The sequence below is a fragment of the Brevibacterium picturae genome (genome assembly GCF_900105045.1).
GTDB classification, from domain to species: domain Bacteria; phylum Actinomycetota; class Actinomycetes; order Actinomycetales; family Brevibacteriaceae; genus Brevibacterium; species Brevibacterium picturae.
Genome location: NZ_LT629739.1, coordinates 685,969 through 743,077 on the forward strand (window position 1 = coordinate 685,969; position 57,109 = coordinate 743,077).

Genomic DNA, 57,109 nt, shown 5'->3' on the forward strand with positions numbered 1-57,109 from the left:
CGACCGCAGGTAGCGCACGGGAAGCGCCGAAACCGTGATCGGTTCGGAGCTCGGCTCGGCGGCCACCTCGGCGCGGCCCTTGATCCAACGGCCGATGAGCGCGCTGGCCCCGACGGCGATGAGGACGCCCACGACCAGGCGGGTCAGTGCGTACTGCCAGGGCAGAACGAGCCCGAGGAAAATTAGAACAGCAGGGTTGAGGAGCGGATTGCCGACCCAGTAGGCCAAGGCGGCACTTCGCATGACGCCGGAACTGCGCAGGCCGGCAGCCACCGGAGCCGCGCAGCAGGTGCACATCATGGACGGCAGCGACAACGTCGCACCGACGAGCGACTGACTGGTGTGGGTCCGCCGATTCATCACTCGCAGCAACCAGTCGCGCGGCACCAAAGCATCGATGGCGGCAGCCACCACCAGCGCCACGAGCAGGGCCTTCCACACGGCGGTGAAGTACACGAGGGTGAAGTCCCAGGCTCCTGCCAGGGAGAACGTGTCCCCCGCCGCTTCGAAGAGCGGGCTGCCGTCCCAGACCGAGGTCTGGCTCAGCGTCCAGGCTTTGCCCCAATAGGGCATCCACTTCGACCAGCTCAGCCCCACCACAAGGAAGAGCACGAGGACGCCGAGTCCGACCCAGTCGACCGGAGTCAGACGTCGCCGGTCACCAGCATCGATCGACTGCGCCTGCACCGTATCCGAGATGGTCAGGCGCTGCGCGAGACCACGGAATCGGCGAACGTGAACAACGACTCCTTGACCAGGCCCTCGGGCAGCGGTGCCAGCGCTGCCTTCGCATCGTCGGCCCAGCGGACCGCCTCGGCGCGGGCGCGAGCCGTCACCGGGTGGGCAGCCAACGCTGCGCGAGCGGTCTCGAGTGAGTCATCGGAGCTCAGGTCGCCATCCAGCAGCTCAACCACCTCGGCGGCGACGACGTCACCGTCGGCTGCGGCCGCGCGGGCGTAGAGCACCGGAAGGGTGGGGACGCGTTCGCGCAGGTCGGTGCCCGGAGTCTTGCCCGACACCGACGAGGTGGTCGTCAGGTCGATGATGTCATCGGCGAGTTGGAAGGCAATGCCGACGCGTTCGCCGAAGATCCGCACGGGTTCCGCCAGGGCCTGATCCGCTTGTGAGAACATGACCCCGAACTGCGCCGAGGTGGCGATGAGGGATCCGGTCTTGTCCGCGAGCACCTGAATGTAGTGCTCGACCGCATCCGTGTCCTCCGGCGGGCCGGCGAATTCGTTGAGTTGACCGAGGACGAGACGTTCGAAGGTTTCGGCCTGGACCCGCACAGCCTCTGGACCCAGCTTCGCGGTGACGCCCGAAGCCTTTGAGAACAGGAGATCGCCGGTGAGGATGGCCACGGAATTGCCCCACACCTCGTGCGCGGCAGGTGCACCACGGCGCACGGGAGCATCGTCCATCACATCGTCGTGGTACAGGGAGGCCAGGTGGATGAGCTCCACGGCGACGGCCGCGTCGATGATCTCATCACGATCAGCCTCGCCGAGGCGTGCCGTGAGAAGCAGCAGATTGGGACGGGCACGTTTTCCACCGGCTGCGAGGAGATGCTTGGACGTGGTGTCCGGCAGTTTCCGTGTCTGCTCGGTCACCTCATAGAGCCTGCGCTCGACGGATTCCAACTGAGTAGAGATATCCGCCGCAAGCTGGGCATCGGCACCGATAAAAGTCGCCGGAGAGGCTAGGTGGCTCATGTCCTCGTCATTCATCGTAGTCAGTGTTGTAGTCGCTGGTGAGCTCAGGCATTGCTGGTAGCCGGCACGATTCGGGTGAGAGCTGCAATCACCCGGTCGATGAGATCGGCCTCAGAGACCTTCGGGTCGCGGTAGAGGTTCGCCAACAATTTCACGACGAATTCCATCACAACCTCAACACCCATACCGTACTTGATTCCGAACTGCATGAGTGCAGGGTGGCCGATAATGGCGGAGAAAACGCGTCCCAGGGTGAAGTAGCCGCCCAGGGAATCACCCACCAGCGCCGGGTATTCCTGCAGTTTCTCCCGCATCACGCGCTGCGGGTAGCGGGAATAGGTGGAGATCACTTCGGCGGCCAGGCGAGCGGATTCGAGGGCATAGTCGATGCCCTCCCCGTTGAAGGGATTGACCATCCCACCCGAATCGCCGACAAGGAGGAGTCCCTTGTGGAAATGCGGGGTGCGGTTGAAGGCCATCGGCAGCGCCGCGGATTTGATCGGACCCAAGGAGGTCGACTCGTCGATGCCCCATTCGTATCCCATGTCCGCAATCCACTGCCCCATCATCGCCCGGAAGTCCACGGAACCGAACTGTGGTGAGGAGTCCAGCAGGCCGGCTCCGATGTTGATCGTGCCGTCGCCTAAGGGGAAGAGCCAGCCGTACCCGGGCAGCACCTCGGACTCGCCCGCCGAATTGCGCGAGCGCATCTCGACCCAGCTCTCGATGTAGTCATCGGCATGCCTCGGCGAGGAATGATAGGCCCGCACAGCCACACCCATGGGGCGATCGTCGCGCTTTTCCAACCCCATGGCCACGGCCAGGCGTGAGGAGACGCCGTCGGCGGCAATGACGATCGGAGCCGTGAAATGGGCCTCGGGCCCGACCCTGCGGCCGCGATGGTCGGTGCCGGAGGCGTGGACACCTTGGATCCAGCCGTCCTCACCGATGTCCGGGGACATGGCCTTGACCTGCTCGAACAGCCTGGCACCGCTGCGCTGAGCGTGGCGGGCGAAGGCCTCGTCCATCGTCATCCGCGGCTTCGTCAGCCCATAGTTCGGGGTGCCGTCGATGTCGGGCCAATCGAGCTCCAAACGGTGCCCGCCGCCGATGAGGCGCAGTCCTCTGTTCCTATGCCACCCCTCGGATTCGGGGGTGTCCATGCCCAGAAAGCCGACCTCTTTGACCGCGCGGGGTGTCAGGGCATCGCCACAGATCTTGTCCCGCGGGAACCCGGACTTCTCCAGAATGATGACCTCGTGGCCGGCCTGGGCGAGGTAGGCACCGATGGCCGATCCGGCCGGGCCTGCCCCGACGACGATGACCTCGGCGTCGAAGTTATTCACGGCTTAAGAGCGTGATGAACGGCGACGATTCCGCCGGTGAGGTTGCGATGTTTGACCTGGTCGAAGCCGGCGTCGAGGATCTGATGGGCGAACTCGTCCTGGTCAGGCCAGGCACGGATCGATTCGGCCAGGTAGACGTAGGCCTCGGGGTTCGAGGACACGGCCTTCGCCACGGCGGGCAGGGCCCGCATCAGGTACTCCTTGTAGACGAGGCTGAAGGGGTCGAACGTCGGCGTCGAGAACTCGCAGATGATGAGGCGGCCACCGGGCTTGAGCACGCGCAGCATCTCCGACAGCGCTGCATCCACGTCATTGACGTTGCGGATGCCGAAGGAGATGGTGACGACGTCGAAGCTGTCATCAGAGAACGGCAGGTCCATCGCATCGGCGTAGATGAAGTCGATCTTGGGGTGCCGGCGACGGCCCTCGGCGAGCATTCCCTGTGAGATGTCACCGGCGACAACCTCGGCGCCGTGATGCGTGAACGTCATCGATGACGTTCCCGTTCCGGCCGCGAGATCGAGGACGCGTTCGCCGGGTCCGGCAGCCACCGAGTACGCAACCGTCCGGCGCCAGGTGCGCGCCAGACCGAAGGTGAGCACATCGTTGGTGAGGTCGTAGCGGGAGGCGACATCATCGAACATCGACGCGACGTCGTCGGGCTGCTTGTCCAGCTGTGCACGGTTCATGGTTCCATTCTCTCAACACCTGCACCCGGGGGCGAATCTGCGAACCCGTTTCCGCGCTCGCCGTGGTGTGGAACTGGCCACAGTCAGCGCTCGACGGTGCATTCCGGCGCGTCGGCGGCCCTGATTTCTCGACTAGAGTGGGGCTGAAATGACTACGACCTTCGATACCTCTGACATCCGCACCGCGCCCCCGCGCCTGCACGTGCGCTCTCGCTTCGTCGACGACGTCGAACCGGGGCCGGGATTCCCCTTCGAATCCGGCCTGCCCACGACCGTCGAACAGACGCTGGAGCTCCTGCCCACCTCGGCGTTCTCCTGCTGGGTCCGCGACACCTCGGGCCTCATCGGCTTCGGCCGCACCCTGCGCATTCGCGCCCGCGGCCGTGATCGCTTCACCGAGCTCTCCGAGGCATGGAAGGCCATCACAGACGCTGCGAACATCGAGGACGAGGTCGATCTGCTCGGCTCGGGGCTGATGTGCTTCGCCACCGTTGCATACTCGGGCGAATCCGAGGTCGACTCCCTCATCCACGTCCCCGAGTTCGTGCTCGGTCGCCGAGGCGGTCGCGTCTGGATGACATCCATCATCGCCGAGGGCGCTGCTCCGGTCCCTCCCGTGCTGAAGTCCGAGCCCCTGCGCCGCGTCACCTCGGCGACGTCCTCGGCCGGTGACCTCGACAGCGCTTCCTGGGCGGACCTGGTCGACAAGGTCTCGCGCATGCTCACGCCTGTCGGCGACTCCGCCGAGGTCGACGCCTTCACCGACGATTCCACGTTGCGCAAGATCGTGTTGGCCCGCGATGAGCTGGTCACCACGGACGATGACATCGATGTGCGGTCCGTGCTGGGTGCACTCAACCGCAGCTACCCCAGCTGCTGGACCTTCGACGTCGCCGGCCTCATCGGGTCCACGCCGGAGCTGCTCATCGGCGTCGAGAACAACCGTGTGTCTTCTCGCGTGCTCGCGGGCACGTATCGGGTGGAGAATGACCCGACCGCCGAGATGCCCGCTGCCAGGAAGCTGCTGAGCGCGCACAAGGACAGCACCGAGCATGCCTTCGCGATCGCCTCGCTGCAGCGCAGCCTCAGCTCTGTCGCCGATGATGTGAGCGTCGATGAGCGGCCGCACCTGCTGCCCTTGGCCAACGTTATCCACTCGGCATCAGATGCTTCGGCCCACCTGCCGACAGACTCATGTCTCAATGCCCTCGACGTTGCGGCAGCGGTGCACCCGACCGCGGCCGTCGGCGGATATCCGCAGGCCAGCGCGGTCGCTCACGTGGATGAGCTCGAGCCGCTCGATCGCGGCCGGTATTCGGGCCCGGTGGGCTGGATGGACGATCGCGGCAACGGACAGTTCGGCATCGCCCTGCGCTGCGGACAGCTCGAGGACCGCAACCGGATCCGTCTGTTCGCCGGTGCGGGCATCATGCCCGATTCGGACCCCGTCGCCGAGGTGGCCGAGACCGAAGCCAAATTCGCTCCGATGCGCCGGGCGCTGGGCTTGGAATAGGGCGCGGACTGGTGGCCTTGGCGCTTCGCGGCCTTGCTGCCCCGCGGCCTTCCAGGCTTGACACAGTGTCAAGGTATGTCGATCTCGTGTCAGTGGCTATGTCAGTGCCTCCGCATAGTCTCGTCACATGTTCACGCACCCCGCGGATGACCCGGACCACCCCGATTATCGGGGCCCTGGTTCGTGGGCCCCGCTTCCGGGCATCACCACCGAGATCGATCGGTGGTGCCGGACTCTGCGTGACCTCGAACAGGCGGACAATGCCTGGGAGGCGCAGACGCGTATTCGGGCGCTCGAGGAGCTCGCATCGGCGACCGCAGCCGCTCAGGCGCGTGAGGCTGTCGTCTTCCATACGCATCGCCAACGCGAAGACGCTGCCAATGACGTGCCCACACGCGAACAGGGAAAGTACGCCGGCAATGAGATCGCGCTGGCCAAGAGAGTCTCACCTTCGACGGGTCGCAAGTTCCTCTCGACCTCCAAGGCAGTGATCAACGATCTTCCCCACACCTATGAGGCCCTGGCCGCTGGTTCCATCTCCGAAGCCAAGGCTCGCATTATCGCCGATGAGACGGCATGGCTCACGCCCGAAGAGCGTCTCTTCGTCGATGAAGAGCTCAAGGACCGTGCCTCTGTGGCCGGCAGTCGCCGGCTGCGGACCGAGGCCCGCTCTCTGGCGGCAAATGTGTCCTCCGACAATGCGCATGAGAGGGCCGAAGCGGCGAGCACAGGCCGACATGTGTCCTTGCAGGCGCTCAACAATGGCATGGCTCAGCTCAGCGCCACCCTGCCTCTGCAGCAGGCCGTCGCCGCCTATGAGAATCTGGAGGCCGCTGCCGCCGAGCGCAAGTTGGACGGCCTGGACTTCGATCGCACTCGCAACCAGCTGATGGCCGATGTGTTGGTGGAACGACTCACTGGGCAGGGCTCTGCCAGCGATGTGCCCACCGAAGTCCACGTCGTCATGGAAGCCGAGAGCCTCTTCTCAGACGGGCAGGTGCCGGCATGGATTCCGAGCTATGGACCGTTGCCCGTGAAAACAGCACGCAACTTCCTCGCCGCGAACCAGGCTCGAACCTTCATCCGCCGTATGTTCACATCACCGGATACCGGGCAACTGGTCGGCATGGATTCTCGACGGCGAACCTTCGGCGGCTTGCTGCGTCGAATGGTTGTCTTCCGCGACGATTTGTGTCGAACCCCGTGGTGTGACGCCCCGATCAGGCACGCCGATCACGTGGCTCCTGTTGCCGGTGGCGGCGAAACCACATGGTCAAACGCATCCGGACTGTGCGCGGCCTGCAACTATGCCAAGGAACATCCCGGTTGGAAGCACAAGGCGACTGTCGATGACCTCACTGTTTCCACCCCTACCGGCGAAGAATACGAAACGGCCACTCCCCCGTTCGTCACCAAGTTCGGTGACCTCAAGCGAGATCAGCCCACACGAGATCACCCCTCACGAGGTCAACCCAATCGGCGAAAGCCCGGCAATGACGATGGAGACGAGGAGCCACCGGCTGGTGAGACAGCCGACGATATCCTCGACTTCCCGGATCGGAGTCCTGCGGAGGAGCTTTTCGAGGACCTGATCCTCAGAGATACCGGGTGACGAATCTCTGCGTCTCCTGTGGCGCCGGGCTTACCCGAGCACCCGGCATACCCGAGCGCCGCGTTCACGCAAGATCAACTTCGATGATCTTGCGATGTGTGCCCTGGCGATCGCTCCGGTCCTTCTCGAACTCTGCCTCGAACTCTGCGACGAAGTCATCCAACTCGCTCACTTCTGCGTACCCCCACCCGTACGCGTTGGCGAGATCCCTGAAATCTCGACCGTGGGGAACGGTGAAGTATCTTTCGAGGTACGGCGCCACGTGATCCTGTGAGTGCTCGAGGCCCGAAAAGATCGCGCCCCCGTCGTCGTTGAGAGCGACGATGAGCACCTCCCCCTGCACTTCGGCACTGGGATTGAGCAGACCGCCCACGTCGTGGAGCATTGCGACATCACCGATGACCAGCACAACCTGCTCGTCGAGAGCGAGCGAGATTCCAGTGGCCGTCGAGATGAGACCATCGATGCCGGCCAGGCCGCGAGAGGCATGGATGTGCGCCCGAATGTCGTTGGCGTCGCTGAGATAGCGGATCGTGTTCGAGCTGGCAGCGAAGAGATTGATCGCACTGCCGGCCAAATATTCGGTGATCGCTCGTGCAAGTGTCTGCTTGGGCAGGGGCTGCTTGGGCAGAGGCTGCGTCGCGGTCAAAGGCCGACGGTCACGCCGCGAGTCGGCAACGACAGCTTCGCCCACCCCCACCCACTCATCGCGCCAGGCCATAGCATCAGCCGTCTCCGCCCCCTCATCGGCAGACGCAGAGAGCGCGACTGCATCGACATCATCAGGCAGGCGTTGAATCAATATTTCCGGGTCCGCAAGAAGTGCCGCCACAGGTCTGGTCAGAGTCGGCTTTCCGTGCACAATCACAGAGCGGATCGCCGAGCGCAGACTTTCACAATCGGCAAGCACACGAGCATGTGCCGGAACAAGTGTGTGCGAGGCTCGCAGTTCGAACGCCAGTGGGCTCGATGGTTCAGCCAAGACCGGAGTGGCGTACTCCTCGGCCAACGCAGACAGCGAATCGGCCGAGTGGCCACCAGCGTCTCCGGCAACGATGACCGTGCCCGGAAGAATCCGGACCGAGACGGTTCGTTCAGCGGCAGGCGCGTTGCCCGTCGTACTCGCGGACTTCGCCGCCAGCGTCTGAACGTCAGTCTTCCACTGGGCAAGCTCGTCGACCGTTGGCACGAGCGGCACATCGAATTGGACGTTGAACTGGACAGGTCCGGATTCGTCCCCGAGGCCGAGCGTGTCCTGACCTGCGCCCAACGACCGGGCAACCGCCTCGGCGATCAGATCCTCTGCATCGGCACTTCCGGCGGGCACATCGAATCGGGCACGCACATCGCTGAGCACCTGCGACTGATCATCGATCGTCTGATTCGCACCCGTCCCCCGCAGTCGAGCGGGTCGATCTGCTGTGATCGCAATGAGCGGAAGATGCCCGTACGAGGCTTCGAGCACCGCAGGATGCAGGTTCGCCACAGCCGAACCGGAGGTCGTCACCAGCGCAACGGCGCCACTCCCCGCAGCACCGGCGCCACCATCGCCAGCATTGCCACCATCGGCACCAGCACTCTGCTTCGCGCGCAGACCCCGTGCCAGTCCCAGTGCCAGGAACCCTGCATCACGCTCATCGATGCGCACATGGGTACGGATCACCCCCGCCTCGGCGAGGGGGGCGAGCGCATAGATCAACGGTGCCGACCGGGACCCGGGCGCGATGACGACCTCGGTGACTCCGGACGAAGCCACCCCACGGGCAATCTGCTGCGCCACTGCGCTCGAATTCAACATCACCTCATATTCAACCACTAACCCACCTGCGGTTCACATTAACTCTCTACGGTTGACCCATGCGCCGATCGATTCTCTTCGCGGTTGGGGCGCGTGCGATCCGTTCGCTGACCGCTGCCCGCTCTCACAGAGGACGTTTCCCAACCCTCGACCAGAACAGCTCGTTCCTCGGTCCCGAGCCACGCGGAAAGGACGCGAGGAAGTGGCACATCCGCGATAAACGCAAGCTGTCGAACCGGCTGCGGGAGTTCTTCATCTACTCTCCCGCGCTGGGTCGCACCGTTGGTGTGCGCGTGCTGCTGCCCGGAATTCCACAGGAGGTCAGCCCGGTCATCCACCTCTATCACGGTGGTGGCGACGATTTCCGATCGTGGACGGACTTCGGTGCGGCCGAGGAGCTCACACTCGACTCGCCCTACCTGGTCGTCATGCCCGATGCGGGAGCAGGAACCTACTCTCGGGTGGCGGTCGGCAGTGCGGTCCATGACTGGCCGACCTTCCACACCAAGGAGATCCCAGAATTCCTGCGCAAGAACTACTCGGTGGACTTCGCGCCGGAGAACCAGCTCCTGGCGGGACTGTCCATGGGCGGATACGGGGCGATGAAGTATGCCGCCTGGCACCCGGACCGCTACAGTTGGGCGGCGGCCTTCTCCTCCCCACTCGACCCCTTGGCTGCGATACCGGCATTCGACATCATCGCCATGCGGGAGGGCGCGAAGTCGATGACCCTGTTCGGTGATCCCGTTGCCGACCGCAGCGAATGGATCGCCAACTCTCCCTACGGCCTGGCGGAGAACCTGCAGGGCCTGAACCTGTGGCTCAGTGCCGGCTCCGGCAGCCTCGAAGAGTCAAAGGATCGCGACCTCCTCGAATCAATGGTCAACCAGCAGGGTGAACGATTCTCCGCGCGGCTGAATGCGCTGGGCATCCGACACTCGTGGTTCCCTCGCACCACAGGCCTGCACAACTGGACCAGCTGGGAACGAGAGTTGGGAGCTTGGCTGAAGACCCTGCGTCGCCAACGCGACTACGCCAGCTCCGACAACCGCAGCGCCGAGCGTCGAGGTGCCAATCTCGATGATCGCAGAGGGAACAGTTCCGACGGCCGCCGAGGCGGTCCCCGCGTCGCCGACGGTGGTGAGTTCTCGTATCTGACAGGTCATGCCCTCTTCGATATTCACGGGTGGCGAGTCGAGATTTCGCGACGGCGCGCCCAGATCGTGTGTTTCGGCTCCGTCAGCACGGCAGGCTTCTCCCTGACCGGCACCGGAAGCTTCCGGGTACGCACACCTGGCCTGTACGAACCCGGTCGCCGCTATGACATCTCCGTCGTCGGACTCACCGGCACGAACGACTATCCGCAGCGAGCCGACAAGAAGGGGCGTCTGACATTCACCGGTCGACTGGCTGCGGCCATGCACGACCCGATCATCCCCGGCAAGCGCACCCAGCACTTCACGACGGTGGGTCAGTCCGAGGTCACGACGGTTCGCATCGCGTCAGCGCCGGATGACTCGCCCCCCGCACGTCCCCAACGCTCGAGTCCTCGAGGCGCAGACTGCAGAGGCGCAAGCCGGCCCGACGCAAGCCGGCCCGACGCAGGCCGGAGCGACTGACAAGACATTCTGAACCGCCGATGTGTCCGATTCGGCACATGATCGCACCGAAACTCAACCTGACACTGTTTGTGGTTATACCGACACCACAGTTATACCGACACGGCTTATGGTGGGACCGACACAGCTTATGGTGATGACGGTCGCAATGCCGTGACAGTCATCCCTCCTACTGATTGAACGCTGACTTCGAAAGGTCACCCATGAAACGCGTACTCCCAGCCCTCGCTCTCATCGCCGGACTCAGCCTGGCCGGCTGTACGGGAAATGATCCCCAGGACGACAAGGCAGAGAACGGTTCCACCGCCCAACCCACCTCAGAAGAGACACCCAAGGCCACTCAGCTCGACAAGGATCAGCTCACAGAGATCATCGAATCCACCGATGTCGACGGACAGTCGTACACAACCTTCGACATGTCCGCGGCATCGGGCAGCGACGCGGTCAAAGTACTCGAAACCTCCGAGTTCGAACCCGCCAAATGCAAGAACCTCTCGATGGCGGCCCTCAACGTCGCCCAGCAGAGCAAGGGAAACACCGTCGGCGGAATCTCGTCCGACAACACCTTGAGCGTGGCGCTCATGAGCTTCTCCGACGATGATGCCGCCGATTCACAGCTGAAGAGCTCCACCAAGATCACCGAGGAGTGCAAGGACGTCACGGTCAAATCTCAGGGCATCGAGATGAATATGTCCTACGAAACCTTTGATGCCGCAGTCCCCAGTGCCGACGAAACCGTCGGCGTCCGCGCCAAGATCAGCGCCGGTGGTCAGACGGTCCTCAACGCGGACACAGTCACCGGCCGAGTCGGGAACAACATCGTCACCGCGGCCAATGTCGCCGACACCGATGATGAGAAGTCAGTGCCCGAAACCGCCGAGGCGTTCGTCGACGCCGTCAAGAACGCCGGCTGAGCAGACTCAAGAACGCCGGCTGAGCAGACTCACGACATTGAACTGAGCAGCGTCGGCCGCAGTACTCTCCAGCACTCCTGCAGCCGTGTCGACCACCAGTCGAATCGTCCCCGATCCACCGCCAGCCCCTTCAGGCGCCGTGGGTCCGGGACGATTCGAGTGACCGGGATCTGCCCGTCAACGGGGCTCAGGTTCTGATCCGTGCTCACCACATCCTCGGCGAAGAGTCGCGCCGTACCCAAACCGCACGCCGGCTTCTCGCCGAGGATCTCCCGGCTTCGCTGTGTGCTCGGCAACGTGGCAGCCAACTGAGCACCGGCAGCCAGCCCAACCGAGGACTCCAACGCCGACGACACCACAGCCGGCAGACCGCAGGCTTCGAGCACCGACCGTGCGGCAGCGACCCCGCCCAGCGGCTGGACCTTGACGATGACAACCTCGGCGGCGCCCAATTCCGCCACGCGGAGGGGGTCCTCGGCCTTTCGGATCGATTCGTCTGCAGCCAGGACCACCGGCACTCCCCGATCCGAGAGCTGCTCGCGCAGCCGAGCCATGTCCTCGACTGCTGCGACAGGCTGCTCGAAGTACTGCAGGTCGAAGGACGCGAATTCGGTGCAGGCGGTCAGCGCGTCGGGCAGCGCATACCCGGCATTCGCATCGAGTCGCAGCGTCGTCGTGGGAGACAACCGCCGGAATTCCCGCAGCCGCTCCAGATCCTCGGGTAGGGAAGCGATCCCGTGTTCGGCGACCTTCGCCTTGACCGTATCAACAGGCCCGTAGCGGGCAAGGAGCGATCCGACCTCAGATGTCGCGCATGCCGGCAGGGTCGCATTGACCGCGACAGACTCACCGACAGGCCGGTGAGCAGACTGGTCGACGGCCGCAGATCCAGCCTCGGCTGCCCCCGGCAGCAGCCCAGCGAACTCGAGCGCGGCCCGCAGCCAGCGCGAGGACTCACCTGCATCGTATTCAGTGAATGGAGAGAATTCAGTCCATCCACCGGGACCTTCGAAGAGCATGACCTCTCGCTCCGTGATTGACCGGAAGCGGGTGACCATGGGGAGAGCGAGAACGTGGAAATTCGGCACGAGTTCGGTGATCGACTCAGGAATCTGCTGCGTATCAGCCATGGGCCAACCATAGCGGTCGGGCGACAGGCGATAGGCTGGGGGCCATGACGGTTTCTGAAATCTTTGACCCCTCCCAGTGGCGCGAAGTCTCCGGATTCGACTTCACCGACATCACCTACCACCGCGCGGTCAAGCCCGACGGCACCGACCTGGGTTGCGTACGTATCGCCTTCGACCGTCCCGATACCCGCAACGCCTTCCGCCCCCACACCGTCGACGAACTCTATCGAGCCCTCGACCACGCCCGCCAGACCTCGGACGTCGGCGCGGTCCTGCTCACGGGCAACGGTCCCAGTTCACGCGATGGCGGCTGGGCCTTCTGCTCCGGCGGTGACCAGCGCATCCGTGGCCGCTCCGGCTACCAGTACGCCGCCGGCGAGACCCGCGAATCCGTGGATCCGGCCCGTGCCGGTCGTCTCCACATCCTCGAGGTTCAACGACTCATCCGCACCATGCCCAAGGTCGTCATCGCCGTCGTCCCCGGCTGGGCGGCCGGGGGCGGACACAGCCTCCACGTCGTCTGCGACATCACCATCGCCTCACGCCAGCATGCGAAGTTCAAACAGACCGATGCCGACGTCGGCTCATACGACGCCGGCTACGGCTCTGCTTACCTCGCGAAGATGGTCGGTCAGAAGAAGGCCCGAGAGATCTTCTTCCTCGGCCGCACCTACTCGGCCCAGGACATGGCCGACATGGGTGCAGTCAACGAGGTCGTGGACCATGCGGACCTCGAGACCGCGGCGATGACCATGGCCACGGAGATCCTCGGCAAGTCCCCCAACGCCCAGCGGATGCTGAAGTTCGCGTTCAACCTCGTCGACGACGGCCTCATGGGCCAGCAGGTCTTCGCAGGTGAGGCCACTCGTCTGGGCTACATGACCGACGAAGCCGTCGAGGGCCGCGACTCCTTCCTGGAAAAGCGCGACCCCGACTGGTCCCCCTACCCCTGGTACTACTGAGCGCGACCGCTCCATGACCGCACAGCCCGTAGAGGACCTTCCCGGTGCAATCGATCGCGCCCTGGAGGGCCGGTCGATCCTCGTCCTGCCCCGCAATCGCGATGACTCCATCACCGAGGTGGCCCCCAGTCAGTGGACCGGTGCCGGCCGGGCGCCGGCGCTGATCCTCTTCACATCGGGTTCGACTGGGACGGCCAAGGCCGTCGCCCTGTCCGCCGAGGCTCTGACCACCTCGGCGCGGGCGACCGAACGATTCCTCGCCGGCCCCGGCGATTGGCATCTGAGCCTGCCCATCAACCATATTGCGGGATTCCAGGTGGAGCTGCGCGCCCGGCTCGCGGGCTGGGAGCCGGTCCGGGCCACCTCGGCGACATTCACCGCCGACGCCTTCGCGGACGAGGCCGCCGAACTTTTCGCACGATCCGGTGACCGGCCCAGCTACACCTCGCTGGTGCCCACCCAGCTCCACCGAATTCTCGCCGACGCACGGGCCAGCGAGGCAGCGGCGAAGTTCGACGCGATCCTCCTCGGCGGATCCGCGATCTCGCCGGCGCTGCTCGAACGCGCCGATGCACGGGGCCTGCACATCGTGCGCACCTATGGAATGAGCGAGACCGCAGGTGGATGCGTATACAACGGGGTTCCCTTCGACGGCCTCGAGATCACGATCACGGAGTCCTCGACGATCGATCTGCGCGGCCAGGTCGTGGCCGATTCCTATGTCGAGATCACGCCTGAGGGGCACATCGCTCCCGTCGACGACCAGGCGCTGACCACCGACGATGACGGGGCGAGATCCATGCACACGAGCGATCTGGGCCGACTCGACGATGGGGTTCTCACGGTGCTCGGCCGGGCCGACGACATCATCGTCTCCGGAGGCACGAACGTCTCACCCCATGCGCTCGAAACCGGGCTGCTGCCCACCTGGCAGCACCATGGGATCGCCGAGGTGCTCGTGACCTGGGTGCCCGATGAGGAGTGGGGCAAACTGCTCGTGGCCCTCGTGAGGACCGATGGCCGGATTCCACCTGCTGTGGCGAAGGTTCACGATTCGCCGCGTGAGTTCGCGCGCTACCTGGGCGGACTCGACCACCGGATGCAAGGGCAGCTTCTGCCGCGGCTGGCCTTTCCTGTCACGGAGATCCCCCAACGTTCAATCGGCAAACCCGACAGACGGACCGCGGCCCGACTCGCGGAAGAGTTGGCTGAGCTAGCTGACACTGCTGAGACGGAGGAATGATGGGTTTCGGAGCGCGAATACCCTATTAGGTGAACAGTCGGTAATATGAAACGGTTCGAATTCTCGTGAGGAAGGTATCCCGCCCAATGGCAACTGCCGCGCAGTGGATCTCCGGAGCCCGATTACGAACATTGCCGCTGGCTGTTGCACCCGTCCTCATCGGCACTGGTGCCGCAATCGGCTCCGTCGGCGGTTTCACTTCGTTCATCATCGGCGACTACACGCGCAACGGCCACGACCATTCGCTTCCGCAGATCTTCCTGCGGGCGGTGCTTGCCTTCATGGTCTCACTCTGCCTGCAGATCGGGTCGAACTACGCCAATGACTACTCTGACGGTGTCCGCGGCACTGACGACGTGCGCGTCGGTCCGGTCCGTCTCACGGCCACGGGCCTGGCCGAGCCGAGCACGGTCAAACGTGCGGCGTTCCTCTTCTTCGGTCTCGCCGGGATCGTCGGAATCGTCCTCGTCCTCATCTCGCAGGCGTGGTGGTTCCTCATCGTCGGCGCCGCAGCAGTGGCGGCCGCCTGGTTCTACACGGGCGGCAAGAAGCCCTACGGATACATGGGTCTGGGCGAAGTCTTCGTCTTCGTCTTCTTCGGTCTCGTGGCCACCCTGGGAACGATGTGGATGCAGGTCGGCGGACTCAGCCTCGCCGGCTGGGCCGGTGCCGTTGCCATCGGTTCCCTCGCCTCGGCGGTGCTCATGGTCAACAACCTGCGCGACATCCCGACCGACATCGCGGCCGACAAGATCACTCTGGCCGTTCGCCTCGGCGACAATCGGTCACGAATCGCGTACGCGAGCCTCGTCCTTATGCCCTTCGCGCTGCTGGCCCTGGCGATCCTCGATGGGCACCCTGCCGTGGCACTGGCCATCCTCGCGCTGGTGCCCGCGCTCAACCCGTTGAAGACGGTGCTGCGCGGAACCACCGGCCCCGGGCTCATTCCGCCGATCAAGTCGACAGGGCTGACCGCGCTGGCCTTCGCCGCTCTGATGGGGTTGGGACTGTCTCTTTAATCCGACCCGACCTGAGGCCCGTAGCCTGGATCAGTTCTCGTCGTCGACGATGCGGTCTTCTGTGTCCTCGTCTTCGCCCTTCTGCTTGGGGGTCTTGGCCCGTTTGGCCACGCGGGTTTCGATATCATCGGCCACCTTGGCGCGCATGCCGCCCAGGAAGATGTAACTGAGGATTGCTCCGATGATGATCGCGGCCATGGCCATGACGAGGTTGAATCCGAGGAATGGCTGCAGAATGAGCCCAACGGCGACGATGATGCCAAGACGAGCCAATGTGTAGATCCAGAAGTTGCGCATTGCACCTATTTTAGTTCGTCCGAATCAGTGATTCATCACAGCCCGTGTGGGCAGGTGTTCAGGTTAGTGGACTATCCTGGATGCATGGCTCGATTTCTCATTGCCGCGATTGTCCTTGCGGCAGCGGTCACACTGTACGGACTCTTCGATTGCCTTTTGCGTGATCGTGGTCTGATTCGAGTCCTGCCCAAACCCGTCTGGGCAATCATCATCCTGGTCATTCCCGTGATCGGCTTCGTGCTGTGGTATCTGTTTGGCCGCGGTTCCGAAGACAAGCCCTCAGCAGCGCCTCGCCGTCGCGGCCCCAGCGCCCCCGACGATGACGACGACTACCTGCGGCAGGTTGATCGCGACGTGAAACTCGGCAAGCACGCGCCCGAAGCGCAGACACCCGAGGACACGACTCCCGACGCTGATGACAGCGACGACGAAGACTCCTCCGATTCCAACACTCATTCCGCCGACGCTCCTTCCGCCGACACCGACGAACATGGTTCGAACGGATCCACCGGCGACGGCCGCGGCCACTCGAGCTGAGCCGGCACTCGAGCTGAGTTGGCGCTCGATCTGAGCCACCCGTCGAGGCGGCCCGGAGGCTCAGCGGTTTCCGGGCGGAAGCGGGTTCCGGGCAGATCTGTTTGCCTGGACTGAAGCCCACACAGTGCTCAGGGCCGATCCGGATGCAACCCTCGGCGGACTCGCCCGGACTCCTTCGCAGACTGTCCGGAACCTCTGCAGATCGCGCAGTCCGAGCCTCACCGTGCATCCGGTTCCTCCGTGTGCGTCCGAGCCTCACCGTGCGTCCGGATCTTCCGAAAGCGCCCGGGCACCTGGCATGATCAGCCGCGGCTCAGCCATCGCTCGACTCGGCCATCAAAGCCCATCAGAATCGACAGTGTGATCAGTCAGGGACGCAGACGGCGAACTCTCCGGCGTCAACCGATCGGCTCGACTACAGTCCCGAGTACGAGTGCAGGCCGTTGAAATACATGTTGACGACGGTGAAGTTGAAGATCACGGTGGCGATGCCGATGAGGTTGAGCACGGCGACCTTCGTCGGTCCCCAGCCGCGTGTGGCTCGAGCGTGCAGGTATGCGGCGTAGATGACCCAGACGACGAATGTCCAGATCTCCTTCGAGTCCCAGCCCCAGTAACGGCTCCAGGCCACCTCGGCCCAGATGGCGCCGGCGATGAGGGTGAACGTCCAAGTGATGAAGCCGACCGCGGCGATCGTGTAGGAGAACCGTTCCAGGTCGATGCTTGCCGGCATCCGCCGCATGAACCGCAGCCACTTCGGGTCCTTGTTCTCCTGCGAGCTCTTCAGTATCTGGAACACGGCGAGGATCGCGGAGATGTAGAGCAGCGAGGTCGACAGGATCGCGATCGGCACGTGAATGGCGATCCAGTACGAATCGAGCGCCGGGATGAGCTTCGCAGCAGGGGTGTAGAAGACCGTGATCGCCAACCCCAGGCACAGGAGGACTCCGCCTGCCACGATGGTTCCCAGGTAGCGGATGTCCTTCTTCACGTTGACGATGAGGAACACGATGACGGTGATCGCAGTGGCGGTGAGGACGTACTCCATCATGTTGCCCCACGGCACACGCATCACGGACAGTGCACGAGTCAGCACAGCAGCCGCATGGAGGATGACGGCAAGAACGAGAAGTGAGGTGCCGATCCTCGCCCCGCGCCGAGGCTTATCCCTGCCCGATCCGGTCGTGGTCTCAACCGAAGCGTCGGTCTGCGGCGGATCGAGAAGTGCTGTGGTGGTCTTCCTGTTCGTCCGGCGCACATTCGACGGCTTCGCAGCGCTGGCCGCGCCGGCTTCGGACTGTTTGAGCTCTCGCCCGCCGAACAGGTCGAAAGCATAGAAGATCATGGCGACGGCGTAGACGATCATCGCCGAGATGATGAGCTGGTTCGACCACATTGCTAGGTCAGTGTTGACGTCCATACATCCTCCGCACCAGCGGTGCTCTTCCATTGCGTCGGGCTGTTGCTGTGTTCGGGTCGCCTGTGTCGGTGCCGACCCGCGACAATTCTACTCCGCGTAGTACCTAAAGCTAATCAATCGTCTTCCCCGACCTTGCGACCTCCGGCCCTGCGGCCCCGTCCTTTCGCTGTCCGGAGCTCCGACCTTCGGCTTCGTCCGCAGAATCGTCGGCAGTTTCGTCGGCGAGGTCCTTCGCCAGGTCCTTCGCCGCGCGTTCGACCATCGAGTCCTCACCTCGGGCCAGAGCCGCGACTTCTGCCTGGCCGTCCTTGATCCGCACCCACATACGTCGACGCGGGATGAACAGGGACAACCCGAGCCCCAGCAGCACTGCGATCGCGCTGGCGAGCATCAGACCCTGCGTCGGGTCCTGGGAGATATCGACGGCGATGTAGCGTTTGACGCCGTCGAACGTCACCGAACCGCCATCGGGCAACTCCTGAGTCTCTCCCGGTGACAGCTGGATGAGCAGAGGATTGCCGGAGGCATCGGTCATCTCCGTCATATTCTCGGCCTCGATCGTGTACACCGACTGCGGCGTCCCGTCGTCGAGGCCCAGGTCACCGGTGTATCCGCTCATCACAAGGTAAGGGTTGCGCAGCCCGGCAAAGCTCGACACCAGTTCGCCGTTCTCATTCTGGGTCGCGGTCGGTAGGAAGACACCGACGAATCCCATCTGAGTCCCCGCAGCGTCGGGGACCTTCATAACGCCCTCGGAGGTGTAGCCGGGATCCCCACCATCAGGGATGAACACCTGCGGGCCGGACTGCACGACCTGCCCCTTGGCGTCCTTGACCGTGACTTCCGGGGCGTACCCGTTTCCTGTCAGATAGACGCCCGTCCCGGCCACGCGCACGGGTTCGTTGACCCGCAGGGTGTGCTTCTCACTCTTCCCATCGGCAGTGGTCGTGACCTTCGCATCGAAGGTACGAGGCTGACCGAACTGGCTGCCCGGGGCCTGATCGTCGAAGGTGGCGTGGAAGTCGTCGAGTCTGAGCCGGAAGTCCGGCAGGTTGTCTGCGTCGTAATAGGAGCCCGGTTCGAACGAGTCGTAGGAGACCAGGGAGTTCGTGAAGGTGTCCCCTTCGACGAGGATCCGCTGACCCTCATAGCCGAACAGAGAACCGATCGCCATCGTCAGAGTCGCGACGAGGAGAGCGATGTGGAAGACGAGGTTGCCGGTCTCGCGCAGGTAGCCGCGTTCAGCCGCCACATGGTCCGTGTTGCGCACGGTCCGGTAGCCGAGCCTCTTCAGTCGGGCTTGGGCTGCATCGAGGAAATCCTGGTCCGCGGTTTCACGGGATTCGGCAGATCCCGTCGCCGAGGTGAAGGTTTCGTATCCGGGCATCCGACCCAACCGCCTCGGTGCCTTGGGCGGGGCCGAGCGCATGGCCTTCCAATGCTGGGCCGAACGAGGGATCACACAGCCGATGAGTGAGATCATCAGCAGGAGATAAATGGCGGAGAACCAGATCGAGGAGTACACATCGAACATCTGGATCGTGTCGAGGAACTGGCCCCAGGCGCCGTTGGATTCGAGGAACGTGTTGACTCGGCCCGGGTCCTGGATGCGCTGCGGCAGCAATGAGCCCGGGATCGCCGCCATGGCGAGGACGAGGAGGAGGATCAGCGCCACGCGCATGGTCGTCAGCTGGCGCCACGCCCACCGGCACATGCCGATGAAGCCCAGCTGCGGCTGGCTCACTGCAGGCTTGCTGCTGCCGGCCTTCTTGTCGGCGGTCTTCTTCGCCACTAGATCACCACTTCGAAATCATAGATCAGACCCTGCAGAGAGGTCATCCACGCGTTCCACAGCCCCGAGGCCATGAGCACGCCCAATACGATGAGCATGATGCCCCCAGCACGCACGATCGCAGTCTGGTGCCTGCGTACCCAGGTGAGACGGCCGGCGCCCTTGTGGATCGCCACCGCCAAGATGATGAAAGGAATGCCCAGACCCAGGCAGTACACGAATGCCAAGAGTGCCCCGCGCCAGATCGTTCCGTCTCCGCCGAAGCTCACCGACATCGACAGCACTGCCGACAGCGTCGGGCCCACGCAGGGTGCCCAGCCGAGGGCGAAGGTGGCACCGAGGACCGGTGCACCCCAGAGGCCTGCCTTGGGACGACCCCGGATCCGATGCTCGGTCTGGAGCAGGCCGAACCCGCCCATGAAGACGAAGCCGGCGATGATGACGACACCGCCGAGGATCCGGATGAGCACGCCCTGCCACTGCGAGAACATCGCGCCCAGGGCTGAGAACCCGGTCCCCAGCAGCACGAAGATTATGGTGAACCCGAGGACGAAGAGTGCAATCCCGACGACGACCCGCCAGGTCTCTTTGTCCCTGAGGGAGGATCCACTCAGCCCGGTGACATAGCCGACGTAGCCGGGGACCAACGGCAGCACGCAGGGTGAGGCGAAGGAGACGAGCCCGGCCAGTGCAGCCGCACCGGCAGCCAGAAGCAGCGGCCCGGTGAGAACCGTTTGGGCGAACTCCGCCCCGATCCCACTCACTCTGCCTGCACGTCCTCGATGAGTCCCTTGAGCGTCGACTCATCGACCTCTCCCACGACTCGGGCCGCGGCGCGACCCTTCGCATCGAGGACGACCGTGGAAGGCGTGGCCTGGGGTGGGAGGACTCCCGAGAGCAGCGCCACCATGGCGCCGTCGGTGTCGAGCATATTCGCGTAGGGGATCTGGTAATTCGAGATGAACGCGTTGGCCGCGGCCTCCTGGTCACGGACGTTGACGCCGAGGAACTGCACCTCATCGCCGAACTCTTCGGCCAGTGACTTCAGCGCCGGGGCTTCCTTCCGGCACGGCGGGCAGGCCGCGTACCAGAGGTTGATGACGACCGGGGTGGGTCGGATATCGGCCAGCGACATCGACTTCCCTTCGAGCGTCTCGAAGCTCAGCTCCAGCGGTTCGCCGCGTTCCTCGACAGCCACTTGAGACACGACACCGGAACCGGACACATAGCCCTGGTCGGATCCGGCCTGATCGGCCAGTTCATCGTTCTCGCTGCAGGCGCTGAGGACAACAGCGGTGCCGGCGACCAGTCCGGTCAGGAGTGTGCGGCGGTTCATCGGGTTGCGGGCATTCATGCTCCCGCCACCGCTTGCCCGGGTTGCAGATCTGCGCAGATGCTCTCGTAACTCACGGATACAAGTGTGGACGATTCGAATGTGAAACTGGTGATAGATGCCAGGTCACACTCCCGTTTCCGAGGGTCGTGGACGAGCGAGCGCTCCTCCCCCGCCAGGCGTGTCATCCAAATCGGAAGCTGATGGGAGACGATGACTCCCACGGCCTCGGGGCCGTGCTTGGCGAGTTTTGTGCGCAGACTGGCCATGGCTGCCTGCATGCGGAGCACGATCTGCCTGTAGGGCTCGCCCCAGGACGGCGTCAGCGGGTTGTACAGGCGCACCAGATTGCGCGGCTCAGCCAGCCTGCGACCGTTGATCTTCTGCCCCTCGAAGGAGTTGGCGGCCTCGATCACACGGTCGTCGGTGAAGACAGGCAGGTCGAGTCGCTGATGCAGCGGCGTGATCGTCTGCTGGGCCCGCAGCAGCGGTGAGGCCACCAGCTCGACTGGGGGCACCGCGGCCGTGGCGAAATGCTCGCCGACGCGTCGGGCCATCTCGTGGCCGCGTTCGGTCAGGCCGAAGTTCGGCAGCCGACCGTAGAGGATGCCCTCGGGGTTGTCTACCTCCCCGTGCCGGACCAGGTGGATCGTGGTCATCAGTTCGCCTGGGTGTTCGGTACCGCCGCTGCGGCCTTGGCCGCGGCGGGCAGGGCCGAGATGATCCGGTCGAGGATCTCATCGGTGTGGGCGTAGGAGAGGAACCAGGCTTCGAAGGCGCTGGGCGGCATGTGGATGCCCTGATCGAGCATCGCGTTGAAGAACGCGGAGTAGCGTTCGACGTTCTGCGTGCGCGCATCGCCGTAGTTGATGACCTCGCGGTCGGTGAAGAAGACGGAGAACATCGAATTCGCCGACTGGATGGTGTGTGCGACTCCTTCGGCCTCCAGCGCCGAGGTGACCGCGGGCCGCAGAGCGTCTGCTGCGCGAGAGATGTGAGAGTACACATCGAGTTCGGTCGTCAGTTTCAGCGTGGTCAGACCGGCGGCCGTGGCCACGGGATTCCCCGACAGGGTCCCCGCCTGGTAGACGGGGCCGGTCGGTGCCAGGTGCTCCATCACGTCGGAGCGTCCGCCGAACGCCGCGGCTGGGAAGCCTCCGCCCATGACCTTGCCGAAGGTGAACAGGTCGGCAGGGCCTTCCGGGTAGCCGAGCGATTCGGCTTCGAAGCCGTACCAGCCTGCGGCGGAGACGCGGAAGCCGGTCATCACCTCGTCGCTGATCATCAGCGCGCCGTGGGCCTTGGTCAGGCGCCGAATGGTGTTGGTGAAGCCATCGCGTGGAGGCACGACGCCCATGTTTCCCGGGCTGGCCTCTGTGATGACGCAGGCGATCTCGTCACCGTGTTCGTTGAAGACGGCCTCCAGGCCGGCCGCATCGTTGTAGTCGACGACGATCGTGTCTGAGGCTTGGGCCCCGGTCACGCCCGGGGTGTCGGGCAGGGAGAAGGTGGCCAGACCGGAGCCGGCCTGAGCCAGCAGTGCATCGACGTGGCCGTGGTAGCAGCCGGCGAACTTCACGATCTTCGCCCGGCCGGTGTAGCCGCGGGCCAGGCGGATGGCGCTCATAGTGGCTTCGGTGCCCGAGGACACGAGTCGAACCTGGTCGACGGGGTCGACGCGGGCCACGATCTCCTCGGCGAGTTCGACCTCACCGGTCGACGGGGTGCCGAAGGAGAAGCCGTTGACGGCGGCTTCCTGCACGGCGGCGAGCACCTCGGGGCGGGAATGGCCCATGATCATGGGCCCCCACGAACCGATGAGATCGATGTAGTCGTTGCCGTCGGCGTCGCGCAGCCATGCTCCCGTCGCCGAGGTGACGAAGCGCGGGGTGCCTCCGACGGCCTTGAAGGCCCGCACCGGTGAGTTCACTCCACCGGGGATGACGTGTTCGGCGCGCTCGAACAGCGCTGCCGACTTCGCGGTCTCGTGTTTCATGCGTTCTCCTGAAGTAGTCGCCGGGTCGGTGATCTGCTCAGTCGGCAGACGTCGTTGGTTCGATGTCGGACGGTGGTGTGTCGACGGGGCCCTTGCCGATCTCACGCATATGTGCGGTGACCTTTCCGAACACACGCCCCAGGGTCGCCATCTCCTCCGGTTCGAGCAGATCGACGAGGTGGTCGCGGACGCCTCCCACGTGGAGGGGTGCCATGGTGACGAGGAGTTCCCAGCCGGCCTCGGTCATCTGGCAGTTGACCCCGCGCCCGTCTTCGGGGATGGCGAAGCGCTCGAGGAGGCCCTTCTTCTCCATCCGGGCCACGCTGTGGGTCAGCCGGGAGCGCGACATCGTGGTGTCCATCGCGAGCAGAGCCATCCGCATCGTGCGGTTGTCATGTTCGCTCAGCCGCACCAGGATCTCGTATTCGGGCATGCCGATGCCGTGGTTGTCACGCAGCTCCTTGTCCAGCTGCACGGTCAGCAGCTGTGAGCCGGTGAGGTAGCTCCTCCAAGCCTTCTGATCGGGACTGCTCAGCCATCGTGGCTCACTCATCAGTACGCTCCGCTCGGTTTCTGAGAATTCAGTCGCTGGGCGACTTCCGTGGCCCAGTAGGTCAGCACAGCATCGGCACCGGCGCGTTTGAAGGCGATGAGGGACTCGTCGATTGCCCGTTCACGGTCGATGGCTCCGGCTGCGGCCGCGAATTCGATCATCGCGTATTCCCCGGACACCTGATAGGCCCACACGGGCACCGGCGATTCGCAGGCCGCCTCGGCGAGGACGTCGAGGTAGGGCATGCCGGGTTTGACCATGACGACATCGGCGCCTTCGGCCAGGTCGAGGTCGAGTTCGCGCATCGCCTCGCGGCCGTTCGCGGGATCCTGCTGGTACGTTTTGCGGTCGCCCTGAAGTTCCGAGTCCACAGCCTCGCGGAAGGGACCGAAGAACGCCGAAGCATACTTCGCCGAGTAGGCCATCACGACGACGTCGGTGAAGCCTTCGAGGTCGAGCGCCTCTCGGCAGACCCCGACCTGGCCATCCATCATGCCCGACAGTCCCACCACGTGGGCTCCGGCGCGTGCCTGGGCCACGGCCATGGAGGCGTAGCGCGTCAGTGTTGCGTCGTTGTCGACTCCGCCGGCGGAGTCGAGGACTCCGCAGTGCCCGTGGGAGGTGAACTCGTCGAGGCAGAGATCGGCCATGATGACCGTCGTATCGCCGAGGTTGTCCCGCAGCAGCGTCAATGCGCGGTTGAGGATGCCCTCGGGGTCATCGGCCTGGGAGCCGTCGTTGTCCTTGTGCTCCGGGATCCCGAAGAGCATGAGCCCGCCGACTCCGGCGTCCACAGCCTCGTTGGCGGCTTCGAGCAGGGAGTCCAAGGTGTGCTGGACGACCCCGGGCATGCTGGTCAGCGGCGCCGGTTCCCTCAGTGTCTCCTTGACGAACAGGGGCAGGATGAGATCGGCCGGGTGCAGGCGCGCCTCGGAGACGAGCCGGCGCAGTGCCGGTGTCGTCCGCAGGCGACGGGGCCGAACGGTTCCGGGGACCAATGTCATGTCAGGCCTTCTTTCTGCGGCGCTTCTGGCTGGGGCGCGTCGGGGTGGTCCCCGCCGCCAGGTCGTCCTCGCGTGCGGACATCGCGAACTCGACGAGTCCGTCGATGAGGGAGGTGAGGTTGGCCTCCTCGGCGAGGACGTCGACTCGCAGTCCGTGTTCGGCCGCGGTGTTCGCCGTGGCCGGTCCGATGCAGCAGATCACCGAGGTGGGCGCCGGTTTGCCCGCAATCCCGACGAGGTTGCGCACCGTCGACGAGGAGGTGAAGAGGAAGGCGTCGAAGTCGCCGGCCTTGATGGCCTCCCGAATCGGGGCGGGCGGCGGTGAGGCGCGCACGGTTCGGTAGGCCGTGACGTCGTCGGGGTCCCAGCCCTTTTCCAGCAGGCCGGCCACGAGGACCTCGGTGGCTATGTCGGCGCGCGGCAGCAGCACCGCGTTCATGGGATCGATGTCATCGACGTAGTCGGGCCAGGCTGCGGCCAGGCCGCGAGCCGAATGTTCGCCGTCGGGAACCAGATCGGGGGTGATGCCCCAGTCGATGAGGGCGGCGGCGGTGCGTCCTCCCACGGCCGCGACCTTCACGCCCGAGAGTGAGCGCGAGTCGAGGCCGAAGTCCTCGAACCACATGCGCACCGCGCGGACGGCGTTGACCGAGGTGAAGCCCACCCATTCGTAGGATCCGTCGACGAGGCCGCGGATCGCCTTCTCCATCTGCGTCGGTGTGCGTGGGGGTTGGACGGCGATCGTGGGGACAACGGTGCCGACGGCACCCAGCTCACCCAGCGCCTCGGCGGTGGAGGTGCCCTGTTCCTTCGTCCGCGGAATGAGAACCTGCCAACCGAAGAGTGGCTTGGTTTCGAACCAGCTGAGTGCCCCTCGTGATTCCACGCCCTGTCCCATGATGACCACCATACGATCTCCACCGGTCTGCGCCATCGTCAGGGCCTGCCCCAAGGTGGTCTCCACACTCGTCTGATCGGTGGTGGAGATGCCCCAGCCCAGGAGTACCTTCGTGTCCTCGTCCCACCCGTCGTCGAGCAGGGCGCGGAGGGCCTGTTCGTGGTCGGCTGTCGTGCCCGTGAGCACGTGGGTCGTATTGCGGTGTCGGGAGACGTCGACGTGGGTCTGCGGGCCGGCCTCGATGAAGCGGACCGAACGAACACGGTTCGTGGTCAGGGCGGTGCCCGTGTACGCGGAGGTGGCCGCGGACAGTCCGACCCCGGGCACGATCTCGACCTCGACCTCGGCCTTGCGGCACACGGCGGCCTCTGCCGTCGTCGTGGTGAAGAGGATGCCGTCGTCGCTGCTCAGCCGCACCACGGTCTTATCGGGGCGAGCCAACTCGGCGAGCTTGCGTCCCCGGGTGGAGGCCGTTGCACCCAATTGCGCGGCCTCGATGATCTCCGTGGCCTGCGGCACGTAGGCGGTGACGATCTCCGAATGCACGTGGGTGTCGTAGACGACGATCTCTGCATTCGCGAGGATGTCGGCACCGCGAATCGTCATCAGACCCGACTCACCGGGACCGCTGCCGACGAAGACGACGCGGGGTGAGACGGGCAGAAGGCGACGGGGCTGGACCTGGCCGGTTGTCATACCTGCTCCTGGACTTTGACAGGGGTGAGGTGATCTTCGGACTGCGCCGGATCGATGCCGAGCTGCCCGAGCAGATCCTCGGCCGCCGCGGTGCCGAGTTCATCGGCGAGACGAGCGAGCTCCTTACCTGTGATCGACAGTTGGTTCGCGCTGCTCGATCCCAGATCCACGTCCGGAGTCACGGGCAGCGGGGCGGACTTGCGGGTGCGGGCGAGGATTCCGTCGTCATCGGCCATGACCGCGTCGACGACGAACTCCGAACCCTGGATCGCGGCCAAGGCACCGATGGGAGCCGAACAGCCGGCCTCGGCCCGAGACAGGATCGCTCTCTCACAGGTCACAGCCAGATCGGTGGTTTCGTCATGGAGACGCTTGAGCTCATCGCGGACCTCGGCATCTGCGACCATGACCTCGTTGTCGAGGGCGAAGGGACTGTCGGCGCCTCGGGTCTCCACGGCCAGGGCGCCCTGGCCGGGGGCCGGAAGCATCGTGTCGAAGTCGAGCAGATCGGTGGCCTCGGCCAGACGACCGATGCGACGGACTCCGGCCGCTGCCAGCACGACGGCGTCGAGCCGACCGTCGCGGACGTGGGCGATGCGGGTGTCGACGTTTCCGCGCACCCCGCGGACCTCGATGTCGGGGCGCGCGGCACGCAGCTGCACGGCACGCCTGGGTGATCCGGTGCCGACGACGCTGCCCGCGGGCAGCTGGGCGAAGCTGAGGCCGTCGCGGCCGATGAGGACATCGGCCGGATCGACCCGCGGAGGGATGGCAGCCATCTGGATGCCCGCCTCGGGGGTGGTGGGGAGATCCTTGAGCGAGTGCACGGCGATGTCGATCTTGCCCTGGTGCAGGGCCTGCCGCACGGCGGAGACGAAGACCCCGGTGCCGCCGAATCCGGTCAGGGGCGACATATTGACATCGCCTTCGGTCACGACCTCGACGATCTCGACGCGCCAACCCGTCAGGGCCGCCAGCTGATGGGCGATCGCCGTGGACTGGGAGCGTGCGAGTTTCGAGCGGCGGGTGCCCAGGCGAATCGTGCGTCCGGAGAAGTGCTCGGGTTCGACGATGTCGAGGGTGTGATCGGCCACCGGGCGCACACCGTCTGCTTCGACGTGGTTCGCGCTCGAGGCGGTTGCCACTTTGGTCTCGGGTTCCGTGATCGCATGGGCGACCTTGTTCGTGGGCAGATCGAAGAGCTGCATGAGCGCCTGCGCGTAGTCGACGTCGGACTCCGTGACGGCCAGTTCCTTGACCTTGACCGTCGGCGTGTGGATGAGCTTCTCCGCCACCCGGTGCAGGGACTTGCGGATCTCGGCGAAGGCCTTGTCATCGACCTCTGCGCCGATCTTCTTCTCCAGACGCTCCGTCTCCGCGGCGAGCACGTCCTTGGCATGACTGCGCAGGGCCGTGACCGTGGGTGCGACCGATCGCTCCTTGGCACCGGACTCGAGCTTGGTCAGCTCCTCCCCGATGATCGCGCGCACTGCTTCGACGGTCTCGACGACCGCAGCGTCGCGCTGGTTCGCGGAGCTCGTGAGCATGGTCCGGATCTCTGCGAGGCCGAAGAGTGCGACATGCTCGAATTCGCGCACCGTGGGATCGATGTCATGCGGCAGAGCAAGATCGACGAATGCCTTGTTCGCTGCGCCCTTGGGGTTCTGGGACAGTCCGGCCTGGATGTCCTCGCGAGTGACGACGACTTCGCGGGCACCGGTGCAGGAGATGATGAGATCGGCGTCTGCGATCTCCTCGGCCAGGATCCGGGAGGTCAGTTCGCGGGCCCGGCCGCCCACCTCGGCGACGAGGCGCTCGGCCTTGTCCACGGTCCGGTTGAGCACGGTGGTCTGAGCCACGCCCTCCTTGTGCAGTCCGGAGACGACGAGGCCCGACATAGCACCGGCACCGATGACCAGTGCGTTCGCAGCCCGCAGAGAGCCGATGTGTGCCTGAGAGGCTTCGAGTGCGGCGCTGAAGAGTGAGCGGGCGACCTCGTCTAGTCCGGTCTCCGAGTGGGCGCGTTTGCCCACCCGCAGGCTCTGCTGCAGCGCATGGGAGAGGCCGGATGTCAGTGCGCCGGCCTGCAGGGATTCAGTGAAGGTGGAACGAAGCTGCCCCAGGATCTGGGCTTCGCCGATCGCCATCGAGTCCAGGCCGCAGGAGACCTTGAGCAGGTGTTCGAGGGCCTGGGTGTCGTAGTGGGCATAGAAGTGCCCGGCGATGTCCTGCCATTCCTTGTCGATCGAGGACACGAGGGCGTTGCCGAGGTCGGCGAGCCCACCGTGGAAGGCGGTGACATCGGCGATGAGCTCGAGACGGTTGCACGTCGAGAGGACCGCGAGTCCCTCGACATTGTCGCCGGCCAGAGCGTCGGTGCGCAGTGCTCCGACCTCACCGGTGCCGAATGCGAGAGCGTCCAACATGTCGATCGGGGCCGACTGATGGGAAATGCCGAGAACCAAGAGAGTCAATTCCTGTGCTCCTCAAAACCTGGATTGAGCGGTGCCGAATCAAGCGCCGAATAGTATGCGAGTACTTGCAGCTCACTGGCCAGATCGACTTGATGCACACGGACCGAGTCCGGGGCGTCGAGCACGGTGGGTGCGAAGTTCAGGATGCCGCGCACGCCTGCGTCGGCGGCGATGTGCGCCGCCGCCGGTGCCGCGGATGCGGGTACTGCCATGACGACGAGGTCGATATCCTCGGGCCAGGTGGAAAGTTCGGTGAGGTCGGAGACCGGCAGAGTGCCGATCACGGTTCCGATCTTGGCCTCATCGGTGTCGAAGATCGCGGTCAGTGAGAGACCGCGACGCTTGAATCCTGCGTAATCGGCCAGGGCCGAGCCCAGCCGACCGGCACCGATGATGGCGACGGTGCGCGCCCGGTCGAGGCCGAGGAATGTCCGCAGAGTCGAGGCGAGGTCCTCGCAGGAGTAGCCGACCCCGCGCCGACCCGAGCGTCCCAATTGGGACAGGTCCTTGCGCAGAATCGACGACGAGACGCCGCTGCGGGCCGCCAACGCCTCCGAAGAGATGGTTGACTGGCCCGTCGCGGCGATCGTCTCAACCGTCTGCAGGTAGATCGGGAGTCGGGAGATGACGCGTTCGGGCACGTCCTTGCGAACGACACCCTCAATGCTGTTGGCGGACAGAATCTCGCCCACGAAAACGCGTCACTCCTTCAATCGATCTCATGCGCCCAAAGCCACGAGGGCCTTGGACAGCCGGTTCGCATCGACACGATGGAAGCTGTGCTGCCGACCGTCGAGCAGGACGACTGGGACATCCCAGCCGTACTGTCCGGACAGATCGTCATCGGTGTCGATGTCGATCTCATGCACGCTCACGTCTCTGCCGGCCACCGCCTCGGCGATGGTGTCCCTGGCTGTGTCGCACAGGTGGCAGTCGGCGCGTGTCAGGAAGGTCAATGCGACCACTGCACACTCCTCATCGGGCGACAACAAACCCCGCCGAATTCTTAATTCGAGCGGGGGCGTAGGACCGTGTCCGGTCTTACTTCTTGTTGCGACGCTGGTGACGTGTCTTGCGAAGCTGCTTACGGTGCTTCTTCTTCGACATACGCTTGCGGCGCTTCTTGATGACTGAGCCCACGCGGGTACCCCTTGTGATCGTCGGTGGAGGTGAACATCAGGTGCCCACCCTTTGAACTAACCGTGCAATTCTATCGCCTGGGCCTCTGCTTTCCCAAAACTGTGTCGAGATCCACAGCGGTGACCGAACGTCAGCCGGATCGGCGGTCTCGAGTCATGCCTCAGTCGAAGTAGGGGTCGAGGCCGAAGAACGGGAACAGATTCTTCCGGGTGCCCATCACGGCTCGGTCGAGTTCGGATTCGGGGTCGAAGCCGTTCGACCAACGGGTGAAGGCCCCGTCGAAGCCATCGGTCATCGACAGAGGGGCTTCTCGTCCGGTCTTCGTCTGCGCATAGTCGGCCCACCGACCCGGAATGCGGGCACCGGGATCGATGTCGAGCCCCGCAGAGATAGCGAGCACATTTGTCCAAGCCCGGGGCACCACGTCGATGATCGCGTAGCCGCCTCCCCCGGTTGCCAACCACTTGCCGCCCGCGTGCTCGGCGGCGAGGTCACGGACCCGTTCGGTGGCCACCCGCATCGCATCGACGCTGAGGCGCATATGCGTCAGGGGGTCGCTGCGATGCCCGTCGCAGCCGTGCTGGGAGACGATGACCTGCGGTTCGAATCCCCCGACGATCGCCGGGATGGTGGCGTCGAAGGCTCGCAGCCAGTCCGCATCGAGGGTGCGCGGGGGCAGTGCGATATTGGCCGCCGAGGCGGCCGCTCGCAGTCCGCCGATGTCTGCGGGAAAGCCGGAGCCGGGGAACAGGAATTTCCCGGATTCGTGCATGGAGATCGTCAGCACCCGAGGATCATCCCAGAAGAACTTCTCGACACCGTCCCCATGGTGGGCGTCGAGGTCGATGTAGGCGATGCGTTCGTATCCGGCACCCAGAAATTCGGTGATGGCGCCGGCGATGTCGTTGTAGACGCAGAACCCGCTCGCATGATCGGGCATCGCATGGTGCATCCCGCCGGTGAAGTTCACGGCATGGCGATAGTCGCCGGAGGTGATCGCCCGTGCCGAGTCGACGGAACCCTGAAACAGCATCGCCGAGGCGGCGTGCATATTCTCGAAGCCGGGGACGTCCTCGGTGCCGATGCCGTATTTCCTCGCGTCCTCGTCGCTGAGGACAGCTCCGTCCCCGATCGCCTTCACCGCTGCGATGAAGTCCGCGTCGTGGAGGTTCGCCAGAGTGTCCTCTTCGACCTCGCCGATGCCGTGGACATGAACGTTGTCGGCATCGAAGAGGCCGAAGTCCATGGCCAGTTTCGCGGTCAGATCGAGCCTGAGGGGGTGCATGGGATGGCTGGGACCGAAATTGTATCCGGTCACCGCATCGTCCCAGACGACATACACATCGCTATCGGCCATGCAGACCATGCTATATGGCACACCTCACCTACGGAGATTCCGGCCCGGTGGGATCTACCATAGAACTTGTGTCAAAGAATTCCACGCCGCGCTTCGACCGGCTCCTGCGGCCTGGTCGGTGGGTCCGCGACTTCGTCGACGACCTCGCCGTCGCCTCGCCGGCACGTCTGGCGATCGGCTCCTTCGTCGCGGTTGTGGCGCTCTTCGCAATCCTCCTGATGCTGCCGGCCAGCGTGCGCGATCCTGGTTCGGTGCCCCAGACCGAGCACATTGCGAATGCTGTGTTCGTGGCCGTCTCGGCCGTCTGTGTGACGGGGCTGACGCCGGTTGTGACGGAGAGCTACTGGTCGGACTTCGGGATCTCGGTCATCACCGCCGGCATCCAGGTCGGCGGTCTGGGCATCCTCACCGTCGCCTCGGTGCTGGGAATGGCGGTCTCCCGGAGGCTGGGAGTCAGGCAGCGCCTCATCGCCCAGCAGGCCACCTCGGCGCTCAACCTGGGTCAGGTCGGCAGTCTGCTCAAGACCGTCGTGATCACCATCGTCACCGCCGAGGCGATTCTGGCGGTGCTGTTCTTCCCGCGGTTCCTCATCCGCGGTGAGAGCATCGGCGATGCCCTGTGGTATTCGGTGTTCTACTCCATCTCCGCGTTCAACAATGCGGGCTTCACGATCCACCCCGGCGGCGGAGCCTATTTCGCCTCCGATCCGTGGATCCTCTCCCTTCTGATGCTCGGTGTCTTCGTCGGGGCGCTGGGCTTCCCTGTCGTGCTCATGATCGCGATGCAGTGGAACCATCCGAAGCGGTGGGATCTGCACACGAAGCTGACCTTGACGACGACGACCGCGGTCCTGGCCATCGGCCTCCTGTTCCTCCTCATCTTCGAATCCGCCAATCCCGCCACCCTGGGCGACAAGAACGCGGGCCACACCTTCGTCGAGGTTCTGTTCATGGCGGTGATGCCGCGTTCGGGCGGATTCTCGACCATGGAAATCGCGGATATGAGCCAGTCCTCGCATCTGCTCATGGACCTCATGATGTTCATCGGCGGCGGATCGTCGTCGACGGCTGGCGGCATCAAGGTCACGACCGTCGCTGTGCTGGTCTTGGCCGCCTATACTGAGGCCCGAGGTCTGCAGAACGTGCACGTCTTCGGTCGGCGCCTGACCTCATCGACGATCAAGCTCTCCATCTCGGTTCTGCTCACGGGTGCGATCATCGTCTTCATCGGCACCCTGACGATGCTCCAGATCAGCGCAGAGCCACTCGACAAAGTGCTGTTCGAGGTGATCTCCGCATTCGGCACGGTCGGACTGAGCTCCGGGGTGTCGGCCACTGTCGATGAGGTGGGGCTGTACTGCCTGTCCGTGATCATGCTCATCGGCCGTCTCGGTACGATTACACTGGCGGCAGCCCTGTCCATGCAGGACTCGGTTCGCCTGTACCGCTATCCCGAAGAAAGGCCAGTCGTTGGCTAACGAACACACCTCAATCCTGGTCATCGGCCTCGGACGCTTCGGGTCATCGACCGCGGCCACGCTGGCGAAGCTCGGTCGAGAGGTCATGGCGATCGAGCACAGTGCCGAACTGGTCAAGGACTGGAGCGGAAAGCTCACCCACGTCGTCGAAGCCGATGCCACGAACATCGATGCGCTGCGGCAGGTGGGCGCCAGTGACTTCTCCACGGCCGTGGTCGGCATCGGGACCTCGATCGAGGACAGCGTGCTGACGACGGCCAACCTCGTCGATCTGGGCGTGGGCCAGGTGTGGGCGAAGGCCATCTCCCCCGCGCACGGCAAGATCCTCCACCGCATCGGCGCCCACCACGTGCTCTACCCCGAATCGGATGCCGGACGACGCGTGGCGCACCTGGTGAGCTCGCGGATGATGGAGTACATCGAATTCGACGAGGGCCACTTCGCGGTCGTGAAGATGCGGCCCCCGCGTGAGATCCAGGGCTTCACCCTCAGCGAGTCAGGGGTGCGCGACAAGTACGGCGTGACGATCGTGGGCATCAAGAGCCCCGGCCGTGACTTCACCTACGCCGAGCCCACGACCCGCGTGGGCAAGCAGGACCTTCTCATCGTCGCCGGCCACGTGGAGCTGCTGGGACGTTTCGCCGGCCGCCCGTAGGGGGGCCTGGGGCGCTGGGGAGCTTGCGGGGCTGGGGTGCTTGCGGGGCTGGGCCTGTGCGGCGCTGTGGTTCTGGGGCGCTTGCGGGGCTGTGGCTGCTTGCGGGGCCGTGGCTCTGGGTCTGTGCGCTGCGGGGCTGGGCCAGTGCGGCGCTGCGGCGCTGGGCCTGTGCGCAGTGTGCTGTGCGCGGGACCGTTGCGGTGCGGACACCAAACGCGCGCGGCACAGCAGGGCAGATAGGATCCGCTTGCCGAACGTGCTCAGGTAGGGCACACATGACGAACGAATACACGTTTGGCAAGCTGAAGCTCCGCAATTGGGCTTCGCAGCTTCGCAGGAGCGATTCACCACGTCTGCTCAGCGGCTCCGGGCGGCGCGCAGCCACGGTGCTTGACCGAACAGTTTGGTGGCCAGGGCTTCCAGATCGAGAGTTTCATCGAAGCTGAGTCGGATGATTCGATACCCCATCGCGATGAGCCGGTTGTACTGTGCCGATTCTTTTCGCATGAGTGAGAACCCGTGGTCGACGTACTTCGTGACACCATCAACAAGGATGATCGTCTTCGTCTCCCTGTGCATGAAATCAACTCGCGCGATGTGGCGACTGCCATCGAACACATCGACTTGCTGATCGAAACCCTCAATCTTCAGGAGCGCAAGGTTATAGCCGCATCTGCTTTCAGCGTAGCTCTCCGACAGCGGCCCGACGCCGACCAGGAGACGTTCCGCGCGCGTCTGGCCTTTCGAGAGCCTTCGGAGCGCCGGAACAAAACTCTCCTCCATCTTCGCCCGAGCCATCAACTCGGTGTTCTTCGGATAACCGAATCGCGCCGCATTGTCGGCGTTGATGTCCGAACCGAACACCGCCTTTCGCAGGACCCTCTCCAGCGCGGCAAATGCCTCCGGCTCCCCGAGCTGGCCGATGAGATCGAATGCCGTCCTGACGGGTGCGGTGAGTGCCAGTTTGCCGATGTGGACTGTGTCTTCTGCCGGTATCGACTTGGTCGTGCGGGAGAGATCATTGCTCTTCCACCTCAGGGAGGGGTTCGCCACATGGATCAGACCACGAGGCGGCCGGTACAGCGGCAGATCATGGATGTAGGCCGCCGAGACTCCGCACACCACATCGTCGTTCCGGTACAGCGGATATGACGCGACCCGCAGCTTCTCGATCGTGTCGAGGAGAGTGAAGCTCTTGCGTCCCGACGCGTCCGTCTGAGCACCAACCTGCTCTATCCACGCATCGTCACTGATGAGGTTCCCAATTCTGCTGTGACGTGGGTTCTGGCACCTGGCGACGATCGAGTACATCCCGTGTGTGAGCTTGAGCAGGCAACAGCCGACCGCACTTCTGATGGCCCGGCTGAGAACCCCTTGGGCATTCAGTTGTCGAGTTCGCACAATGTTGTACATGAGTCAATGCTCGAGCTCGGACCCGGCGCCATTCAAGAGACTCGCACATCCCTGTGGAAACCGGTACTTCGTCCACAGGCATGATGCACGCGAGTCCATATGTCATCCACGATGAAACGAACACGAGTCAGCTGCGGGCACTGCGAGGGCACAATGGGCACCGGGACAGCCAGAGACGCAGGACGAAGCGAAGAAATCACCACCGCCGGGCTGGCACAGTACCAATGACTGCCTGTCCTTCTCGCGTTGCGCGGTGCCGACTTCTGATGGCGGCCTGCACAACCGCTGGACATAAGTGCGCGGGTAGAGCACACATGACGAACGAATGCATGTTCGCCTAGCGGTTGTGCTCTTCGGCACAGGCAGGGCCTCAGAAAAGACTGGAACGCCTCAGTATGGACGACCGGAACGGGCCACTGGAGCGGGCGACGGGAATCGAACCCGCGTCATCGGCTTGGGAAGCCGAGGCTCTACCATTAAGCTACGCCCGCGTATCGCCGTCGGGATGCAGGCCCACCAGCACCGATGATCTGCTGCGACAGTGGGTCTCCCCTGACGACTCGTTCCCCAGTGTATATCCTCGGCTCGAGGTCGAGGCACGAAGTCGATACACGCTGGCTCCACCTTCCTGCATACGGCCTTCTGCGACAGCGCCTTTCGCCCGCGTTGCGGCAACGACTGAGGGGGCGGCCACAGCCGCCCCCTCAGAAGTTTCCGCGCTCGGTGTCCCGCTCAGTGCTCGTTTGCCTCCTCTGCACCGAAACCGGTGTGGGCGCGCACGTCCATCTCCGCTGCGAGCTCAGGGCTCTCCTCGGTCTTGTCGGTGACAGACGCGATCCAGCCGAGGAGGAAGCCGAGTGGAATCGAGATGATTCCGGGATTCGACAGTGGGAAGATCACGAAGTCAGCGCTCGAGATCATCGCGGTCTCCGAACCGGAGACGACCGGCGAGAACGCGATCAGGAGGATAGCCGATCCCAGACCGCCGTAGATCGACCACACCGCACCGCGCGTGGTGAAGCGCTTCCAGAACAGCGAGTAGATGATCGTCGGCAGGTTTGCACTGGCCGCGACGGCGAAGGCGAGTGCCACGAGGAACGCGATGTTCTGACCTTGCACTCCGATGCCGCCGATGATCGCCACAGCACCGATGACGATGACTGTGCGGCGGGCGATCTTGACCTCCGCGTCGGGGTCCTCGACCTTGCCCTTCTTGATCACGCTGGCGTAGATGTCGTGGGCGAACGATGCCGCCGCGGTGATCGCCAGGCCTGCGACAACCGCGAGGATCGTCGCAAAGGCCACGGCCGAGATGAAGCCCATGAGGATGGGCCCGCCGAGGTGGAGTGCCAGCAGCGGTGCCGCCGAATTCACTCCGCCCGGTGCGTTTTCAATCGCATCGGCACCCACGAGTGCTGCCGCACCGTATCCGAGGATGAGGGTGAACAGGTAGAACCCACCGATAAGCCAGATCGCCCAGACGACCGAACGACGAGCCTCCTTCGCTGAAGGCACCGTGTAGAAGCGCATCAGGACGTGGGGCAGACCGGCGGTGCCGAGCACCAGCGCAAGCGCCAAGGAGATGAAGTCGAGCGGATTCTCACCGTATTTCTGGCCCGGTTCGAGGATTGCCTCACCGACGCCCGAGTTGTTGACTGCTGAGGACAGCAGGGTCGAGAGGTTGAACCCGTTGAGTGCGAGGACCCAGATGGTCATGGCGAAGGCGCCGAGGATGAGCAGGACCGCCTTGACGATCTGCACCCAGGTCGTTCCCTTCATGCCGCCCACGAGCACGTAGATGATCATGAGCGCACCGACGACGGCGACGACCAGCGACTGGCCGACCTTGCCGTCGATGCCCATCAGCAGCGACACCAGGCCACCGGCTCCTGCCATCTGCGCCAGGAGGTAGAAGAAGCAGACCGCCAACGTCGACAGGGCTGCCGCCATCCGAACAGGGCGCTGTTTGAGGCGGAACGACAGCACGTCGGCCATCGTGAACTTGCCCGTGTTGCGCATCAGCTCTGCAACGATGAGCAGGGCGACGAGCCAGGCGACGAGGAAGCCGATCGAGTACAGGAAGCCGTCGTAGCCGTTGACTGCAATGGCTCCGCAGATGCCCAGGAACGAGGCCGCGGACAGGTAGTCGCCCGAGATCGCGAAGCCGTTCTGGGGGCCGGTGAAGGATCTGCCGCCCGCGTAGTAGTCGGAGGCAGACTTGTTGTTCTTGCTGGCCCGCAGGACGATGAACATCGTCACCGCGACGAAGGCGGCGAAGATCGTGATGTTGAGAATCGGATTGTTCTCGACCTCGGTCACTCCCTGGGACACTGTGTCGAGGCCGGAGGCGAAAATGTCTCCTATGGCAATTGCGCTCATGGGGTGTTTCCTTCCGACTGCTGCTGGAGGCGGTCACGGATCGCGGATGCCTGCGGATCGAGTTTCTTGTTCGCGAACGAGACATAGAACATCGTGATTGCGAAGGTCGTCACGAACTGCAGGAGGCCGAGGATCAAACCGAGGTTGATCTCGCCGACGACCTTTGTGGACATGAAGTCGTGCGCATAGGTACTCAGGATGACGTAGAGGAAGTACCACGCCATGAATCCGATCGACAGTGGTATCACCACCGAGAACCGTTTGCGCTTGAGCGCTTTGAATTCGGGATTCTCCTCTTCGACGAGGAAATCGACCCGCGTAGTGTCAGGTTCGGTCATAGCTTCTCCATTCGAAACGTGCGTCGAGCATCAGTGGTCTGAATCACACGACTTTAAACTAACGGCCAGCTAGCACTGGGGAATACCACCGAAAGTTGGTAGCTTGTTCACATGAACGTCAAAGCCAAAGAATCTCGGGCGCTGAAGGCCGAGACGCGTCGACTCTTCGTCGAAGCCATCGACTCACTGCATCGGAACGGGACCGGTGACGTCATCTTCGGCGGCATGGTTGAGGACGACAAGGTCTCAGTCGAAGCAGTCGCCGGAGGCGGTCAGGACCGTCTGACCTCTCTCATCGTCAGCACCGGGCGCGGGCTCGGCGGACGTGCACTCACCGAAGGCACCCCACAGCTGACCAAAGACTACGGAATCGATCCCTACATCACCCATCACTACGACGAGGAGATCCTCGGTGAGGGGATCCAGGTGCTCATCGCAGTGCCGACCCTGCGCGGTGGTGAGGTCACGGGCATGATGTACTGCGGTCACCGCAAGAACTACAATGCGGCGGCGCCGCAGACAGGCGACCTGGTCAAACGGGTCAGGCAGCTGTCGGTGGATCTGGGACGGCTGAGACAGCCTCGACCGCCCGAGGAGCCCGTCGAGACCGAGCGCCTGTACTCCGATCTCGAATCCTCGAGCCGGGAAGCCCTGCGCCGCACCTATGCGGAACTGCGCTCGATCCGCTCAGGCGTCGATGAGAACGAAATGCGGCAGCGACTGACCGACGTCGAGAATCGTCTGGCAGACATCCTCTCCGGGCACAATTCGGATCTGTTTCCGAATCCGACGCCCACCGTCAGCCTCTCCCCCAGGGAGACGGACATTCTCTCGCACGTGGCGCTGGGATGGTCGAATGCCCGGATCGCCGAGGCACTGGGGCTGCGGGAGTCGACGGTGAAGTCCTACCTGAACACGGTCATGGTCAAACTCTCGGCCGGCACCAGGCATGAAGCCGTGTCCATCGCGAGGTCGGCAGGGGCACTGCCCTGACCCATGGCGGCCGAGCTGACCCTGCCTCTCAGCCGTTGATGACCTCGGAGTTCTCCTTCTCCATCTCGAGGGAGCGGTCGCCCGCGGCCTGCGCAGCCGCCTCGGCGATGTCGAAGATTCCCGCATCGATGAAGGTATTCAGCCCTGCGAGTGTCGTCCCGCCCTTGCTGCTGACGGCCTGTCGCTGGGCGCTCGGGTCCGGCTTCTCGATCAGGAGCCGTCCGGCTCCGTCCGCGGTGGCCACGACCATCTGTTTGGCGGTCTCCTCGCTCAGCCCCATCTTCACACCGGCCGCGATCATCGACTCCGCCAGAAGGAAGAAATAGGCCACACCCGAGCCGGAGATCCCGGTCATGGCGGGAATCTCGGTCTCGTCGAGTTCCACGACGAGCCCGGCCCCGGACAGCATGGTCCGCAGGGTCTCCGTGGTCGTCTCGGCCACCTCGGCGGAGGGAGCCAGCGCAATGACGCCGTGCCCGATGGAACTGGGCGTGTTGGGCATGATGCGCACGATCGGGCTCTCGGGAGCCAGAACGGCCAGATCGGCCATGGCGACGCCGGCGGCCATCGACACGAGCACTGTGTCGGCGCTCAGGCTCGGGGCCAGGTCCCGCACCGTCTCGGCCATCATCCACGGTTTGACCCCGAGGAAGACGAAGTCAGCGCCCGCGGCGGCCTTCCGGTTGGCCTCGGCATCGTCCTCCGCCGAGGTGACGGTGGCGCTCGGGAGCTCCGCTGCGAGTCGCCTCGCCGAGGCGGCCGAGTTCGTTGTCGCGCGGACGTCGAGCTTCTCGTCGGCGCTGAGGATTCCCTTGATCAGTGCCGTGCCCATGTTTCCGGTGCCGATGGAGGCGATGGAGGTCAAATCAGACCTGCCCTTCTGTGGTTGTTCGATGATCGTTGACTGGTTCGCGGTGCGTTCAGGAGTTCGACTGTCCGTCGTTGGCGCGCATCTCGCTCGTGCGCGTCTGGCCCGTGCGCATCTGGCTCGTGCGCACATGGCTCGAGGCATTGCGGTGGCGGACCTCGGACTCGAGACCGAGGTGGGTACGGGCGAAGGCAATGGAATCGGCGAGCATCTGCTCTCTGGTGGCCTGCTTCGTGACGAAGCGCGTGTTAACCTCGACGACGACGTCGCCGGCCCAATCGTGTTTGGCGAGGTATTGCATGGTCTCGGCCACGGGCATGGTGCCGGCACCGGGGATCAGGTGCTCGTCCTTGAGAGATCCGGAACCGTCGGTGAGGTGGACGTGGCGCAGTTTGTCGAAGATCTCCGACACGGTTTCGACGGCGTTCATTCCGGCCGTCGAGGCGTGGGAGAAGTCGAAGGTCAGGGCATCGTAGTCCTCGTCGAGCGGGTTCCAGTCGGGGTAGTAGACGAGGATCTCGCGCACGCCGGCCCGCCAGGGGTACATGTTCTCCACGGCGAGGGTGACTCCGGTCTCCTGTGACACCTGGCGCACACCGTCGACGAAGCCCAGAGCATATTCGCCCTGCCACCGAAACGGCGGGTGCAGAACCACGGTCTTGGCTCCGACGGCCTTCGCGAGGTTCGCGGTGATGCGCAGCTTCTCCCAGTGGTCCTTGTGCAGAACGCGCGGCAGGAAGAGCAGGGTCGGGGCATGCAGTGACATGACCTCGAGGCCGGTCTTCGCAGCCAGGCCGTTGATGAGGTCGACATCTCGTGTCTCGGCATTGTGAGTGACCATGATCTCGACACCGTCGTAGCCGTGCTTGGCCGCTTGGGAGAATGTCTCGGCCACGGTCATCGGCGACACCGAGGAGCTGGAGAGGCCGATCCGGATCCTGTGCTCCGAACTGTGCTGAATCTCGTGGTCGTAGACCTCATGGCTGTCGAAGTACTCACGGTGCCGTCGCGAATTGGACCGCGCGGAATTCTTGGCGGTGTACACCTTGCGCGTTGACTTCGACCGTTTCGCCCTGCTCATCTCACCCAGTTTAGTCCTCGAAGATTCCATATTCCCTCAGAAAGCATAAGCCCTGAAGACGCTAAGCTCGACGAATGGTTGATTATCGAGTTCGCCGGGCCCGCGTCGATGATTCCGCGCAGATCGCCGAAATCCACATCGCAGCGTGGACGGCCGCCTACCGCGGCATCATGGCGGATACGGTCCTCGACTCCCTCGACATCGACCGGCAGAGGGCAGAGTGGTCGCGCAACCTCAGCGCGGAAGAGAATCCGATGTCGACGCTGGTCGCGGTGCAGACCGACGGCAGTCCCTCCGCCGATGACCGAGTTCTCGGCTTCGGCGGGGTGTGCCCTCCCAGGGACACCGCCGAGGTGCTCGACCGGCTCCCCGAGGCCACTGGACTGGGGCAGCTGGCGTCGATCAATCTCCATCCCGAGGCCTTCGGCACCGGTGCCGGCGCGCTGCTCCTCCACGCCTTGGAGGGCGAGCTGCGGGCGCTGGGGTACGGCCGCGCCTATCTCATGGTCGCCGAAGGCAATGGGCGCGCGATGCGCTTCTATGCCAAACACCGCTGGCACCGCACGGAGATCACCCACGTCTTCGATGGGGTGTCCCCGGCGGTGCCAGAGCGCATGTTCACGATCGACCTCGGCTGAGGCCCACCTCGGCGAGGGATCAGCCTTGAAGCTCTTCGACGTCCTCGTCGACCCACTTCTTCGACTTCTCGACGGCCTTGTTCCACAGACGGTAGACGCGGGCGACCGTGTCCTCGTCCATGGACGGCTCCCAGCGTTTGCCCTCGCGCCAATTGGCCTTGACATCGTCCTCGCCGTTCCAGAACTTCACGGCGATGCCAGCCGCGTATGCCGCGCCCAGGGCCGTGGTCTCGACGACCTCGGGACGGATGACGGGCACGCCGAGGAGGTCGGCCTGGAACTGCATGAGGGTCTCGTTGGCAACCATGCCGCCGTCGACCTTGAGCTCGGTGAGCGCAACACCCGAATCGAGATCCATTGCGTCGAGGACCTCACGGGACTGGAACGCCACCGATTCGAGAGCCGCACGAGCGATGTGGTTCTTGTTGACGTAGCGGGTCAGGCCCACCATCACACCACGCGCGTCGGATTCCCAATGCGGGGCGAAGAGTCCCGAGAAGGCCGGCACGATGTAGCAGCCGCCGTTGTCGTCGACCTGCTTCGCCAAGGTCTCGACCTCGGGGGCACTCGAGATGATTCCGAGATTGTCGCGCAGCCACTGCACGAGCGACCCCGTCACGGCGATGGATCCCTCGAGGGCGTAGACCGCCTCGGCGTCGCCGATCTTGTAGGCCACGGTTGTGAGCAGACCGTTTTTGCTGGCCACAGGCTCGGTACCGGTGTTGATGAGCATGAAGTTGCCGGTGCCGTAGGTGTTCTTGGCCTGCCCCTTCTCGAAGCATGCCTGGCCGAAGGTCGCCGCCTGCTGATCACCAAGGATGCCGCAGATCGGGGTGTCGATGATGAGACCGTTCTTGGCGCCGTAGCCGTAGACCTCCGAACAGGACTTGATCTCCGGCAGCATCGACACGGGGATGCCCATGTCGCCGGCGATCTCCTCGTTCCAGTCGAGGCTCTTGACGTTCATGAGCATCGTGCGCGAAGCATTCGTCACGTCGGTGACGTGGATTCCGCCGTTGACGCCGCCGGTGAGGTTCCAGATCACCCAGGTGTCCATGGTGCCGAAGAGCAGTTCCCCGGCCTCGGCGGACTCCCTGACTCCATCGACGTTGTCGAAGACCCACTTGGCCTTCGGCCCGGCGAAGTAGGTGGCCAGAGGAAGGCCGACCCGTTCCTTGTACTTGTCTGGTCCCTCGTCTCCGGCGAGCTCATCGCAGATCTTCTGGGTCCTGGTGTCCTGCCAGACGATCGCGTTGTAGACGGGCTTTCCGGTGTTCTTGTTCCAGATGACAGTGGTCTCACGCTGATTCGTGATCCCCACGCCTTCGAGCTGGTGGCGGTTGATGTCGGCACGGGCCAGGGCCTGACCGATCGCCTCGTTCGTATTCCTGACGATCTCCATCGGGTCGTGTTCGACCCAGCCGGCGCGGGGGAAGATCTGTTCGTGCTCGAGCTGGCCCGAGGACACGATCTGACCGTCGTGGTCGAAGACGATGGCCCTCGACGAGGTGGTGCCCTGGTCGATGGCGAGGATGTACTTTTCCTGACTCATTCTGACTCCTGTGTCTCGATGTGTGTCGATGGTGCTGGTGGCTCAGAGATCGGCGTGTGGCTCAAACGAAGGCCTGCGAGGCCACGCCGGCGATGACGCCGCCGACGATGGGGCCGGCGACCGGCACCCACGAATACGCCCAGTCGGAACTGCCCTTGTTCTGGATCGGCAGCAGGGCGTGGACGATGCGGGGCCCGAGGTCACGTGCGGGGTTGATCGCGTAGCCGGTGGGCCCACCCAGTGAGGCGCCGATGGCGACGACGAGGAGGCCGACGGCCAGTGGTCCCAATTCGTGCGGGGTCTCTCCGAAGAGCAGGATGACGAAGACGAGGACGAAGGTGGCGATGACCTCGGTGACGAAGTTCCAGCCGTAGCTGCGGACCTCGGGACCGGTGGAGAAGGTGCCGAGGATGTTGCCGGCCTCTTTCTCCTCGTCGTAGTGCTTCTTGTACACGGCCCAGGCGAGGAAGGCACCGATCATGGCACCGATCATCTCCGCCGCGAGGTAGGCGATGGTGTTGCCGAAGTTCACGGCGATGCCGGGAGCGTACTCTTCGGCCCCGCTGGCGAGGATGCCGAAGGTCACCGCCGGGTTGATGTGCGCACCGGTCTTGAAGGCGACGAAGACACCGGCGAAGACGGCCAGGCCCCAGCCGAACGAGATGAGGAGCCATCCTCCCCCATTGCCCTTCGTCTTGCCCAGAACGACATTGGCGACGACGCCGACGCCGAGCAGTATGAGCATCGCCGTGCCGGCGATCTCGTAGAGGAATATGGTACCCATATCTCACAAACTCCTATTGTTTGTTTTTCCTGTGTGCGGTTACTGCGGTTTGAGGGACTCCTCCACCAGCGCCGCGGCTGAGGCATCGTCGTGGGTGGTTTCCGCGGTGATCTGCGCATCGACGTGGGCGTTGAAGCCCGCGATTTCACTCGCCTCTCGGTCCGCGTCCCACCCGAGGATCGGAGCGACGATGGCGGCGACCGCCTCGGCGGCAGCCTTGCCGCGGTCCCTGACCTCGTAGTTCAGCCGCATCCGGCGCTCCAGAATATCGCCGAGGTGGACGGCCCCTTCCGAGGTCGCCGCGTAGTGGGCTTCGGCGCGGAGGTAGCGCTGCGCACCCGGCAGCGGCCGGCCGAGTTCGGGGTCCTCGTCAACGAGGTCGAAGATGTCCTCGACCAGGGTGCCGTAGCGGCGGATGAGTCGCTGCACACGGTCTTCGTCCCAGCCGTACTTCTCGGCGATGCCGGACTGTCCGCGTCTCACGGCACCGACTCCCTGGGCGCCGAGCAGCGGAATCGATTCGGTCAGTGAGCGCCGGTCCTTCGCATCGTCGCCGAGGACGAAGTCGACGGCGTCTTCGGCCATCACGCGATAGGTCGTGAACTTGCCGCCGGCGATCGCAGCCAGCGCGGGTTCGACCTCCATCACCGTGTGTTCGCGCGAGACCTTCGTCGAGGCCTGACCCTCCTTGACCACGGGCTGCAGCAGCGGGCGGAGGCCGGAGTAGACGCCGATGACGTCGTTGCGGGTGAGCTTCTCGGTCAGGATCGCGTTCGCGTGCTTGAGCAGGTATTCGATGTCGTCGGAGTTGGCCACCGGTGAGTCGACGTCCTGGTCCCACGGTGTGTCCGTGGTGCCGATGACCCAGTAGCCCTCCCACGGGATCACGAAGAGCACGGACTTCTCCGTCTTCGAGATGATGCCGGTGTTCGGGTCCGCCTTGATCTTGTCCTGGTCGACGGTGATGTGCACGCCCTTCGAGGCGAGCACTTTCAGACCGGCGTCGGCCTGGGCCAGGTCCTGCTGTTCCTCGGTCCAGACTCCCCCGGCCAGGATCGTGCGGCGAGCGTGGATATCGAACTCGCGGCCGGTCATCTCATCCCGGGCGCGGACGCCGGAGACCCTGTCGCCGTCGTGGAGGTAGTCGATGACGGACACGTGGTTGGCCGCCGCGGCACCGTAGCCTGCGGCCGAGCGGATGAGCGTCATCACGAAGCGGGCGTCATCGACCTTCGCATCGTAGTATTCGAGGGCACCGACGGCGGCCTCGTCGGCAAGACCGGGGAAATGCGATGACAATGCCTTCTTGCCCAGGTGCCGGTGCATCGGCACGGCACGTTTGCGCCCCGGACGGGTGGCCATTGTGTCGTAGAGCAGAACGCCCGAGCCGATGAAGGCACGATCGATGAGACGGTGTTCGAAGGGGAAGACGAAGGCGACGGGCTCGACCAGATGGGGAGCCGTGTGCTGGAGGAGGAGATCGCGTTCCTTCAGCGCCTCGGCCACGAGCTTGAAGTCGAGCATCTCGAGGTAGCGCAGTCCGCCGTGCATGAGCTTCGAGGACCGCGAGGAGGTGCCCGAGGCCCAGTCCTTGGCGTCGACGACCCCGACCTTCAGTCCGCGGGTGGCCGCATCGAACGCGGAGCCGGCTCCCGTGACGCCGCCGCCCACGACGAAGACGTCCAGGGGGTTGTCGGGGGATGTGTTCTCAAGGGTGTGCAGTGCTTCATCGCGGAACGATGGGGACAACTCGCCATTTCGCATTGACAGTTCTTTTCCTTCTCGGAGCGTGTGCGTTCCCACCATTATTGCGCCCGGGTTTCAACATGTGGTCCGTGCACGGCAGTTAGGAAAAATCTAACAGGCAATGCGCAGAAGGGAAACACAACGCTCAATTGCGAAAGGGCTCAGACCAGCTCCACCCGCATCGCCGAGGAGGTCTCCGCGGAATCGAGCAGGTCGAGTTTGCGCATGATGATGCCTTCGCGCAGTGCCCATGGTGAGATATTCATGACATTGACATCGAAGATCGCGAAGGCGGCGTCGGCGACGATGGCGCCGGCCAGGACCTGACCGGCCCGCGCCTGGGAGACGCCCGGCAGCGTCGCACGCTCTTCCGGGGTCCGTGAGGACAGGGTCTCGATGATTCCTGAGAGGTCGCGGCGGAAGAGTTTGCGTGGGGCGTAGATGCCGTCCCCGCTCGGTGCCGCACCCGCGATCCGGGCCAGCGACCGGAATGTCTTCGACGATCCCACGACTTGATCGGCGGAGCCCACTCGGTTGATCTTGCCGGCGATGCGCCCGATTTGGGACCGGGCGTATTTCTGCAGACTGTGAATGTCCTCGGCGCTGGGCAGAGGGTCGGGGAGGAATTCGGAATAGGTGCGACCGGCGCCCAGCGGCACGGACACTGCGGCTTCCGGATATTCGTCCTGTCCGGCGGCGATCTCAAGGGAACCTCCGCCGATGTCAAGCAGCAGGATCTTCCCGGCCGACCAGCCGAACCAGCGTCTCACTGCGAGGAACGTGACTCGGGCCTCGTCCTTGCCCGACATCACGTTGAGGGTGACACCGAGCTGTGAGTTGATCGCTTCGATGAGTTCGGCACCGTTCGGTGCGTCCCTGACCGCCGAGGTGGCGAACGCCAGGATCTGTTCCGACCCCTGGTCCTCGGCGATCTCCACCGCCTCGGCGATGAAGCTGTGCAGCCGTTCCTGTCCGGCGGTGTCGATCATTCCATCGTCACCGAGGTACTCAGCGAGGCGCAGGATCTCTTTGTGGGAGGTGGCGGGCAAGGGAGGGGCTCCGACATGGGCGTCGACCACGAGGAGGTGGACGCTGTTGGACCCGATATCGAGGACTGCTAGGCGCATTCGATCAGTTTAACCACAGAATTCATTCCTCGACCCAGTCCGTGCCCCGGAAGCCGAACTCAGGCGGGCGCTTCGCGAAGAACGCCTCCTGTCCGCGGGCGATCTCGTCCCGATAGGCCTCGTCGAGCCACTGTGGTGGGGCGGCTTCGTCACTCAGCTCGCCGTTAAGAACCGCCTTCGACCCGATCTGGGACAGACGTGAGAGACCGACGATCTTCTCCCCCATCGTCTGCGCCGACTCCAGAGGAGTCTCGGAGACCTCATGGAAGAAGCCGAGCTCGCGCATCTGGTCGAACTTCACGATCGAGGCCGTGACCAGCAGGTACCTGGCCCACGAGTCACCAAGGACAGTGGCCAGACGGCGGGTCGGTCCCGGCGGGTAGACGAGACCGAGCTTCGCTGCGGTGACGCCGAAGATCGAACCGGGGGCGGCGATGCGGATGTCGCAGGCAGCGGCGATCTCGGTGCCCCCGCCCACGCAGTTGCCGGTGATGGCCGCGATGGTCGTCGTTCGGGCATCGGCCACGGCAGCCTCGGCGGTGGAATTGAGCTCCCAGAAGTCGTCCAGTGCGACGTTGAGGTCGGCGATGTCGGAGCCGGCGGAGAAGTGCCCGGCCGCACCGGTGATCACCAGCGCTCCGATCGAGTCATCGGCGTCGACACCGGCGATGATGTCGGGCAGCGCCCGCCACATCGGGCGGGAGATGGCGTTGCGTTTTTCAGGCCGATCAATGACGAGGGTTCCGACTCCACCTGTGACGGTGAAGTCGAAACCCTCGAGATCGACCGGACGGTAGATTCCGTCAGCGGTCATGTGCATAGCCTTTCAGCTGCGGCGCTTCAGCCCCGGTCCTCGGGAACTTCGCGCTGCTCGTGACCGTCGTAGGCACTCAGCGGACGGATCAGGGCATTATCGGCCTGCTGCTCCATGATGTGAGCGGTCCAGCCCGTGATGCGGGCCATGACGAAGATCGGGGTGAACTGATCGGTGTCGAAGCCCATGAGGTGGTACGCCGGACCCGAGGGATAGTCGAGATTCGGGTAGATGCCCTTGCGTGAGACGAAGTCCTCTTCGAAGGCGTTGTAGAGATCGAGAAGATCGGTTGCGCCCTTGGCCGCGACCATATTCTCGAAGGCCTTGCGCATGGTCGGCACACGCGAGTCGCCGTTCTTGTAGACGCGGTGACCGAAGCCCATGATCTTGGCCTTGTTGGCCAGAGCGTCATCGATCCAAGCCGAAGCCTTGTCGGCGCTGCCGACTTCTTCGAGCATCGCCATGACGGCCTCGTTGGCGCCGCCGTGCAGAGGACCCTTGAGAGCCCCGATGCCACCGGCGACCGCCGAGTACAGGTCGGACGTCGTGGAGGTGATGACACGGCTGGTGAACGTCGAAGCGTTGAACGAGTGCTCCGCATAGAGGATCATCGAGATGTCGAAGCAGCGCACGACCTCCTCGGTGGGAACCTCGTCGAAGACCATCTTGAAGAAGTTCGCGGCGTAGCCGAGGTCCTTCGTCGGTGCGATCGGATCGAGTCCGTGGCGGCGACGGTGGTCGATGGCCACGATCGTCGGCAGCTGTGCGTAGAGACGCTCGGCCTTCGCGAGGTTGGCTTCGACGCCTTCCACATCAGCATCGGGGTCGACAGCGCCGAGGTAGGCCACCGCGGTCTGCACCACGTGCATCGGGTGGCAGTCCTTGGGCAGGTCGAGGATGAGCTGGACGAGCTTGTCGTCGATGGTCCGCTGAGCACGCTCGCGGGCCGTGAACTCCTCGAGCTGAGCCGCGGTCGGCAGTTCGCCGTTCCAGATCAGGTAGGAGACTTCCTCGGAGCTGCACTTGGCGGCGAGTTCCTGCACGGGGTAACCGCGGTAGGTGAGCGAGTTCGTTTCCTGGACTACTTTCGAAACGGCCGTGGTATCGACGACGACGCCGGCGAGGCCCTTCTTGATTTCTTCGGTCACTGGTGACCCTCCTGTGAAAAGTTGAATACGGCAGCGTCAAAATCGTTGTACGCAGCGTAGTCGATCGTGTCGTAGAGGTCCGCACGGTTCTGCATGCCCTCGAGCAGGTCCACCTGGGTGCCCTGATCGCGAATGGTCTGCAGGCCCGATTTGATCGCACCCATGGCGAGTCGCAGAGTTGTGACCGGGTAGATCACGACTTTGACTCCGACGTTCGCCAACTGCTCGGTGGTGAACAGTTCGCTCTTTCCGAATTCTGTCATGTTCGCCAGAATCGGCACATCCACGCTGCTGGCGAACTTCTCGAACTCGCTCAGGTCACGCATGGCTTCGGGGAAGATCAGGTCCGCGCCGGCGTCGACGTAGGCCTTGGCACGGTCGATCGCCGCGTCGAGGCCCTCGCCTGCGCGAGAGTCGGTGCGGGCGCTGATGACGAAGTTCTCGTCCCGGCGGCCCTTGACGGCGGCTTTGATGCGCTTGCTCATCTCGGCAGCGGTGACAACCTCTTTGCCGTCGAGGTGGCCGCAGCGTTTCGGATTCACCTGGTCCTCGAGGTGCATGCCCGAGATTCCGGCGTCTTCGAATACCTGGATGGTGCGGGCCACGTTCATAGCCTCGCCCCAGCCGGTGTCGGCATCGATGAAGGTCGGCAGGTTCGTCACCCCGGCAATGTTGCGCCCGTGGTCGGCCACCTCGGTGAGCGTGGTCAGTCCGATATCGGGCAGGCCCATGGCTGCGGAGAACGCACCGCCGGAGATGTAGACGCCTTCGAAGCCGGTCTGCTCGATGATCTGAGCATTGATCGGGTTGATGGCGCCGGGGAACTGGACGATCTGGTCACCGGCGAGGAGCTCGCGGAACTTCGCGCGGCGCTCGGCCGGCGTTGCTGTTGCCCCCAACATCAGAAGATTCCCTTCGAACCGGTGTGCTCGAGTCCGTCGACGGTGAAGCTGAGCTCGGCCACACCCTTGGCATCGAGGTTCTCGAGGTTCTCGGCCAGGTCGATGAAGCGAGTCTGCTCGGCACCGGTCAGGATGCCCTCGGACAGGGTCTTGAACTTCTCGATGTAGTTCGCGCGGGCGAAGGGACGGGCACCGAAGGGGTGCGCGTCGGCCACGGCGATGTCATCGACCAGGGTCGAGCCGTCCTCGAATTCGATCTCCACGCGGCCGCCGAAGGCCTTCTCGTTGGGGTCAGTCGAGTGGTAGCGGCGAGTCCATTCCTTGTCCTCGGTGGTCTCGATCTTGTGCCACAGCTTGACGGTGTCGGGGCGTCCGGCGCGCTCAGGAGCGTATGAGTGCTCGTGGTGCCAACCCTGATCCTCCATGGCCACGGCGAAGATGTACATGATCGAGTGGTCGAGGGTCTCGCGGCTGGCCTTGGGATCCATCTTCTGCGGATCGTTGGCGCCGGTGCCGATGACGTTGTGCGTGTGGTGCGAGGTGTGGATGACGACGCGCTTGATCTTCGACAGATCCTCGATCTGGCCACCGAGCTTGCGAGCGAGGTCGATGAGGGCCTGCGCCTGGTATTCGGCGGAGTGCTCCTTGGTGTAGGTGTCGAGGATTGCGCGCTTGGCCTCGCCCGCACCGGGCAGAGGAATGGTGTAGCGGGCCTCGGGACCCGACAGGATCCAGGCGATGAAGCCGTCTTCGCCTTCGTAGATGGGGTTGGGTGCGCCTTCGCCGCGCATGGCACGGTCGACAGATTCGACGGCCATCTTGCCGGCGAATGCGGGGGCGTGTGCCTTCCACGAGGAGATCTCGCCCTTGCGGGACTGACGGGTCGCGGTGGTCACGTGCAGGGCCTGCTGGATCGCCTGGAAGGTGACCTCGGTGTCGAGGCCGAGCATGGCGCCGATGCCGGCTGCCGCGGAGGGGCCGAGGTGGGCGACGTGGTCGATCTTGTGTTCGTGCAGGCACATTCCCTTGACCAGGTCGACCTGGATCTCGTAGCCGGTGGCGATGCCGTTGATGAGGTCTTTGCCGCTGATGCCCTTGTGCTGGGCAACCGCGAGGACCGGTGGGATGTTGTCGCCGGGGTGTGAGTATTCGGCGGCGAGGAAGGTGTCATGGAAGTCGAGTTCACGAACGGCGACCCCGTTGGCCCAGGCTGCCCATTCCGGGGAGAAGCGCTCCCCCAGGGGCAGGCCGAAGACGGTGGCTCCGGGTGTGTACGGGTGGGTCTGTGCCTGCTCGCGAGCGTGCAGCGGGGCCGAGCGGCGCACCGAGGCGGCGGCCACCGAGGCGTTGTCGATGACGCGGTTGATCACCATTTCGGTGACGTCCGAGTCCACCGGTGTCGTATCGGATGCGACCTCGGCGATCTTCCAGGCGAGTTGGTCTTCGCGAGCCAGGTTCTCTGAGCTCTTATGCGTGCGGACTTCATGATCGATCATGGTTAACCCCTTCAAACGTCCTTGACCGTTCAGGTCTTCCAGCGACTGACACAACTGTAGGTTACGTCACGTCTCTGTCACGGTCTGGCCAGAATTTTATCTCGACATCAAGATACTTTACCCGACCGCATGGAGTCACCACCACCCGGCCCCCTCCGGTGGACCCTTCGAGCCCGCCAGTGAACTGTGCCACAATTGAGGAATGACGCGCACTGCTCTGGACTTCGACGAAAACTGGTTTGATGATGCCGAGTTCGCTCAGCTGCGACGACGCCTGCCCATCCCCTATGTCAACGCGATCCCCGTGCGTGTGGGCGAAACAGGAAACGTCGAGCGAATCGGACTGCTGCTGCGCAGTCTTGATGACGGATCCCTAGGACGAGAGGTCGTCGGCGGACGCATCCGCTTCCATGAGAGCATCCGCACTGCACTGATGCGCCACGCGGAGAATGACCTCGGCCCCATGGCCCTGCCGGTCATCCCGCCCGCGATCTCACCATTCCACATCGCGGAGTACTTCCCCACCGAGGGGTCATCTCTTCTCCACGACCCGCGACAGCATGCGATCTCGATGTGCTTCATCCTCGAAGTCCGCGGGGAATGCACTCCCCGCGCAGATGCGCTGAGCCTCGACTGGCTGACTCCGGAAGAGACTCTGCGCCCCGATATCGTCGGCGAGATGTGCCACGGGCAGGAGCACATCCTCCACTACGCCCTGGCCCATATGGGCTTCGCGATCTGAAACCGGCTCCGTGCCTCAGGGACCGACTTCGCGCCTCGTGACCGAATACCCTGGCGTCGCTGCTTGGTAGACTGGGCCTGACGAGGACGGTTCTGATGATCGGGGGCATCGTCCTCGTCCGGGTAGAGTCGGCCCCCATTTGGAGGCCTGCCATGACTGCCGAGAATCTATCCGCTGACCAGACGCCGACGGACCTCGGCGTCCTCGTCGGCTATGACGGCTCCGAGCTCGCTGCGCGCGCCCTCGAGTATGGAGCGGCCGAAGCCGGCCGGCGCAGCATCGCCCTCACCGTCGTCTCCGCATACACCGTCCCGGTCATGGTCTATCCGAACATTGCGTCCATGCCGGAGGAGAACGAGGCAGAGGCTGCGCAGCGGGCGGTCGAGGAACTCCTCGGCGAGGCGGCCGGGCTCCTGCGAGGTCACTCCGGCAAGGTCTCCTACCGCGCCGACCAGGGCGATGCCGCTGGCGTTTTGAGGGACCTGAGCGCTCACGCCGGAACGGTTGTCGTGGGGGCACGAGGCCGCGGCGGATTCATGGGGCGAATCCTCGGCTCGGTCTCCACCGCCCTGCCCGCCCATTCGCACTGTCCGACGATCGTCGTTTCCGGCCGCCGATCGGATGCGGACGAGGGCGCAGTCGTCGTCGCGGTCGACGGTTCCGATGCCGGGCGCCTGGCAATGTTCACTGCCGCCGAGGCGGCCAGTTCACGTGCAGCCCGACTCGAGATCGTCTCCGTCCTTCCCTCCGGAAAGGAATGGCTCTATTGGTATCCCGAGCTGGAGCTCAATACCGAGGTGACCAGCCGGAGGAGGGCTGAGCTCGAGGCCGCGCTCGAGGCCGAGGTCGCGGCTGTGGCCGAGCAGTTCCCCGACCTCAAGGTCAGCGCAGCGGTGCCGATCGGAAATCCGACCGAGGTTCTCGCCGAGCTGACGGAGACTGCCCAGCTGACCGTCCTCGGCACCCGCGGTCGCGGAGCGGTCAGGAGCGCTCTGCTGGGGTCGATCTCACGCGGCGTCCTGCACCAGGCCCAGGGTCCGGTCATGGTCGTTCCGAGCTGAGTCGACGGCGTCGGCTCCGGCTGCGTCCGCCTCGGCGTCAATGGTCCGGGGACGGTTCTTCGTCACTCTGGCGCGAGATCTCGACATCGTCGATCGCCTCTGACGCGGCCTGAGTCCCGCCCTCGGCGGGAACCTCGTAGGTCGTCGCGCGCAGCGATTCGTCGCTCACGCGCACTCGGGTGAAGGCGGGGACGTCGTTGTGGACGCTTTTCGCCTCCCAGTCCAGGCCCGGAACGTAGTCGTAGAACTTCGAGCCTGAGGAAGAGGTCAGCGTCAGATACATCGTCTGCCCCTCCTCCTTCTGCTGTTCGAATCCAGCATCGGAGGACGCCACCTTCTTGCCTTCGGCGTCCATGAGGAAGGTGCGGTTATAGATGTGGTCGTGGCCGGAGACCACAAGGTCGATGTCGTTGCGTGCTGCGACCGGTGGGATGGCTTCGCGCAGCCTCTTCACCTCGAGATCATCGTTGTGGGTCGCGGTCGAATAGATCGAATGGTGGAAACCGAGTACCGTCCAGCGTGCCTGGTCCCCGTGCTCGGCCACGACCTCGTCGATGAACTCCGCATGTTCGTCGGTGTTGGCGTCGTTCGAGTTGATGTTGATGAACAGCACGCCCGAATCGATGAACCAGTAGTCGCCGCCGGAGGTGATGGCGCCGCTTCCGCCGTGGTCGCCACTGACGTTGGGACGATTGAAGTGCTGCTCATAGGACTTCGAGGCAACGTCGTGGTTCCCGATCGTCGTCGCCTGCGGGACGGTCCGTGTCGCCTCCGGAGCCAGGTACTGCTCGTACTGCCCCTGGTCGCCTGCCGAGTTCACCTGGTCGCCCAGGGAGTAGAAGAACCGCGGATCCTGCCCGGTCTCCAGCGCGGAATTCAGGGTCCTGTCCCAGCCCGTCGCGTCATCGGGCTGACCGCCGGCGCCGATCTGTGGGTCGCCGAAGACGAGGAATTCGCTGTCATCACCGGCGACACCAGTGTCGAACTGTGCCACGTCGGAGAAGCCGTCCTTCTCACTGCCGACCTGGTAGGAGTACTCCGTGTTCGGTTCCAGCTCAGTCATGGACGCATGGTTGAAGTGCCGTTTGAGATCGGTCGACAGGCCTGATTCCGTGGTCTCAGCGCTTTCGGCGTCGTCGGGCAGTGCCGAACCGTTGAGCTCGGAGGTCTTGGCCCAGCGGACCTCTCCCCCGCCGGAGTTCTCGCTCATCCACGATAGCTTGCGCGAGCTCTCATCGGCACCGACCTGCAGGACGGTGTCGGTGATCGCGGACTCCTCATTCGCTTCGGCCTGGGTCGAGGACGCGTGCGCAGGCTCGGCGTGCGCGGGGATCGGCGCCGCGACGAGCGCCGCCAGCAGCGCCGAGACGGACAGGAGACTCATCGGTGTTCTCAGGTGTTGTGCTTTCACCCGGTCATTCCTACCCGACGGTAATGAAAGCTCCGGCCCCGGTGGGCGACCACCGAGTCAACGGCAGGTGAACTTTCCGCAGCGGGTGCAGCGCGTCGACTGGGGTACAGTGGGTCTCAACGACAGGGGAGCGCCGAAAGGGGCGCTGAGAGTGCAGATGAGCTGCAGACCCTCGAACCTGATGCGGCTAGCACCGCCGAAGGAAGTCGAGACTCTTCTACCCCTCCTTGATATTAGGAGGCACAATGCCAGAAATGACCGCGCCGGATTCCGCTGTGAAGACCGCGCCCCAGTATTCCCAGGTACCGGCGACGAAGCAGTGGCGGGTCGTCGACTACGTCGTCACCGCCGTCCTGGGAATCAGCGTCGGACTCATCTTCTGGGTCCTGGCCCTGAGCTGGAAGGTGCTCGAACTCGGATTCCAGGCCTTCCCACCCTCGATCGGCCTCATCGCCGGTCTCTGGGTCCTCGCCGGACCCCTGGCGGGCGCCATCATCCGCAAACCCGGAGCCGCCCTGCTGTGTGAGATGATCGCCGCCATCGTCGAGGCGGTCCTCGGCTCCCACTTCGGAGCCACTGTTCTGCTCTCCGGACTCGTCCAGGGCCTCGGCGCCGAGCTCATCTTCGCAGCCTTCGGCTATCGCAGGTTCAATCTGTGGGTCACGAGCCTGGCCGGGCTGCTGGCCGCCGCCTTCATGTCCGTGAGCGAGAACATCATGTACAACGCCGAATGGCAGTTCGGCTATCAGGCCGCCTATGCGGTGTGCGCGATCATCTCCGGCATCGTCATCTCCGGCATCGGCGCCTGGTTCGCCTACCGCGCGATCGCCAAGACTGGAGCGCTGAGCTCCTTCGCCTCCGGCCGCCTGCGCTGATGGCCCTGCCGATCACTGCCCACAGATTCTCGTGGCGCCATGCCGATCGCGATGAACCGGCGTTCGGTCCCCTCGACCTCACCATCTCCGCAGGTGAAAAGGTGCTTCTGCTCGGTCCCTCCGGAGCAGGCAAGACCACCCTCCTGCATGCGATCGCCGGCGTCTTGCCTGCCGAGTCCGGTGAGGCAGCCGGCCGGCTGCTCATCGGTGATCGTCCGCCGGATCCTCGCCGAGATGAGACCGGGCTTGTCCTCCAAGATCCCGATTCGCAGGTGATCTTCTCTCGCGTCGGCGACGATGTCGCCTTCGGAATGGAGAATCTGGGACTGCCCGCCGACGTCATCGCGGCTCGCATTCCCACTTCACTTGCGGCCATGGGTCTCGATCTTCCCCACGACCACCCCACCGCCGCACTGTCCGGAGGTCAGAAGCAGCGCTTGGCGATGGCCGGAATCCACGCGATGGCCCCGCAGATCGTCATCCTCGATGAGCCGACCGCGAACATCGATCCGGACTCGGCCGCCTCCGTTCGGGATGCTGTCCTCGAGACTCGGGCGGCCACCTCGGCGACCATGGTCATCGTCGAACACCGGGTCGAGCTGTGGCTCGATCACGTGGACACGGTCATCGTCCTCGGCCCCGGTGGTCTGCTTGCGCAGGGACCGCCGAGGTCGGTCTTCGGCGATCCCGCCCTCGCCGAGGTGCTGGTAGGGTGCGGCATCTGGGTGCCGGAGAGGACGGGGTCCGCACCCGAGGAGAATCGGAATTCATTGATGCCCTCGTCCAGGGCCGCCGCGAAGCCAGACGGCGAGGTCGTCCTCCGCACCGAGAAGCTGAGTGCGGCTCGTCCTGGTGCGAAGGTGCCGGCCGCGGCCGGTCTCGATCTGTCCATCCGGGCAGGCGAGGCTGTGGGAATCGTCGGCGCAAACGGGGCCGGCAAGTCGACGCTGGCGCTGACCCTGGCCGGCCTCATTCCGGAGTTCAGTGGTCAGGTCAGCGCACTGGGCTCTCTGCGCTCCGGCGTCAGACATGCCCGACCGTTCCGCTGGCCCTCGGCGGTTCTGGCGCCTCGCATCGGCATGGTGTTTCAGGAGCCTGAGCATCAGTTTCTGCGTTCGAGTGTCGCCGAGGAGCTGGCGTTGGGGCCGCGTCTGGCCGGATGGTCTGGGGCCCAGGTCGACGAACGTGTCGCCGAACTGTTGCAGGTTCTGAACCTTGAGAAGCTCGCCGAAGCGCATCCGCAAGGGCTCTCCGGTGGTGAGAAGAGGCGATTGTCGGTGGCGGCCATGATGGCTCCCCGACCGCAGGTCCTCATCGTCGACGAGCCGACCTTCGGCCAAGATGCTCTGACCTGGTCAGGTCTGGTCGAGCAGTTCCTCGATGTCCTCGAGCGCGGATCGACAGTGGTCGCCATCAGTCATGACCATGCCTTCCTCGATGCGATCGGGGCCAGACGGGTTGTCCTCAGCGTCGCTGAGGGACGAATAGCGGGGACCTCCGGAGCTGGAGAGTTCAGGAAGGAACAGCGAATTGAGTGAAGCATCGTCTCCGCCCGCCGAGGTCGCGGTTCACGATCCCGGCCAGCTCATCCCACTTGCGCGCAGGACGGCGCTGGTCAGGTGCAATCCGCTGACGAAGATCGCTGTGGCGCTCATCCTCATGATCGGTTCATTGCTGAGCATCGACATGGTCTCGGCCGGAGTCGTCCTCGGGTTCTGCCTGCTGATGCTCCCGGCGACGGGACTCGATCTGACCGCGGCGCTCAAGCGATTGTGGTTCCTGCCTCTCGGCGCACTCTTGGCATCGTGGGGCACTGCGATCCTGGCAGAGAAGACCGGCGCGGTGGTCATCGACCTCGGCCCGGTTCTGATGACGACCGGGTCGCTGACTGCCGCGGCAGCGATCTTCCTGCGGGCCTTGGCCTTGGCAATTCCGCTCATCGTCCTCGCCTCGACGATCGATCCCCGTGACCTCGCGGATGCGCTCGTCCAACGGCTGCGACTGCCCGAGACAGTTGTCGTCTCGGTGCTCGCGGCCACCAGACTCCTCGGGCTGCTCATCAGCGAATGGCAGACCTTGGCGATGGCCAGGAGGGCCAGGGGCATTGCCGGCGGTTCGATCGTGCGGCGCACGGGCAGTCTGTTCGCCGGCATCTTCGTGCTGCTGGTGCAGTCGATCCGACGCGGCACCACTTTGGCCATGGCGATGGAAGGTCGAGCGTTCGGTCGGCCCGGACGGACCTGGCGCAGGCGCTCGACCTTCGGCACCGGGGACGGAGTGGCTGTGGCGGCATCGCTGGTCGTCTGTGCCCTCGCGATCGTGGGCGCTCACGTGCTCGGCACGTGGAATCCGATCGTCGGCGGCTGAGCCCGCGTCCGGCGGCAGTCGCTCACAGCTGGTGGAGGAGTTCCTTGAGGTCGGACCGCCACTCTTCGAGCCTCTCGGCGCTGGGCAGTTTGGAGACAGTGAGGACGAGGAGTGTTCGGTTGTCGTCCTTCGGTTCGGCGGCGGCCTCGACCTTGGTGCCGTCCTCGAGGTCCGCCCGCCAGAACGA

General features: G+C 64.4%; 53 protein-coding genes, 1 tRNA gene and 1 riboswitch (2 of these 55 running past the window's edge). Of the genes, 17 read left to right on the top strand and 37 right to left on the bottom strand.

Annotation, left to right across the window (positions count from 1 at the left end; translation table 11 throughout):
- The 4 genes in view from BLT92_RS03255 to BLT92_RS03270 are tightly spaced (at most 44 nt apart) and all read right to left on the bottom strand, a layout consistent with a single transcriptional unit that may run on beyond the window.
- On the bottom strand, positions 1-687 hold the 5' portion of the coding sequence (locus BLT92_RS03255; protein WP_231938989.1) for a permease. The gene continues 375 nt to the left of window position 1, outside the view; only the first 687 of its 1,062 coding nucleotides appear in the window; it begins with the start codon at positions 685-687; the stop codon falls past the left edge of the window.
- Between the two features lie 14 nt (positions 688-701).
- The gene (locus tag BLT92_RS03260; protein WP_092108725.1) at positions 702-1,712 is read right to left on the bottom strand and encodes a polyprenyl synthetase family protein; all 1,011 of its coding nucleotides are present in this window, start codon (positions 1,710-1,712) and stop codon (positions 702-704) included.
- A gap of 44 nt (positions 1,713-1,756) precedes the next feature.
- Positions 1,757-3,058 carry a geranylgeranyl reductase family protein gene (locus BLT92_RS03265; protein ID WP_092103156.1) on the bottom strand — a complete coding sequence of 434 codons (1,302 nt, stop codon included), beginning with the start codon at positions 3,056-3,058 and terminating at the stop codon, positions 1,757-1,759.
- Entirely contained in the window at positions 3,055-3,747 is a 693-nt protein-coding gene (locus tag BLT92_RS03270) for a demethylmenaquinone methyltransferase (protein WP_092103158.1), read from the bottom strand. The genes BLT92_RS03265 and BLT92_RS03270 overlap by 4 nt, the downstream gene beginning before the upstream one ends.
- A gap of 148 nt (positions 3,748-3,895) precedes the next feature.
- On the opposite strand from BLT92_RS03270, the gene BLT92_RS03275 reads away from it, so the two are divergent.
- The gene (locus tag BLT92_RS03275; RefSeq protein WP_092103160.1) at positions 3,896-5,260 is read left to right on the top strand and encodes an isochorismate synthase; all 1,365 of its coding nucleotides are present in this window, start codon (positions 3,896-3,898) and stop codon (positions 5,258-5,260) included.
- 127 nt (positions 5,261-5,387) lie between these two features.
- Positions 5,388-6,872, top strand: coding sequence for an HNH endonuclease (locus BLT92_RS03280; protein WP_092103162.1), 1,485 nt, complete (start codon positions 5,388-5,390; stop codon positions 6,870-6,872).
- 64 nt (positions 6,873-6,936) lie between these two features.
- On the opposite strand, the gene BLT92_RS03285 is transcribed toward BLT92_RS03280, so the two are convergent.
- The gene (locus BLT92_RS03285; RefSeq protein WP_231938990.1) at positions 6,937-8,670 is read right to left on the bottom strand and encodes a thiamine pyrophosphate-binding protein; all 1,734 of its coding nucleotides are present in this window, start codon (positions 8,668-8,670) and stop codon (positions 6,937-6,939) included.
- Positions 8,671-8,729: 59 nt separating this feature from the next.
- Between BLT92_RS03285 and BLT92_RS03290 the strand changes: the two genes are divergently transcribed.
- The gene (locus tag BLT92_RS03290; protein ID WP_231938991.1) at positions 8,730-10,289 is read left to right on the top strand and encodes an alpha/beta hydrolase; all 1,560 of its coding nucleotides are present in this window, start codon (positions 8,730-8,732) and stop codon (positions 10,287-10,289) included.
- Between the two features lie 203 nt (positions 10,290-10,492).
- Complete coding sequence (locus tag BLT92_RS03295; protein ID WP_092103165.1) at positions 10,493-11,203, top strand: hypothetical protein; 711 nt, start codon at positions 10,493-10,495, stop codon at positions 11,201-11,203.
- A 29-nt stretch (positions 11,204-11,232) separates the two neighbouring features.
- Here the strand turns inward: BLT92_RS03295 and BLT92_RS03300 are convergent, their stop codons facing one another.
- Complete coding sequence (locus BLT92_RS03300) at positions 11,233-12,333, bottom strand: o-succinylbenzoate synthase (protein ID WP_092103167.1); 1,101 nt, start codon at positions 12,331-12,333, stop codon at positions 11,233-11,235.
- A 44-nt stretch (positions 12,334-12,377) separates the two neighbouring features.
- Here BLT92_RS03300 and BLT92_RS03305 point away from each other — a divergent pair, with 44 nt between their 5' ends.
- The 3 genes from BLT92_RS03305 (at position 12,378) to BLT92_RS03315 (ending at position 15,557) form a co-directional block, all read left to right on the top strand.
- Positions 12,378-13,295 (top strand): 1,4-dihydroxy-2-naphthoyl-CoA synthase, encoded by a 918-nt coding sequence (locus tag BLT92_RS03305; RefSeq protein ID WP_092103168.1) that lies wholly within the window; start codon positions 12,378-12,380, stop codon positions 13,293-13,295.
- Positions 13,296-13,308: 13 nt separating this feature from the next.
- Complete coding sequence (locus BLT92_RS03310; protein ID WP_092103170.1) at positions 13,309-14,538, top strand: AMP-binding protein; 1,230 nt, start codon at positions 13,309-13,311, stop codon at positions 14,536-14,538.
- Between the two features lie 86 nt (positions 14,539-14,624).
- A complete protein-coding gene (locus tag BLT92_RS03315; protein ID WP_092103171.1) occupies positions 14,625-15,557 on the top strand; it encodes a 1,4-dihydroxy-2-naphthoate polyprenyltransferase in 933 nt (310 codons plus the stop codon).
- Between the two features lie 30 nt (positions 15,558-15,587).
- Here the strand turns inward: BLT92_RS03315 and BLT92_RS03320 are convergent, their stop codons facing one another.
- A complete protein-coding gene (locus tag BLT92_RS03320; RefSeq protein WP_092103173.1) occupies positions 15,588-15,854 on the bottom strand; it encodes a DUF4229 domain-containing protein in 267 nt (88 codons plus the stop codon).
- 84 nt (positions 15,855-15,938) lie between these two features.
- Here BLT92_RS03320 and BLT92_RS03325 point away from each other — a divergent pair, with 84 nt between their 5' ends.
- Positions 15,939-16,391 (top strand): PLD nuclease N-terminal domain-containing protein, encoded by a 453-nt coding sequence (locus BLT92_RS03325; RefSeq protein ID WP_092103176.1) that lies wholly within the window; start codon positions 15,939-15,941, stop codon positions 16,389-16,391.
- A gap of 415 nt (positions 16,392-16,806) precedes the next feature.
- Here the strand turns inward: BLT92_RS03325 and ccsB are convergent, their stop codons facing one another.
- The 14 genes from ccsB to BLT92_RS03395 form a co-directional block, all read right to left on the bottom strand.
- Positions 16,807-17,811, bottom strand: coding sequence for a c-type cytochrome biogenesis protein CcsB (gene ccsB / locus BLT92_RS03330; RefSeq protein ID WP_092103178.1), 1,005 nt, complete (start codon positions 17,809-17,811; stop codon positions 16,807-16,809).
- Between the two features lie 109 nt (positions 17,812-17,920).
- Entirely contained in the window at positions 17,921-19,603 is a 1,683-nt protein-coding gene (resB, locus tag BLT92_RS03335; protein ID WP_231938992.1) for a cytochrome c biogenesis protein ResB, read from the bottom strand.
- Positions 19,603-20,358 carry a cytochrome c biogenesis CcdA family protein gene (locus BLT92_RS03340; protein WP_092108727.1) on the bottom strand — a complete coding sequence of 252 codons (756 nt, stop codon included), beginning with the start codon at positions 20,356-20,358 and terminating at the stop codon, positions 19,603-19,605. The genes resB and BLT92_RS03340 overlap by 1 nt, the downstream gene beginning before the upstream one ends.
- A gap of 5 nt (positions 20,359-20,363) precedes the next feature.
- On the bottom strand, positions 20,364-20,957 hold the full coding sequence (locus tag BLT92_RS03345) for a TlpA family protein disulfide reductase (RefSeq protein ID WP_092103180.1): 594 nt from the start codon (positions 20,955-20,957) through the stop codon (positions 20,364-20,366).
- A complete protein-coding gene (locus BLT92_RS03350) occupies positions 20,954-21,595 on the bottom strand; it encodes a histidine phosphatase family protein (RefSeq protein WP_092103182.1) in 642 nt (213 codons plus the stop codon). Before BLT92_RS03350 ends, BLT92_RS03345 begins: the two co-directional genes overlap by 4 nt.
- Positions 21,595-22,932 carry a glutamate-1-semialdehyde 2,1-aminomutase gene (gene hemL / locus BLT92_RS03355; RefSeq protein ID WP_092103184.1) on the bottom strand — a complete coding sequence of 446 codons (1,338 nt, stop codon included), beginning with the start codon at positions 22,930-22,932 and terminating at the stop codon, positions 21,595-21,597. Before hemL ends, BLT92_RS03350 begins: the two co-directional genes overlap by 1 nt.
- 37 nt (positions 22,933-22,969) lie before the next feature.
- A complete protein-coding gene (locus tag BLT92_RS03360) occupies positions 22,970-23,485 on the bottom strand; it encodes a MarR family winged helix-turn-helix transcriptional regulator (protein WP_092103186.1) in 516 nt (171 codons plus the stop codon).
- Entirely contained in the window at positions 23,485-24,489 is a 1,005-nt protein-coding gene (gene hemB / locus BLT92_RS03365; protein ID WP_092103188.1) for a porphobilinogen synthase, read from the bottom strand. Before hemB ends, BLT92_RS03360 begins: the two co-directional genes overlap by 1 nt.
- Before the next feature lies 1 nt (position 24,490).
- Positions 24,491-26,083: a bifunctional uroporphyrinogen-III C-methyltransferase/uroporphyrinogen-III synthase gene (locus tag BLT92_RS03370; RefSeq protein WP_092103190.1), complete on the bottom strand. Its 1,593-nt coding sequence runs from the start codon at positions 26,081-26,083 to the stop codon at positions 24,491-24,493.
- Positions 26,080-28,557 (bottom strand): glutamyl-tRNA reductase, encoded by a 2,478-nt coding sequence (gene hemA / locus BLT92_RS03375; RefSeq protein ID WP_092103192.1) that lies wholly within the window; start codon positions 28,555-28,557, stop codon positions 26,080-26,082. Before hemA ends, BLT92_RS03370 begins: the two co-directional genes overlap by 4 nt.
- Complete coding sequence (locus BLT92_RS03380; RefSeq protein WP_092103193.1) at positions 28,554-29,249, bottom strand: redox-sensing transcriptional repressor Rex; 696 nt, start codon at positions 29,247-29,249, stop codon at positions 28,554-28,556. The genes hemA and BLT92_RS03380 overlap by 4 nt, the downstream gene beginning before the upstream one ends.
- A gap of 27 nt (positions 29,250-29,276) precedes the next feature.
- Positions 29,277-29,522: a glutaredoxin family protein gene (locus BLT92_RS03385; RefSeq protein ID WP_092103195.1), complete on the bottom strand. Its 246-nt coding sequence runs from the start codon at positions 29,520-29,522 to the stop codon at positions 29,277-29,279.
- Positions 29,523-29,598: 76 nt separating this feature from the next.
- A complete protein-coding gene (locus BLT92_RS03390) occupies positions 29,599-29,697 on the bottom strand; it encodes a 30S ribosomal protein bS22 (RefSeq protein ID WP_009882927.1) in 99 nt (32 codons plus the stop codon).
- A gap of 160 nt (positions 29,698-29,857) precedes the next feature.
- Positions 29,858-31,063: an acetoin utilization protein AcuC gene (locus tag BLT92_RS03395; protein WP_092103197.1), complete on the bottom strand. Its 1,206-nt coding sequence runs from the start codon at positions 31,061-31,063 to the stop codon at positions 29,858-29,860.
- Positions 31,064-31,122: 59 nt separating this feature from the next.
- Between BLT92_RS03395 and BLT92_RS03400 the strand changes: the two genes are divergently transcribed.
- Both BLT92_RS03400 and BLT92_RS03405 read left to right on the top strand, forming a co-directional pair.
- Complete coding sequence (locus BLT92_RS03400) at positions 31,123-32,532, top strand: TrkH family potassium uptake protein (RefSeq protein WP_231938994.1); 1,410 nt, start codon at positions 31,123-31,125, stop codon at positions 32,530-32,532.
- The gene (locus BLT92_RS03405; protein ID WP_092103199.1) at positions 32,525-33,187 is read left to right on the top strand and encodes a potassium channel family protein; all 663 of its coding nucleotides are present in this window, start codon (positions 32,525-32,527) and stop codon (positions 33,185-33,187) included. Before BLT92_RS03400 ends, BLT92_RS03405 begins: the two co-directional genes overlap by 8 nt.
- Before the next feature lie 357 nt (positions 33,188-33,544).
- Here BLT92_RS03405 and BLT92_RS03410 read toward each other — a convergent pair whose 3' ends face one another.
- The 4 genes from BLT92_RS03410 to BLT92_RS03425 all read right to left on the bottom strand — a co-directional run bounded on the left by BLT92_RS03410 (position 33,545) and on the right by BLT92_RS03425 (position 37,317).
- The gene (locus BLT92_RS03410; protein WP_092103200.1) at positions 33,545-34,600 is read right to left on the bottom strand and encodes a hypothetical protein; all 1,056 of its coding nucleotides are present in this window, start codon (positions 34,598-34,600) and stop codon (positions 33,545-33,547) included.
- A gap of 417 nt (positions 34,601-35,017) precedes the next feature.
- A tRNA-Gly gene (locus BLT92_RS03415) sits at positions 35,018-35,091 on the bottom strand.
- A gap of 241 nt (positions 35,092-35,332) precedes the next feature.
- Positions 35,333-36,979, bottom strand: a complete 1,647-nt coding sequence (locus BLT92_RS03420) for a solute symporter family protein (RefSeq protein WP_231938995.1) — start codon at positions 36,977-36,979, stop codon at positions 35,333-35,335.
- Positions 36,976-37,317 carry a DUF485 domain-containing protein gene (locus BLT92_RS03425; protein WP_092103201.1) on the bottom strand — a complete coding sequence of 114 codons (342 nt, stop codon included), beginning with the start codon at positions 37,315-37,317 and terminating at the stop codon, positions 36,976-36,978. Before BLT92_RS03425 ends, BLT92_RS03420 begins: the two co-directional genes overlap by 4 nt.
- Before the next feature lie 111 nt (positions 37,318-37,428).
- Between BLT92_RS03425 and BLT92_RS03430 the strand changes: the two genes are divergently transcribed.
- Positions 37,429-38,310, top strand: a complete 882-nt coding sequence (locus BLT92_RS03430; protein WP_092103202.1) for a LuxR C-terminal-related transcriptional regulator — start codon at positions 37,429-37,431, stop codon at positions 38,308-38,310.
- A gap of 28 nt (positions 38,311-38,338) precedes the next feature.
- Here BLT92_RS03430 and proC read toward each other — a convergent pair whose 3' ends face one another.
- Together proC and BLT92_RS03440 are read right to left on the bottom strand one after the other, a co-directional pair.
- A complete protein-coding gene (gene proC / locus BLT92_RS03435) occupies positions 38,339-39,175 on the bottom strand; it encodes a pyrroline-5-carboxylate reductase (RefSeq protein ID WP_092103203.1) in 837 nt (278 codons plus the stop codon).
- A gap of 55 nt (positions 39,176-39,230) precedes the next feature.
- The gene (locus tag BLT92_RS03440) at positions 39,231-40,259 is read right to left on the bottom strand and encodes a sugar phosphate isomerase/epimerase family protein (protein ID WP_092103204.1); all 1,029 of its coding nucleotides are present in this window, start codon (positions 40,257-40,259) and stop codon (positions 39,231-39,233) included.
- A 74-nt stretch (positions 40,260-40,333) separates the two neighbouring features.
- On the opposite strand from BLT92_RS03440, the gene BLT92_RS03445 reads away from it, so the two are divergent.
- Complete coding sequence (locus BLT92_RS03445) at positions 40,334-40,897, top strand: GNAT family N-acetyltransferase (RefSeq protein ID WP_092103205.1); 564 nt, start codon at positions 40,334-40,336, stop codon at positions 40,895-40,897.
- Positions 40,898-40,916: 19 nt separating this feature from the next.
- Here the strand turns inward: BLT92_RS03445 and glpK are convergent, their stop codons facing one another.
- From glpK to BLT92_RS03485, 8 genes are all read right to left on the bottom strand, one after another.
- Positions 40,917-42,449: a glycerol kinase GlpK gene (glpK, locus tag BLT92_RS03450; protein WP_092103207.1), complete on the bottom strand. Its 1,533-nt coding sequence runs from the start codon at positions 42,447-42,449 to the stop codon at positions 40,917-40,919.
- A 61-nt stretch (positions 42,450-42,510) separates the two neighbouring features.
- On the bottom strand, positions 42,511-43,233 hold the full coding sequence (locus BLT92_RS03455; RefSeq protein WP_092103209.1) for an MIP/aquaporin family protein: 723 nt from the start codon (positions 43,231-43,233) through the stop codon (positions 42,511-42,513).
- A gap of 39 nt (positions 43,234-43,272) precedes the next feature.
- The gene (locus BLT92_RS03460) at positions 43,273-44,997 is read right to left on the bottom strand and encodes a glycerol-3-phosphate dehydrogenase/oxidase (RefSeq protein ID WP_092103211.1); all 1,725 of its coding nucleotides are present in this window, start codon (positions 44,995-44,997) and stop codon (positions 43,273-43,275) included.
- 143 nt (positions 44,998-45,140) lie between these two features.
- Positions 45,141-46,106, bottom strand: coding sequence for a Ppx/GppA phosphatase family protein (locus tag BLT92_RS03465; RefSeq protein ID WP_092103213.1), 966 nt, complete (start codon positions 46,104-46,106; stop codon positions 45,141-45,143).
- Between the two features lie 22 nt (positions 46,107-46,128).
- A complete protein-coding gene (locus BLT92_RS03470) occupies positions 46,129-46,920 on the bottom strand; it encodes an enoyl-CoA hydratase/isomerase family protein (RefSeq protein ID WP_092108731.1) in 792 nt (263 codons plus the stop codon).
- A 26-nt stretch (positions 46,921-46,946) separates the two neighbouring features.
- Positions 46,947-48,068 carry a bifunctional 2-methylcitrate synthase/citrate synthase gene (locus BLT92_RS03475; protein ID WP_092103215.1) on the bottom strand — a complete coding sequence of 374 codons (1,122 nt, stop codon included), beginning with the start codon at positions 48,066-48,068 and terminating at the stop codon, positions 46,947-46,949.
- A complete protein-coding gene (prpB, locus tag BLT92_RS03480) occupies positions 48,065-48,970 on the bottom strand; it encodes a methylisocitrate lyase (RefSeq protein WP_092103216.1) in 906 nt (301 codons plus the stop codon). Before prpB ends, BLT92_RS03475 begins: the two co-directional genes overlap by 4 nt.
- Positions 48,970-50,466: an MmgE/PrpD family protein gene (locus BLT92_RS03485; RefSeq protein ID WP_092103218.1), complete on the bottom strand. Its 1,497-nt coding sequence runs from the start codon at positions 50,464-50,466 to the stop codon at positions 48,970-48,972. The genes prpB and BLT92_RS03485 overlap by 1 nt, the downstream gene beginning before the upstream one ends.
- A 202-nt stretch (positions 50,467-50,668) precedes the next feature.
- Between BLT92_RS03485 and BLT92_RS03490 the strand changes: the two genes are divergently transcribed.
- Together BLT92_RS03490 and BLT92_RS03495 are read left to right on the top strand one after the other, a co-directional pair.
- Positions 50,669-51,208: a DUF4916 domain-containing protein gene (locus BLT92_RS03490; protein ID WP_092103219.1), complete on the top strand. Its 540-nt coding sequence runs from the start codon at positions 50,669-50,671 to the stop codon at positions 51,206-51,208.
- A 152-nt stretch (positions 51,209-51,360) separates the two neighbouring features.
- Positions 51,361-52,269, top strand: coding sequence for a universal stress protein (locus tag BLT92_RS03495; protein WP_092108733.1), 909 nt, complete (start codon positions 51,361-51,363; stop codon positions 52,267-52,269).
- A gap of 37 nt (positions 52,270-52,306) precedes the next feature.
- Here BLT92_RS03495 and BLT92_RS03500 read toward each other — a convergent pair whose 3' ends face one another.
- Positions 52,307-53,680: a purple acid phosphatase family protein gene (locus tag BLT92_RS03500; RefSeq protein WP_157691310.1), complete on the bottom strand. Its 1,374-nt coding sequence runs from the start codon at positions 53,678-53,680 to the stop codon at positions 52,307-52,309.
- Between the two features lie 114 nt (positions 53,681-53,794).
- A riboswitch (TPP riboswitch) is annotated at positions 53,795-53,902 on the top strand.
- A gap of 32 nt (positions 53,903-53,934) precedes the next feature.
- Between BLT92_RS03500 and BLT92_RS03505 the strand changes: the two genes are divergently transcribed.
- Genes BLT92_RS03505 through BLT92_RS03515 form a run of 3 tightly spaced genes read left to right on the top strand, consistent with a single transcriptional unit; the run spans position 53,935 to position 56,922 of the window.
- Positions 53,935-54,555, top strand: a complete 621-nt coding sequence (locus tag BLT92_RS03505; RefSeq protein ID WP_092103223.1) for an ECF transporter S component — start codon at positions 53,935-53,937, stop codon at positions 54,553-54,555.
- Positions 54,555-56,093, top strand: a complete 1,539-nt coding sequence (locus BLT92_RS03510; RefSeq protein ID WP_092103225.1) for an ABC transporter ATP-binding protein — start codon at positions 54,555-54,557, stop codon at positions 56,091-56,093. Before BLT92_RS03505 ends, BLT92_RS03510 begins: the two co-directional genes overlap by 1 nt.
- Positions 56,086-56,922 (top strand): energy-coupling factor transporter transmembrane component T family protein, encoded by an 837-nt coding sequence (locus tag BLT92_RS03515; protein ID WP_092103227.1) that lies wholly within the window; start codon positions 56,086-56,088, stop codon positions 56,920-56,922. The genes BLT92_RS03510 and BLT92_RS03515 overlap by 8 nt, the downstream gene beginning before the upstream one ends.
- A 22-nt stretch (positions 56,923-56,944) precedes the next feature.
- Here BLT92_RS03515 and BLT92_RS03520 read toward each other — a convergent pair whose 3' ends face one another.
- Positions 56,945-57,109: the 3' end of a hypothetical protein gene (locus BLT92_RS03520; protein ID WP_092103230.1), read on the bottom strand. The gene runs 381 nt beyond the window's last position; only the last 165 of its 546 coding nucleotides appear in the window; its start codon lies beyond the right edge, outside the window; it ends in the stop codon at positions 56,945-56,947.

Bases quoted from the DNA above. Each gene is read 5' to 3' on its own strand.
- BLT92_RS03410 (WP_092103200.1), bottom strand. From the start codon at position 34,600: ATGTACAACATTGTGCGAACTCGACAACTGAATGCCCAAGGGGTTCTC.
- hemB (WP_092103188.1), bottom strand. From the start codon at position 24,489: ATGACATTGGTCCCCGGAACCGTTCGGCCCCGTCGCCTGCGGACGACA.
- BLT92_RS03305 (WP_092103168.1), top strand. From the start codon at position 12,378: ATGACGGTTTCTGAAATCTTTGACCCCTCCCAGTGGCGCGAAGTCTCC.
- BLT92_RS03315 (WP_092103171.1), top strand. From the start codon at position 14,625: ATGGCAACTGCCGCGCAGTGGATCTCCGGAGCCCGATTACGAACATTG.
- ccsB (WP_092103178.1), bottom strand. From the start codon at position 17,811: ATGGACGTCAACACTGACCTAGCAATGTGGTCGAACCAGCTCATCATC.
- BLT92_RS03460 (WP_092103211.1), bottom strand. From the start codon at position 44,997: ATGCGAAATGGCGAGTTGTCCCCATCGTTCCGCGATGAAGCACTGCAC.
- BLT92_RS03260 (WP_092108725.1), bottom strand. From the start codon at position 1,712: ATGAGCCACCTAGCCTCTCCGGCGACTTTTATCGGTGCCGATGCCCAG.
- BLT92_RS03320 (WP_092103173.1), bottom strand. From the start codon at position 15,854: ATGCGCAACTTCTGGATCTACACATTGGCTCGTCTTGGCATCATCGTC.
- BLT92_RS03490 (WP_092103219.1), top strand. From the start codon at position 50,669: ATGACGCGCACTGCTCTGGACTTCGACGAAAACTGGTTTGATGATGCC.
- BLT92_RS03285 (WP_231938990.1), bottom strand. From the start codon at position 8,670: ATGTTGAATTCGAGCGCAGTGGCGCAGCAGATTGCCCGTGGGGTGGCT.
- BLT92_RS03445 (WP_092103205.1), top strand. From the start codon at position 40,334: ATGGTTGATTATCGAGTTCGCCGGGCCCGCGTCGATGATTCCGCGCAG.
- prpB (WP_092103216.1), bottom strand. From the start codon at position 48,970: ATGTTGGGGGCAACAGCAACGCCGGCCGAGCGCCGCGCGAAGTTCCGC.
- BLT92_RS03505 (WP_092103223.1), top strand. From the start codon at position 53,935: ATGACCGCGCCGGATTCCGCTGTGAAGACCGCGCCCCAGTATTCCCAG.
- BLT92_RS03360 (WP_092103186.1), bottom strand. From the start codon at position 23,485: ATGAGTGAGCCACGATGGCTGAGCAGTCCCGATCAGAAGGCTTGGAGG.
- BLT92_RS03350 (WP_092103182.1), bottom strand. From the start codon at position 21,595: ATGACCACGATCCACCTGGTCCGGCACGGGGAGGTAGACAACCCCGAG.
- BLT92_RS03465 (WP_092103213.1), bottom strand. From the start codon at position 46,106: ATGCGCCTAGCAGTCCTCGATATCGGGTCCAACAGCGTCCACCTCCTC.
- BLT92_RS03300 (WP_092103167.1), bottom strand. From the start codon at position 12,333: ATGGCTGATACGCAGCAGATTCCTGAGTCGATCACCGAACTCGTGCCG.
- glpK (WP_092103207.1), bottom strand. From the start codon at position 42,449: ATGAGTCAGGAAAAGTACATCCTCGCCATCGACCAGGGCACCACCTCG.
- BLT92_RS03510 (WP_092103225.1), top strand. From the start codon at position 54,555: ATGGCCCTGCCGATCACTGCCCACAGATTCTCGTGGCGCCATGCCGAT.
- BLT92_RS03290 (WP_231938991.1), top strand. From the start codon at position 8,730: ATGCGCCGATCGATTCTCTTCGCGGTTGGGGCGCGTGCGATCCGTTCG.
- BLT92_RS03485 (WP_092103218.1), bottom strand. From the start codon at position 50,466: ATGATCGATCATGAAGTCCGCACGCATAAGAGCTCAGAGAACCTGGCT.
- BLT92_RS03470 (WP_092108731.1), bottom strand. From the start codon at position 46,920: ATGACCGCTGACGGAATCTACCGTCCGGTCGATCTCGAGGGTTTCGAC.
- BLT92_RS03420 (WP_231938995.1), bottom strand. From the start codon at position 36,979: ATGAGCGCAATTGCCATAGGAGACATTTTCGCCTCCGGCCTCGACACA.
- BLT92_RS03395 (WP_092103197.1), bottom strand. From the start codon at position 31,063: ATGGTCTGCATGGCCGATAGCGATGTGTATGTCGTCTGGGACGATGCG.
- BLT92_RS03495 (WP_092108733.1), top strand. From the start codon at position 51,361: ATGACTGCCGAGAATCTATCCGCTGACCAGACGCCGACGGACCTCGGC.
- BLT92_RS03270 (WP_092103158.1), bottom strand. From the start codon at position 3,747: ATGAACCGTGCACAGCTGGACAAGCAGCCCGACGACGTCGCGTCGATG.
- BLT92_RS03430 (WP_092103202.1), top strand. From the start codon at position 37,429: ATGAACGTCAAAGCCAAAGAATCTCGGGCGCTGAAGGCCGAGACGCGT.
- BLT92_RS03455 (WP_092103209.1), bottom strand. From the start codon at position 43,233: ATGGGTACCATATTCCTCTACGAGATCGCCGGCACGGCGATGCTCATA.
- BLT92_RS03295 (WP_092103165.1), top strand. From the start codon at position 10,493: ATGAAACGCGTACTCCCAGCCCTCGCTCTCATCGCCGGACTCAGCCTG.
- BLT92_RS03370 (WP_092103190.1), bottom strand. From the start codon at position 26,083: ATGACAACCGGCCAGGTCCAGCCCCGTCGCCTTCTGCCCGTCTCACCC.
- BLT92_RS03425 (WP_092103201.1), bottom strand. From the start codon at position 37,317: ATGACCGAACCTGACACTACGCGGGTCGATTTCCTCGTCGAAGAGGAG.
- BLT92_RS03280 (WP_092103162.1), top strand. From the start codon at position 5,388: ATGTTCACGCACCCCGCGGATGACCCGGACCACCCCGATTATCGGGGC.
- BLT92_RS03440 (WP_092103204.1), bottom strand. From the start codon at position 40,259: ATGAGCAGGGCGAAACGGTCGAAGTCAACGCGCAAGGTGTACACCGCC.
- hemL (WP_092103184.1), bottom strand. From the start codon at position 22,932: ATGAAACACGAGACCGCGAAGTCGGCAGCGCTGTTCGAGCGCGCCGAA.
- BLT92_RS03275 (WP_092103160.1), top strand. From the start codon at position 3,896: ATGACTACGACCTTCGATACCTCTGACATCCGCACCGCGCCCCCGCGC.
- BLT92_RS03310 (WP_092103170.1), top strand. From the start codon at position 13,309: ATGACCGCACAGCCCGTAGAGGACCTTCCCGGTGCAATCGATCGCGCC.
- BLT92_RS03325 (WP_092103176.1), top strand. From the start codon at position 15,939: ATGGCTCGATTTCTCATTGCCGCGATTGTCCTTGCGGCAGCGGTCACA.
- BLT92_RS03345 (WP_092103180.1), bottom strand. From the start codon at position 20,957: ATGAATGCCCGCAACCCGATGAACCGCCGCACACTCCTGACCGGACTG.